Annotated in this window: 46 protein-coding genes (2 of these 46 running past the window's edge); 12 read left to right on the top strand and 34 right to left on the bottom strand. The window is 30.0% G+C overall.

Annotated elements, in window-relative coordinates:
• From F3K33_RS04105 to F3K33_RS04085, 5 genes are all read right to left on the bottom strand, one after another.
• Window positions 1-452 carry the 5' portion of a chemotaxis protein gene (locus F3K33_RS04105; RefSeq protein WP_023976690.1) on the bottom strand. It extends 448 nt beyond the left edge of the window, so only the first 452 of its 900 coding nucleotides appear in the window; the start codon lies at window positions 450-452; the stop codon falls past the left edge of the window.
• 333 nt (window positions 453-785) lie between these two features.
• Entirely contained in the window at window positions 786-1,931 is a 1,146-nt protein-coding gene (locus F3K33_RS04100) for a toxic anion resistance protein (RefSeq protein ID WP_011968098.1), read from the bottom strand.
• Between the two features lie 27 nt (window positions 1,932-1,958).
• A complete protein-coding gene (locus F3K33_RS04095; RefSeq protein WP_039772586.1) occupies window positions 1,959-3,158 on the bottom strand; it encodes a 5-bromo-4-chloroindolyl phosphate hydrolysis family protein in 1,200 nt (399 codons plus the stop codon).
• Between the two features lie 400 nt (window positions 3,159-3,558).
• Window positions 3,559-4,395 carry a PRD domain-containing protein gene (locus F3K33_RS04090; RefSeq protein ID WP_011968096.1) on the bottom strand — a complete coding sequence of 279 codons (837 nt, stop codon included), beginning with the start codon at window positions 4,393-4,395 and terminating at the stop codon, window positions 3,559-3,561.
• Between the two features lie 25 nt (window positions 4,396-4,420).
• Complete coding sequence (locus tag F3K33_RS04085) at window positions 4,421-6,559, bottom strand: PTS sugar transporter subunit IIABC (RefSeq protein WP_039772584.1); 2,139 nt, start codon at window positions 6,557-6,559, stop codon at window positions 4,421-4,423.
• A gap of 305 nt (window positions 6,560-6,864) precedes the next feature.
• On the opposite strand from F3K33_RS04085, the gene F3K33_RS04080 reads away from it, so the two are divergent.
• Window positions 6,865-7,329 (top strand): GreA/GreB family elongation factor, encoded by a 465-nt coding sequence (locus F3K33_RS04080; RefSeq protein ID WP_039772582.1) that lies wholly within the window; start codon window positions 6,865-6,867, stop codon window positions 7,327-7,329.
• Window positions 7,330-7,516: 187 nt separating this feature from the next.
• Here F3K33_RS04080 and F3K33_RS04075 read toward each other — a convergent pair whose 3' ends face one another.
• Complete coding sequence (locus F3K33_RS04075; RefSeq protein WP_236886722.1) at window positions 7,517-8,410, bottom strand: MurR/RpiR family transcriptional regulator; 894 nt, start codon at window positions 8,408-8,410, stop codon at window positions 7,517-7,519.
• Window positions 8,411-8,660: 250 nt separating this feature from the next.
• Here F3K33_RS04075 and deoC point away from each other — a divergent pair, with 250 nt between their 5' ends.
• Entirely contained in the window at window positions 8,661-9,365 is a 705-nt protein-coding gene (gene deoC / locus F3K33_RS04070) for a deoxyribose-phosphate aldolase (protein ID WP_011968092.1), read from the top strand.
• A 245-nt stretch (window positions 9,366-9,610) separates the two neighbouring features.
• Here the strand turns inward: deoC and F3K33_RS04065 are convergent, their stop codons facing one another.
• The 6 genes from F3K33_RS04065 to F3K33_RS04040 all read right to left on the bottom strand — a co-directional run bounded on the left by F3K33_RS04065 (window position 9,611) and on the right by F3K33_RS04040 (window position 18,894).
• A complete protein-coding gene (locus F3K33_RS04065) occupies window positions 9,611-11,305 on the bottom strand; it encodes a WD40/YVTN/BNR-like repeat-containing protein (protein ID WP_039772580.1) in 1,695 nt (564 codons plus the stop codon).
• A 222-nt stretch (window positions 11,306-11,527) separates the two neighbouring features.
• Window positions 11,528-13,963 (bottom strand): histidine kinase N-terminal 7TM domain-containing diguanylate cyclase, encoded by a 2,436-nt coding sequence (locus F3K33_RS04060; protein ID WP_039772578.1) that lies wholly within the window; start codon window positions 13,961-13,963, stop codon window positions 11,528-11,530.
• A gap of 327 nt (window positions 13,964-14,290) precedes the next feature.
• Window positions 14,291-15,424: a flagellin lysine-N-methylase gene (fliB, locus tag F3K33_RS04055; protein WP_039772575.1), complete on the bottom strand. Its 1,134-nt coding sequence runs from the start codon at window positions 15,422-15,424 to the stop codon at window positions 14,291-14,293.
• Window positions 15,425-15,714: 290 nt separating this feature from the next.
• Window positions 15,715-16,929 carry a hypothetical protein gene (locus F3K33_RS04050; protein WP_039772573.1) on the bottom strand — a complete coding sequence of 405 codons (1,215 nt, stop codon included), beginning with the start codon at window positions 16,927-16,929 and terminating at the stop codon, window positions 15,715-15,717.
• 365 nt (window positions 16,930-17,294) lie between these two features.
• Window positions 17,295-17,804: a QueT transporter family protein gene (locus F3K33_RS04045; RefSeq protein ID WP_039772571.1), complete on the bottom strand. Its 510-nt coding sequence runs from the start codon at window positions 17,802-17,804 to the stop codon at window positions 17,295-17,297.
• A 511-nt stretch (window positions 17,805-18,315) separates the two neighbouring features.
• The gene (locus F3K33_RS04040) at window positions 18,316-18,894 is read right to left on the bottom strand and encodes a TetR/AcrR family transcriptional regulator (RefSeq protein ID WP_011968085.1); all 579 of its coding nucleotides are present in this window, start codon (window positions 18,892-18,894) and stop codon (window positions 18,316-18,318) included.
• Between the two features lie 387 nt (window positions 18,895-19,281).
• Between F3K33_RS04040 and F3K33_RS04035 the strand changes: the two genes are divergently transcribed.
• Window positions 19,282-19,917: a flavodoxin family protein gene (locus F3K33_RS04035; protein ID WP_011968084.1), complete on the top strand. Its 636-nt coding sequence runs from the start codon at window positions 19,282-19,284 to the stop codon at window positions 19,915-19,917.
• 124 nt (window positions 19,918-20,041) lie between these two features.
• Window positions 20,042-21,259 carry an MFS transporter gene (locus tag F3K33_RS04030; protein WP_017209470.1) on the top strand — a complete coding sequence of 406 codons (1,218 nt, stop codon included), beginning with the start codon at window positions 20,042-20,044 and terminating at the stop codon, window positions 21,257-21,259.
• A gap of 239 nt (window positions 21,260-21,498) precedes the next feature.
• Here the strand turns inward: F3K33_RS04030 and F3K33_RS04025 are convergent, their stop codons facing one another.
• The 7 genes from F3K33_RS04025 to F3K33_RS03995 form a co-directional block, all read right to left on the bottom strand.
• Window positions 21,499-22,533: a U32 family peptidase gene (locus F3K33_RS04025; RefSeq protein ID WP_039772568.1), complete on the bottom strand. Its 1,035-nt coding sequence runs from the start codon at window positions 22,531-22,533 to the stop codon at window positions 21,499-21,501.
• Window positions 22,534-22,632: 99 nt separating this feature from the next.
• On the bottom strand, window positions 22,633-23,973 hold the full coding sequence (locus F3K33_RS04020; protein WP_039772566.1) for a hypothetical protein: 1,341 nt from the start codon (window positions 23,971-23,973) through the stop codon (window positions 22,633-22,635).
• A 300-nt stretch (window positions 23,974-24,273) separates the two neighbouring features.
• Window positions 24,274-25,914 (bottom strand): glycoside hydrolase family 13 protein, encoded by a 1,641-nt coding sequence (locus F3K33_RS04015; protein WP_039772564.1) that lies wholly within the window; start codon window positions 25,912-25,914, stop codon window positions 24,274-24,276.
• A 53-nt stretch (window positions 25,915-25,967) separates the two neighbouring features.
• Window positions 25,968-26,792, bottom strand: coding sequence for a carbohydrate ABC transporter permease (locus F3K33_RS04010; protein WP_023976566.1), 825 nt, complete (start codon window positions 26,790-26,792; stop codon window positions 25,968-25,970).
• A complete protein-coding gene (locus F3K33_RS04005; protein WP_023976565.1) occupies window positions 26,789-27,652 on the bottom strand; it encodes a carbohydrate ABC transporter permease in 864 nt (287 codons plus the stop codon). The genes F3K33_RS04010 and F3K33_RS04005 overlap by 4 nt, the downstream gene beginning before the upstream one ends.
• 173 nt (window positions 27,653-27,825) lie before the next feature.
• Window positions 27,826-29,076, bottom strand: a complete 1,251-nt coding sequence (locus tag F3K33_RS04000; protein WP_039772562.1) for an ABC transporter substrate-binding protein — start codon at window positions 29,074-29,076, stop codon at window positions 27,826-27,828.
• Window positions 29,077-29,452: 376 nt separating this feature from the next.
• Window positions 29,453-30,478 carry a LacI family DNA-binding transcriptional regulator gene (locus F3K33_RS03995; protein ID WP_011968076.1) on the bottom strand — a complete coding sequence of 342 codons (1,026 nt, stop codon included), beginning with the start codon at window positions 30,476-30,478 and terminating at the stop codon, window positions 29,453-29,455.
• Between the two features lie 450 nt (window positions 30,479-30,928).
• On the opposite strand from F3K33_RS03995, the gene F3K33_RS03990 reads away from it, so the two are divergent.
• Window positions 30,929-32,371, top strand: a complete 1,443-nt coding sequence (locus F3K33_RS03990) for a DUF4317 domain-containing protein (RefSeq protein WP_023976563.1) — start codon at window positions 30,929-30,931, stop codon at window positions 32,369-32,371.
• Between the two features lie 187 nt (window positions 32,372-32,558).
• On the opposite strand, the gene F3K33_RS03985 is transcribed toward F3K33_RS03990, so the two are convergent.
• The 4 genes from F3K33_RS03985 to F3K33_RS03970 all read right to left on the bottom strand — a co-directional run bounded on the left by F3K33_RS03985 (window position 32,559) and on the right by F3K33_RS03970 (window position 37,577).
• On the bottom strand, window positions 32,559-34,040 hold the full coding sequence (locus F3K33_RS03985) for an aldehyde dehydrogenase family protein (protein ID WP_039772599.1): 1,482 nt from the start codon (window positions 34,038-34,040) through the stop codon (window positions 32,559-32,561).
• A 305-nt stretch (window positions 34,041-34,345) separates the two neighbouring features.
• Window positions 34,346-35,122 carry a class I SAM-dependent methyltransferase gene (locus F3K33_RS03980; protein ID WP_026015679.1) on the bottom strand — a complete coding sequence of 259 codons (777 nt, stop codon included), beginning with the start codon at window positions 35,120-35,122 and terminating at the stop codon, window positions 34,346-34,348.
• A 265-nt stretch (window positions 35,123-35,387) separates the two neighbouring features.
• On the bottom strand, window positions 35,388-35,972 hold the full coding sequence (locus F3K33_RS03975) for a nitroreductase family protein (protein ID WP_023976558.1): 585 nt from the start codon (window positions 35,970-35,972) through the stop codon (window positions 35,388-35,390).
• Between the two features lie 153 nt (window positions 35,973-36,125).
• Complete coding sequence (locus F3K33_RS03970) at window positions 36,126-37,577, bottom strand: MFS transporter (protein WP_039772560.1); 1,452 nt, start codon at window positions 37,575-37,577, stop codon at window positions 36,126-36,128.
• Window positions 37,578-37,761: 184 nt separating this feature from the next.
• Between F3K33_RS03970 and F3K33_RS03965 the strand changes: the two genes are divergently transcribed.
• Window positions 37,762-38,634, top strand: a complete 873-nt coding sequence (locus F3K33_RS03965) for a LysR family transcriptional regulator (RefSeq protein WP_039772559.1) — start codon at window positions 37,762-37,764, stop codon at window positions 38,632-38,634.
• A gap of 105 nt (window positions 38,635-38,739) precedes the next feature.
• Here F3K33_RS03965 and F3K33_RS03960 read toward each other — a convergent pair whose 3' ends face one another.
• On the bottom strand, window positions 38,740-39,522 hold the full coding sequence (locus F3K33_RS03960) for a putative phage replisome organizer (RefSeq protein WP_039772558.1): 783 nt from the start codon (window positions 39,520-39,522) through the stop codon (window positions 38,740-38,742).
• Between the two features lie 225 nt (window positions 39,523-39,747).
• Here F3K33_RS03960 and F3K33_RS03955 point away from each other — a divergent pair, with 225 nt between their 5' ends.
• Together F3K33_RS03955 and F3K33_RS03950 are read left to right on the top strand one after the other, a co-directional pair.
• On the top strand, window positions 39,748-40,428 hold the full coding sequence (locus F3K33_RS03955) for a helix-turn-helix domain-containing protein (protein ID WP_011968065.1): 681 nt from the start codon (window positions 39,748-39,750) through the stop codon (window positions 40,426-40,428).
• Complete coding sequence (locus tag F3K33_RS03950; RefSeq protein ID WP_111944671.1) at window positions 40,401-41,315, top strand: IS3 family transposase; 915 nt, start codon at window positions 40,401-40,403, stop codon at window positions 41,313-41,315. Before F3K33_RS03955 ends, F3K33_RS03950 begins: the two co-directional genes overlap by 28 nt.
• A 131-nt stretch (window positions 41,316-41,446) precedes the next feature.
• On the opposite strand, the gene F3K33_RS03945 is transcribed toward F3K33_RS03950, so the two are convergent.
• Both F3K33_RS03945 and F3K33_RS03940 read right to left on the bottom strand, forming a co-directional pair.
• The gene (locus F3K33_RS03945; RefSeq protein ID WP_039773169.1) at window positions 41,447-42,334 is read right to left on the bottom strand and encodes a bifunctional helix-turn-helix transcriptional regulator/GNAT family N-acetyltransferase; all 888 of its coding nucleotides are present in this window, start codon (window positions 42,332-42,334) and stop codon (window positions 41,447-41,449) included.
• A gap of 211 nt (window positions 42,335-42,545) precedes the next feature.
• Entirely contained in the window at window positions 42,546-43,364 is an 819-nt protein-coding gene (locus F3K33_RS03940) for a helix-turn-helix domain-containing protein (protein WP_039773171.1), read from the bottom strand.
• Window positions 43,365-43,586: 222 nt separating this feature from the next.
• Here F3K33_RS03940 and F3K33_RS03935 point away from each other — a divergent pair, with 222 nt between their 5' ends.
• The gene (locus tag F3K33_RS03935; RefSeq protein WP_039773173.1) at window positions 43,587-44,828 is read left to right on the top strand and encodes an MFS transporter; all 1,242 of its coding nucleotides are present in this window, start codon (window positions 43,587-43,589) and stop codon (window positions 44,826-44,828) included.
• Between the two features lie 584 nt (window positions 44,829-45,412).
• Window positions 45,413-46,204: a nitroreductase family protein gene (locus F3K33_RS03930; protein WP_023975727.1), complete on the top strand. Its 792-nt coding sequence runs from the start codon at window positions 45,413-45,415 to the stop codon at window positions 46,202-46,204.
• A gap of 210 nt (window positions 46,205-46,414) precedes the next feature.
• On the opposite strand, the gene F3K33_RS03925 is transcribed toward F3K33_RS03930, so the two are convergent.
• The 7 genes from F3K33_RS03925 to F3K33_RS03895 form a co-directional block, all read right to left on the bottom strand.
• Window positions 46,415-46,792 (bottom strand): DUF956 family protein, encoded by a 378-nt coding sequence (locus F3K33_RS03925; protein WP_023975728.1) that lies wholly within the window; start codon window positions 46,790-46,792, stop codon window positions 46,415-46,417.
• 153 nt (window positions 46,793-46,945) lie between these two features.
• Window positions 46,946-47,857: a PTS system mannose/fructose/sorbose family transporter subunit IID gene (locus tag F3K33_RS03920; RefSeq protein WP_011968058.1), complete on the bottom strand. Its 912-nt coding sequence runs from the start codon at window positions 47,855-47,857 to the stop codon at window positions 46,946-46,948.
• 19 nt (window positions 47,858-47,876) lie between these two features.
• Window positions 47,877-48,683, bottom strand: coding sequence for a PTS mannose/fructose/sorbose transporter subunit IIC (locus F3K33_RS03915; protein WP_017209435.1), 807 nt, complete (start codon window positions 48,681-48,683; stop codon window positions 47,877-47,879).
• Between the two features lie 35 nt (window positions 48,684-48,718).
• A complete protein-coding gene (locus tag F3K33_RS03910) occupies window positions 48,719-49,696 on the bottom strand; it encodes a mannose/fructose/sorbose PTS transporter subunit IIA (protein WP_011968056.1) in 978 nt (325 codons plus the stop codon).
• 924 nt (window positions 49,697-50,620) lie between these two features.
• The gene (locus F3K33_RS03905; RefSeq protein ID WP_039773176.1) at window positions 50,621-52,966 is read right to left on the bottom strand and encodes an ATP-binding protein; all 2,346 of its coding nucleotides are present in this window, start codon (window positions 52,964-52,966) and stop codon (window positions 50,621-50,623) included.
• Between the two features lie 4 nt (window positions 52,967-52,970).
• A complete protein-coding gene (locus tag F3K33_RS03900) occupies window positions 52,971-54,014 on the bottom strand; it encodes a uroporphyrinogen decarboxylase family protein (protein WP_039773178.1) in 1,044 nt (347 codons plus the stop codon).
• On the bottom strand, window positions 54,014-54,646 hold the full coding sequence (locus tag F3K33_RS03895; RefSeq protein ID WP_084670574.1) for a cobalamin B12-binding domain-containing protein: 633 nt from the start codon (window positions 54,644-54,646) through the stop codon (window positions 54,014-54,016). The genes F3K33_RS03900 and F3K33_RS03895 overlap by 1 nt, the downstream gene beginning before the upstream one ends.
• Window positions 54,647-55,056: 410 nt before the next feature.
• Between F3K33_RS03895 and F3K33_RS03890 the strand changes: the two genes are divergently transcribed.
• The gene (locus F3K33_RS03890; RefSeq protein WP_039773180.1) at window positions 55,057-56,235 is read left to right on the top strand and encodes an MFS transporter; all 1,179 of its coding nucleotides are present in this window, start codon (window positions 55,057-55,059) and stop codon (window positions 56,233-56,235) included.
• A gap of 386 nt (window positions 56,236-56,621) precedes the next feature.
• A complete protein-coding gene (locus tag F3K33_RS03885) occupies window positions 56,622-57,065 on the top strand; it encodes a MarR family winged helix-turn-helix transcriptional regulator (RefSeq protein ID WP_039773182.1) in 444 nt (147 codons plus the stop codon).
• Window positions 57,066-57,220: 155 nt separating this feature from the next.
• Here F3K33_RS03885 and F3K33_RS03880 read toward each other — a convergent pair whose 3' ends face one another.
• Window positions 57,221-57,671: the final stretch of a glycyl radical protein gene (locus tag F3K33_RS03880; protein WP_039773184.1), read on the bottom strand. 1,952 nt of this gene lie beyond the right edge of the window; the window shows 451 of its 2,403 coding nt (coding positions 1,953-2,403); its start codon lies beyond the right edge, outside the window; its stop codon occupies window positions 57,221-57,223.

Raw genomic sequence — 57,671 nt, 5'->3', positions numbered from 1 at the left:
CTTGGACAAATATCTGTGACTATTTTTTCAAAATCAAGCATAATTAATACTTTTCCATTTAAAAGTATATTTCCAACAGCTAATGAGTTTTCTGATAGATCATCAGGTTTTCTTATTTCATCCCATCTTATACGATGAACTCCAACTATATCATCAATATTAAATGAAACTTTTATTTTATTAAACTCACAAACTATAACCTTTGATCCAAGTTTTCCTGCCGATCTTTTTGTTAATATGTATTTTAAATCAATCAAAGTAAGTATCTCATCTCTGCATAGTATGAGGCCAGCTATCTCTGGCTTAGGATCTGGCAATTTAGTTAAGTTTGAAGGCATCTCTATTACCTCTTTAACTTTTACAACATTAATTGCATAATGATTTCCATTTGCGATAAATTCTATTATTTCTAATTCCCCAGTACCCGATTCTAGTAATATGTTATTGTTCATAATATCTCTCCCCCTTACTTAAAATCTTGTAATTGTAGCATTATTTTGCAAAATATATCCTTTCACTTTTTTATAGTTATCATAGCATTGATCCTATGTTTTATATCGTATTCATAATTATAGCTTATGTATATGTTGAATAAACATATTATTCTATTTATGCCTATACTTTTATTAAATACTTACATCTATTATCGTTGCCATATATAACTTCTTTAATTATATCATTTATGCATGATAATTTGTAATTAAAAAAACTAAAATTCATACTCACTGTGAAAGATACATAAAACTGTTTTACCTTAAAATGATAGAACAGAAACCATTATTTTTTTATCTTTGTCTCATTTGTAGAAGCCTATCTTTCAATTTACCTTCAATTTCTTGTAATTCAGCTTCAGCAGCTTTACGTTTTTCTCTTCCTTCAATTTGTATTCGTAAAACTTCATCAAGCGTTGATATCAACGATTCATTTGTATTCTTTAAAGTCTCAATATCAACAATTCCACGCTCAGATTCTTTAGCTGTCTCAATTGTTGACATCTTTAGTGTTTCTGCATTCTTACGTAACAGCTCATTGGTCATGTTCGTAACTTCATTTTGAACCTTGGCCGCATTGTTTGAATGAGCTACTCCAAGAGCTAATACAATTTGACTCTTCCATAGTGGAATAGTATTAACAAGAGTAGATTGTATTTTTTCTGACATTAATGAATCATTATTTTGAACGAGACGAATTTGAGGTGCCATTTGGAGTGAAATCATTCTAGTTAATTCTAAATCATGTATCTTTTTGTCAAAGCGATTGCAAAGAGCCACAAAATCATTTGTCGCCTGAGCATCTTCTGGAAGTCCACTTATCCTTGCTCTTTCTGCTAACTTAGGCAGCTCATCCTTTTCTAATTTTGAAAGCTTCTTTTTCCCAGCTAATATGTACATAGAAAGTTCTTTAAAATATACCTTATTTATTTCATACATTTTATCAAGCATAGCAATATCTTTCAAAAGCTGTATTTGATGATTTTCTAGAGCACTACAAATTTTATTAATATTCCCTTCAACCTTTTCATACTTTGCTTTCATTTGCGAAATCTTTTCTGCAGATTTCTTAAAAAGACCTAGAAATCCTTTTTTTTCTTCTACAGATTCAAAATTTTTAAGCTCACACACTACATTTGTTAACATTTCCCCGACTTCGCCTAAATCTTTTGTTTTAACGTTATTTAATGCTGTCTCAGAAAAATCTGCAATCTTCTTTTGAGCTCCTACTCCATATTGAAGAATTGAATTTGTATTATTTATATCTATTTTATCTACAAATTCATTAATCATCTTCTTCTCATCTTCTGTTAAATAGCTTTCATCAAAAATTTCTTTCTTCTTACTTTCTTCTACCTTTACATCAGTAACTTCCTCTTCAAAAGGTTCAAATGTTAAACTTGGCATCATATCTATATCTTCCTTAAATCCATCATTCACTTTTAATTCCTCCTTTTAGTTCAAGTCCTATTTTTTGAAATCATCTTTTTTGAGACCTTCTTGAGTAAATAGTGTTTCAAGAACAGAAATATCTGTAGAAATATCTAATGCTATTTCTTCAAATAAATCGTCTAATAACTTTTCAAATGCATTATTTATGGTATCCAAAGTCTTTTCAATTTCATTTTTTGCATTTCTTATATTATCACCCTGAACCGGCTGCTCATTCAATTCTTTATATGCATTAAGAAGCTTTAAAGTCATAGGCAGATAGTGTTTTGCAAATCTATCAACTTCTTGAAGCTTTTTAGGATTCTGCTCAACATACTTAAGTATTTGATTTATAATATTTTGGAGCCTATTTAATTTTTTAGAAATTTCTTCTTTATCTATAGAACTACTTATGTCTCCTATTTGTTTAATATAATCCATTCCCATTTCAATTGTATTCCTTAGTTCCATCTTCACTGGATCATTGAAGTCTTTTTTCAGTTCCTCTTGTTTTTTTAATTCATCTTCATTCCTTTTCTTCAAAGATTCCTGTGAAGTCAAATAATTCTCATAAACTTCATTATTTAACATGAAATAAGTCTGCTTATCATCAATATGTCCTTGTGGAAACATATTTAATTCAATCATTTTTCTTAAATCTTTAACTACAAATTTATTTTTTTTCCTAACAGCCTCAGCTAATTCACTAATGGAGCAATAGCTATTACCTCGTAGCAATTTCACATATTCTTTAAAACGCTTCGCTCTCTTTCTTAAATTTATACCCCTTAAAGTAAAAGCTCCACTCGCCGCAAGAAAAGAAAACAATATTCCTAAGCTAATCAAATTACTCATTAAAAATTCACTCTTAAAAGAAATAAGTATTGAATATGAAATTATTAATATTCCTAATATTCCGCTTAATATAGATCCAAATATTGTATACAATGTTCCTGATATACTTCCAACTGGTCTCTTAGCAATATATTTTTGTATTTTATCTTCAGATTTTGGAACAACATTCGCGATATTTTTATATCTATTTTTTAATTCATCTTTTATCTTTTTATCAAAATACTGTGATTTATCTACAAATTTATTTCTTGTCTCTCTAACAGTTTCTTGAGCTTTATCATCAATATCTTTTTTTATCTTAGCAAAATCTATGACATCGAATGCATTTTTTATTGTATCTCTAATTTGACTTTCTAAATTAGAAAAATCTTTTTTATCCATTCCCCTGCCTCCAAATTATTTTATTAAAACTTAACTTAACATTAATTTATTTGCAACGATATATTGGCTTTATTATATCTTATTCTTGTATCCATTACAATTTGTAACATCTTTATCTCCCTTTAAAATTCTCATTCTAAGACATAAATATCCATAATTTTTTTATTTTGATTTTTATAGAAATGTAAAATCTGCTTCGTAGACTATGTATTTCTAATACCTTTAAAAATTGTTCTCAGATTTCATTATAATTTTCCCCAAAATAAAAAAATCGCAGGCGCTAGAATATAAATTCCTAAAGAATAAAATAAGCCCCGCGATAAATTATCGTGGAGCTCTAGTTTCAATAAAACGCAACCTTAAATTTTTATAATTCCATTAAAATTATATTATATATATTCTAATCCTCTAACTCATCTGAGAATACTCTTTCAATGTGCATCGCAAGGTATCCTATCTCAACTGATTTTATTTTTTTCTTCAATTCCTTACCTAGTTTCATACATATGTCTTCAGCAATTTCAAATGATTTTGGAAATCTTTCACTAATATAATCATTCATATCAAGCTTTATCGTTTCTCCTTTTAACATTCTTGCCGCCATATATTTAATGTGGTTCATAAGACGATTATAGGATAATGATTCGATATCTATTGTCTTTCCTGTACTCTCTTCAATGGATGTAATACATGATCTAACTAACATTGCTACTTGCATTGCTTGTGATACTTTTTCATTTCCTAGGCTTGAATGAATATGAAGTGCTATATAGCCAATCTCATCTTCATTTATTTCAATGCCTTCTATCTCTTTGATAATATCTTTTCCTTTACATGCAACTTCATATTCTTCTGGAAATAAAGCTTTGATGTCTTGTGTTAATGGATTACTAATTTGTTCATTATCTCTTATTCTTTTTACTGCAAATGCAATATGATCTGCAAGTGGGCATAAAATGTTCTCGTCTACTTCATGAAATTTCTTTTCTGCTTCCATAATAATATTATTCGCAATTTCTAAAATCTGAGGCTCTATATTGTTTATTATCTCCTTAGTCAATCCTCTTTCAGTTTCTTGCTGCAAGAGATATATATGTGCATTTTCTGGAGCTTCAATACGTTCATTGACCTTTTTACCAAAACCTATACCTTTTCCGAGCAAGATATACTCTTTATAGTTATCCATATTTATAGCGAGTACACCATTATGATTTAGTGCTTTTATCACTCTAAACATTTTATGCCTCCTCATCCCTTATATATTATTCAAATGCATCAACTGCAATTAAAGCTTCTCCGGCTTTTATATCTCCAGTTTTTAATAGACGCACCTTTTGATTGCTATTCAATGCAGTGCATATGCATGGTGATGCAATAGATGGTGCATTATTTTTTATAAATTCTAAGTCAAAGCTTAATATTTTATCTCCAGCTTGTACTTTATCTCCCTCTTCCACATAAGTTTCAAAGGCTTTTTTATCAAGCTTTACTGTATCTATTCCTATATGAATAAGTAATTCAAGTCCATCAGTTGTTGTTAATCCCAATGCATGTTTTGATGGGAATACAAAACTTATTACTCCATCTGCCGGAGCTATAACATTTCCATCACTTGGGACAACCACAGCTCCATCTCCCATTATCCTGCTCGCAAATACTTCATCTGGTACTTCTGATAAATCTTTTGCTTCACCTGTCAATGGACTATTTAAAATCACTGTACTTATAACTTTTCCTTGAACCTTTTTTTCAATACCTTTTTCAGTATCTTTCTCTGATTCTTTTTTTATTATTGCATAACCAGTATCTTCTTTATCTGGTGCTGTAACTAAGTAATCTTCTAAATTTGATTTTATAACGGTTACTCTTGGCCCATACATTATTTGGACGCCTACGCCTTTGTGAAATATCCCCGATGCTCCAGTTTGTTTTAACAAACCTTCATTCACCAATTCAGAGTTATGTACAGTACAACGCAATCTAGTTACACAGCAATCAACATCAGAAATATTGTTCTTTCCTCCGAGACCTCTGCATATCATGGCCGAAAGTTCGTCTGCGTTTTCATTTTGATCATTTTTCTTTGCTTCTAAATCACTTCTAGTATAAAGCTTAACTTCACCAGAATCTTCACGACCTGGAGTCTTTAAATCAAGCTTCTTAATTAAGAAGGTGAATAATAAATAGTATACTACAAAATATACGATTCCTACAATAACAATCAGTATCCAGCTTGTTTTAGCATTTCCTTGTAAAATACCAAATAAGAATAAATCAATAAATCCACCTGAGAAGGTCATACCTACGCCAACACCTAACATATGCATTAACATATAAGCAAGTCCAGCAAGCACACAGTGAATTCCATATAATACTGGTGCTACAAATAGAAATGTGAATTCAATTGGTTCTGTTATACCAGTGAGCATTGACGTTAATGCTGCTGATAGTAATAATCCACCTACTGCTTTTCTCTTTTCTGGCTTAGCACATTTATACATTGCTAGTGCTGCTCCTGGCAATCCAAATATCATAAGCGGAAATTTACCCGACATAAATCTTGTTGCAGAAACACTAAAGTGTGTTATTCCTGGCGTTCCTAGTTCTGCAAAAAAAATATTTTGAGCACCTTCAATAACTTTGTCTCCTACTTGAGCTGTACCTCCAACGGCTGTTTGCCAGAATGGTAAATAAAATACGTGATGAAGCCCAAAAGGTATTAGTAGCCGTTCCATCAAACCATAAACCCACGTTCCTGCATAACTTGATGCAAGCACTATATTTCCAACTTTGTAAATAGCACCTTGAACTGGAGGCCAAATATAAAACATTAAAATTCCAACTATTAAATAGACAATTGAACATATAATAGGAACAAATCTAGTTCCACCAAAAAACGATAATACTTGTGGTAATTCAATTTTATAATACCTATTATGCAATGCTGCTGTACCAAGCCCTACGATAATCCCACCGAAAACACCCATTTGTAATGAAATTATACCAAGTACTTCAGTTGATGCGCCACTTAAAAGAGCTTCTGTTCCACCATGAATTTTAATCATGGCACCAATTGATGCATGCATTATAAGAAATGCAATTCCTGCTGCTAACGCTGCAACTTCTCTTTCTTTCTTAGACATGCCTATTGCAACCCCTATTGCAAATATTAAAGGCAAATTTTCAAACACAATATTTCCTGCATCATTCATTACTGAAAGAAGTGCATTGACAAATGTGCCAGGTCCAATTAAACCTGTAAGTCCATACGTATCAAGCATTGTTTTATTAGTGAATGACTCACCTATACCTAAAAATAAACCTGCTACTGGTAAAATAGCAATTGGAAGCATAAAAGATCTTCCTACACGTTGCAAAACGCCAAAAACTTTGTCTTTCATAATTCTTCTCCTTCATAGGATTATTTTTGCACATTATGAATGCCTTATTATCTCTTTTGTGTGCAAAAAAACATTAACCAACATAAACATCTTCAATAAATATTTATGTATAGTTAATGCCTACCTACCAGTCACATACTATATCATATTTTTCACTCTAGCATATCTATAACTGCATGTCAATGTTTTCATAAAATATTATCGCGGGCATTTTAATAAAAAAATAAACGGTATTAGTGATTTAACTTTTCTTCATATATATTATATAATATTCTCATAATATATTTTAGGAGGTCGGCTTTCTTATGAATAATATTCTAACTGAAGAAAATATAAAAAAGTTAAGAGAAGAATTAGATTATAGGATGACAGTTAAAAGAGCTGAAATAGCAAAAGAAAAATTAGTAGCTGCTGCTCACGGAGATAGATCGGAAAATGCTGAATATAAAGAGGCTTGCAGAAACTATAGAGAAAATGATAATAGAATCCAGTATCTATTAACTATGATTTCAACTGCAACGGTAATAGATGATGGTAGTATAGATAAATCAATACTAGGAATTAATGGCAAAGCTAGAATTAGGTTTGTCGAAGATGATGATGAGGTTGTTGTAACACTAGTAACAACTATGGATCTGGATCCAGAAAATATGATTATAAGTATTGAATCAGACTTGGGTAAAGCATTATCTGGAAATAAAGCTGGTGACATTGTTGAAGTCAATGCTCCAGGTGAAAAATATTCAGTTGAAATACTCGAAGTACTATAATACCTATTAGATATTAGTTTTAAATATTCATATGATGCATATTTTGAATCCCCCAGCTAAATTGGTGATTAATCAAAATCTTTGCTAAAATATAATCATATAATAGAAAATAATGCATATAACAAAGAAGCTTTTTCTTTGTTATATGCATTATTTTTGCTGATATAATTATGCAAATTTATATTTTCTATTTCTTTGTATAATTCTTTTCTTTAAGTAAAAGATTAATTTTTTCAAGGCGTTTAGTATATAAATCATAATCATCTAGCAAAATTCCCATATAAAGCATATCCACAATAGCTAACTGAGATATGCGTGAAACCATTGTCTCACTATAAAATGTAGTTTCTTCACCACCAGTAAAAAATGTTATGTCTGCATATTCAGAAATAGCTGGTGCTTTAAAATTTGTTAATGCAATAGTTCTTGCTCCAGACTCTTTTGCTATTTTTAAAGCATTTACAGTATCTATTGTGCTTCCTGAATGGGATACACCAATGGCAAGGTCATTACTTGTTAGATGACTTGCACAGATTTGCTGTATATTGCTATCAGAGTATGCTCTGCACTCTAATCCTATACGTAAAAATTTATTTCTAATATCACTAGCAACACTTCCCGAATTCCCCACACCGTAAACATCAATGATATTTGAGCTTCTAATCATTTCTATTGCCTTTTTATATTTATCAATATCAATTATTTTTAAAGTATCTTCTAAAGCCTTTATAGTAAGTCCAATCATTTTTACTGGCACATCTTCTATTTTTTCATCTCTATCAATATGAAGTTCTACTAGTAATTTGGAATCATACTGTTTATCTACAGATTCCCTTCCCCACTCTTTCATTAATGCCATCTTAAATTCACTATATCCACTACAACCTATACTTTTCACAAAACGTATAATTGTTGGCTCACTCACCCCTACTTGACGAGAAAGCTCTGCTAAAGTCATTGTAGAAACAGAATGCCCGTTTAATAATACATAATCGGCTACTTTTTTTTCAGATGATCTCAGTAAATTATACATATTTTTTATTTTATATTCGTAAGACTCAGTATGGTTCAATTCATCCACATCCTTTGTTTTGCAGTTTTCCTTAAATATATATTACACTAATGTAGTAAAACTACCAATTCAATATTTCTTTAATACTATTCTAAGATAATTCTCTTATATTGTAAATAGTTTTACTACATTATATCAATTGACATTGTAGTAAAACTACATTATAATATATTCAAAAGGAGGAATACCTAAATAATATTCAATACTGCATAATTACTACATAAGAATATTAAATACTAAATAGGTGTTATCGAAAATTATGATACCAACAAAAAAAGCTGCCGAAATGACTATAGAGGAATTAGGATCTTACATTGATCAATCAGTGCTAAAGCCAGAATTTACTTTAGATCAAATTAGAAAGTATATTCAAAAAGGTGTAGATTATAAATGCAAAACAGTTTGTGTCTATCCATCCTCAATAAATATTGCTAAAGAGTTAACAGCTGAAACTCAAACTGGGATATGTGTTGTATGTGATTTTCCTTTTGGTACATCAGCAACATCCTCAAAAATTTTACAAGCAGAAGAATGCTGCAAGCAAGGAATTGATGAGCTTGATATAGTTGCAAATTGTGGCTGGACACGAAGTAATTTGTGGCACTCAGTTGAGGCTGATATAAAAGCTGTCGTTGATGTGTGTCATGATTATGATATTCTTGTAAATGCAATTTTTGAAACTGATGCTCTAACATTAGATCAAATAAAAAAATCTACAGAAGTCGCTATTTCAGCTGGTGTTGATTTTATTAAGACATCAACTAATTTTCTAACAGGATTTGCTAGCAAAGGTGCTACCCCTGAAACCATAAAAATAATAATGGATACTGCAAAGGATCGCTGTAAAATTAAGGCCTCAGGTGCCATAAAGACAAGAGAGCACTTTCTAAAATTGATTGATATGGGAATTGATAGAATTGGGATAGGATATAAATCTACTCCTGTTGTTTTAGGTCTTTCATAATGAAAATAATAAATAGCTCGGTTATTATTGAAACTAAAGCTATAACTCATCATAGAAATATATATAAAATAGGAATGTAATGAATAATTTATATACATATTGATCCATCACATTCCTATTTTATATTTTAAAACTAAATTATCTAGATTTCTAGTTGTCATTAATTATAGGGATTTTTACCTTTGTTTTTACCAAGCTCACTCTTCTGCAATTTTAATTGATTTACTGGAATTAAAAACTCAAAATCACTTATTATCAACTTCTTTTACATATTGCCATGTTAACCCTTCATCTTTTGATTCATACAAAGCCTTACATCCCCCATTATAATCTCCATCAGATCCTTGACCTATTAAAACATTAAGGATTCCGTCTTGCTCATAAGGCATATCTGGCAAATCAAAAGGATTATATTTTTCCCCATTATCTAGTATTACTTTTTTCTCTGGAAAACTTACTTTTTTATAAGATACACCGCCATCCTCGGTGCGATATAATTCTCCATTACTACCACCACTATGAGATAAACATAAAAAACCAAGTTTATCATTCAAAAAACTTATTCCAGCTGCCACTCCTGTTTTCCCTGCAAAAGGATCTTCATTTACAATCGTCCATGTATTTCCACCATTAATTGTGCTCTTCAAAGAGTACGATCTGCTTCCAGCTGCAGCTCCGGTCACTTCTAGCCTATAACCAACTTGATCAGACATATAAAATTCATCCTGATTATTTGATTTTTGAGAAATACTTTTATCTTTGTCTTCTTTTAAAGGTGTATGTGTCTTAATGTTATTTAAATCTTCTGTTAAAATATATCTATACGGAGTATATATTTTTTCTTTACCAGGTACGAATACTGAAACAGCATAACCTATTATCTCTGAATAGGCCTTTGAAGCTGCTTTTGTGCTACCTTCTGGATTAATATAAGTAATTCCATCAGTATTATATCCAAAACTTCGGTTACCGTAATAAATAATCCCATATTTATTTTCATTCCATTTGCTCACTGTATCCTTAAGTGGGATAGCTTTCATTGTACCTAGCAATGGCTCTAACAATTTATCTTCATTATAATCAGCATTTACATACCCATTTAAATATATTGTTATTTTATCTGATTTGTCATTATTATAACTTATTAAATAACTTTCTAACTTACCCTTATTATCTTTTCCATAAAGATATGTATCAAAAGACGTAATTGCTCCATCGGAATTAAAATTAAGATTAAAGTTACTTGAAACATACAATTTATCTGGCATATGAATTTCTTTATTAATGTCTGCGAAAATACCTTCTATTCCATTTTCATATATATTGTTATGTTCAAACTTTACTGTCTTTTTGTTTTTTAAATCACTTAAAAACCACGAAAGTTTTCCGTTATAGCTTATTGTATCATTATATATTTTTGCTCCGTAAAATAATGTTGTAGCAGCTATAACTATCATAGCTATATAGATCCATATAGTTTTATAATTTGATTTAAAAATCTTTCTCTCATTCAAGCTCTTCTTTATTATGATTATTTCTTCATTTGTTCTATCTATCATACTTAAAACTAATATATCTCTGTTTCTAAGTGTTATAACAGCATATTTTCTATTTATTCTAAATGACTTTATATCTTGAAAATCTATCTCTAGCCCGTCTTCTTGTAAAACTTTTATATTGCTTTCATTAAACTTATATTTTTCTATAATCTGTTGCGGCACACTTATAGGCTTTTTTACACTTTTTATTATTACATATGTAAGCCACACTGAAATGAATGTTATACATCCAAACAATATAATAGTATTATTATGAAATCTTCCAAACCTAGAAAGCGTATATAACTCATAAAGCGAAATACAATATATAAATACAAATATTGGGTTAGACATCATTGATAAAAATATACTTCTTCTTATAATCTGCCTGTATTTTTTCATTTTAACCTCCTTGCTTTTTATTAGTATATATAAATTATACAGCAAATTCCCAATTATTTGTATTGTTCTACTTTTTATATCTAATTTACAACTGAAATGGTCCATATAAAATCTAATTATTATTTAGATTTATGGTCATTATCACTCACTCCCATATTAATCTACATAAGAAAAATTAAAAATGACCAATGATTTACATTTAAAAATCATTGATCATTTTTATTATACACCTATTAATAATGCTCTTTTACTTTTTACTTTTCGCTTATACTCATACATACGTCTATCAGCTCTCTTTATTAATTCATCAAATTCAATTCCTTCTCTTGGGAAGTTAGCAATACCATAGCTATAACTACAAACAATTTTGTTTCCTTCAAATACTAGTGGGCAGTCTTTAAACTTTCTAATCAGTTCTTCAAGCTTATTAGTTAAACTTACTAAATCTGAATTCAAAAAGATTCCTACAAATTCATCTCCACCAAATCTTCCTATAATATCGCCCTCTCCAGCCAAAGCATTTAAGCCTTTTGAAAATTCCTTAATTAATTCGTCCCCAGCCAAGTGGCCATAGTTATCATTAACAAGTTTTAAATCATTTAAGTCAAAAACTACAAGGAAAAATTCTTCTATATTCTTATCTTCATTATAAATTTCACTGTGAATTAATTGTTCAAACCACGTTCTGTTACATACATTAGTTAATTTATCATATCTAGATAAATATAAAGTTCTCTCATGAAGTTTATGATTAGTAATTGCAACCGAAACTTGATTTCTCATGTATTCCATTAATTCCAAATCTCCTTCATTAAAACAATTATTATAGATACTATCAATATTCAAAAATCCATATAGTTCACCATCTATAATAATAGGCGAACTAATAATAGATTTTATTTTCATTCCCTCTGCCGTATCTAGCATTTTTATATTTTCTATTTTATGAATATCATTGAAAATAGTTGTTGTATCTACATTATTTCTCTCATTAGCCCATGCAAAGTGCTCTTCGTACTTTAATTCAAATGTTTTAATATCCTCTAAGTTATAGCCTTTATCCACAGCTATTTTTAAACTTTTGTCTTTATCTAAAAGCAGCACCGATCCACAACTTCTGCTATCTATACAATTAATGACTTCGTCCAATATTAATTGCAGTAAATTATTAATATTAGATATCTCGTTAATCGAGTACCCTATTTTTAGCATTGATTCTTTTAATTTTAATAATTTACTTATCTTTTCTTTGCTCTTTTTTTGTTCAGTAGTGTCTATTATAACGCCAACTAATCCTTTAACATTATCATCTTCATTTACAACAACTGATTTATTAAAGATTACATCATGATATGTGCCATCTTTATGTGTAAGCCTTTCTTCATAGGCTTGGGATTGCTTTTGACTCATTATATTCTTATCTGAATTACTATAAACTTCAGCTAGTTCCTTTTCGAAAATATTATAAACGGTACTTCCCAAAAATTCTTCTTTACTCATTCCTAAAAATTCTGTAAATGCTGCATTGCAATGATTATATACTCCAAATTCATCCTTAGAATATATAGGATTAGGAATAGCATCAATAAGTGTTTGAAGAAATTTCGCATTATCATATACTTTTTTTCTTTGCACTTCAATCTCAGTAATATCTGTTAAAATTAGTATTTTACCAACTATCTTACCATTATTCTCAGATATATTATTAATATTTATCTTATAATATTTTAGCTTTTCTTCATAACTTATACTCATCAAGCTTTCATTGCTGGAACCATTCTTTATAACATTTAATAATGTTTTATATTTCCTACATACTTCATCAATCTTATGCTCTCCTTTACCTATGTCTCTTAACTCTAAAATAATATTTTTTGCTGAATCATTAAAATTTACTATATTATTTTCGGAATCCAATATTATAACACCTTCTAGCATACTGGAAAATACCTTGTTTAACGCTATTGGGGTAAGCTCCAAAAATTTGAATTTTAATATAGCAAAACTATAAATTATTCCCGAAAAAGAAAGCGTAAATGGAGATAAATCAAGAGTAAATGGTAACAGCTTCAATATATAAATGATATTCGCCCCCCATGGAATTACCCATGCAACTATTATAAGTAAAATTTGTTTTCTAATAATTGCAGCTGATTTTAAATATGCTGCTACCAAAAACACTAACCCTGCAATCATTAGAATGTATGTATAAGCAATATGTATCCAATACCAAGGCCCTTCTATTATCTTTGCTATTGGAAAAACTCCAGTATCATTCATATATAGTTCTTTATAGAATAGATGATGAAAATCATTCGTACAATTCAGAATAAATGTAATTGAAGGTATTATATATAGTAATGCTAAAGTATTCTTTTTAAATTTATCTTTATATCCTGTAAAGTTAAGTGCAAGCATTAACCAAAACACAGCTATAAATGGAATACCTAAGTATTCTATTTTTATCCAGAATTCTACTCCTTCGATGCTTGTACATAATATTTCAAATCCATATCCTAATGCATAAATTGATACAGGAATCAAAGACATTGAAACATATGATTTATCTCTTTTCCATGAAGAATATCCTATATACATTAATGTTAGCGCAGATAATAATAGTATCAAGCAAAAAAAAATGTTTAGCTTCAAAAACATCACCTCATACACTCCATTATACTAAATATATCTTGTAATATTCTACAATTTTATATTTAAAATAAAACATAATGCCACCTAATTCTAAAATTATGGCATATATGTCATTATAAACGTGTTACCAAATTTACACTGGATTATTATGTATCCAAAAATAATCCATTCTCAGAATTTCATAGATTCAGTAACGACTTTTAATCTTATATTAATTTATACTTTTGTGATTATAAGTTTAATTATAAAACACATTAAATATAAATCTAATATGATATATAAATAAAAATGATATCAGCATAAGAAATACTTATTTTTATGTTTCTTGTAATATTAAACTAAAGTTATAAAACACAAATATCCAATCTCTAAAATATCATCTCCAAAACCATCCCTAATGAATTCTATCATAGCATCAGTATTATTACCTATTATTCTTGAAAAAGCTACAGTGTAATTCTTTATGTCTTCCTCATCTATTTTATTTTCCATGCAATATTTTAAGAATAAGGAATACCTTAACAATAAATACTCTAATATAATCATTTGAAATGAAATAATCATCTCTTCTATATCATCACTGATACAATTGCTAAAAATTTTAGATATAATGCAATTTTCAATAAAGCTGCTATATTGTTCAAATAAACTTTTATAATCATTCCATTTAGATGAAAGTTTTTTAATTTTAGCATTTTCCGCGAAATTAGCAATATCTTTTAAAAGAATATTAAAAATAGAAACTTCCTTGTAATTCTCTATGATATCTAAAAATAGATTATTGACTTCCTCAACTGAGTCATTTGTGTTTATCTTTATTCCCTTATACATGTCAATAAGCTCTTTTACATAATTACTATTCTTATACTTTTCTAATTCTTTTAATAAGGCATGTTCTCCAAAATTCTCATTTTCTAAAATAGTCGATAACATTTGAAAGCTAATAATAAGCTTATTTTCTAGCAAGAAATTTTCTTGCTGCAGTATGTTTATGATGGTTTCTCTAACTTTAATTTCTAACGCATTACTTTCTAAATTATTATGACTTTCTGAAGTCATATTTATTTTGCCAGTCTCACTACCTATAACCTCTAATACTTCTGGACAGGAACATGATAATGAAAGCTCTCTTCTATCCTCAAAAATATTCTCTATTCTAGGAAAAATTTGGCATGTTAACGATAAATAATTTTCCCCATGATCTTTTACTATATTGCATAATCCATGGCTGTCTAAAAGCGGACATGCTTCATTTGTTTTCTTATTTATAAAATACTCATCTTTACCTTCATATCTTTTTATTTTTACATTATTTAAAATATTATTAGATTTGTCATTTTTCCAATTATCATATGTATTGTCATCTACACTAATATCCCATCCTTCACAACATGTGAATTTACACTTATCAGCTGTGCACTTAAACTTATCATAGTTTGAAATTTTTAAGGTATCTATTTTATTCATATATATCTCCAGTTTTTTATAATATTAACTTAACATTAACCATTATAGTTTAATTCCTTATCCTTAGTATACTGTTTATATAAAATATTCATATTTATTTCTCACTTTAAACTATTTCCTTTAAATATAACGCTTTTATAAATAAGATGCTCTTACTTTACCATGAAATAAAACTCTAAAAATATAATATAAAAAATCCCCTTCACTATTATATCCTCATGTATAATAGTGAAGAGGTTAATTTTTTAATAATTATTGTTCTATTAACTGCTGATAAAGTACATTTCACATTAATTTCCTGAATTTGCAGTTGTCCCACCTGTCGATGACTTTGTATCCATATTTTTAGTAGTTCCATCTGTAGAAGTTTTCTGATCTATATTCCCATTTGTTCCACTTGTTGATGCCTTTGCATCCGTATTTTCACTTGATGTTCCTGATGGCGACTTTAAGTTTGTGCTTCCATTTGTTCCACCACTTGTTGATGCTTTTGTATCTATATTATTTGGGCTATTTGCATCTGTTGATGTTTTTATATCTGAATTTCCCGATGCTCCACCTGCTTGTGTCTTTGCATCTGGTGTTCCAGTATCTCCATTTTGTGATGTTTTTGCGCCTGAATCTTTATTTGCTTCATTACCTGAAACTTTTACTGGAGAATTTTTACTTTTTCCATTTGTCGGTATTTTTTCATTCGCATTCTTAGTCTGTTCACCTTCTGACTGCGATTCACTCGTTGATTGCTTCTGAACTTCAGTTTTTTCATCTGAAGTTTTTGCATTAGTGGACATCTCTTGAAAATATAATGCTCCTAATGCTCCAATGCTTATAATCAAAATGAGTGATATAATGGCTATTAGCGCCTTTCTATTGTTATATGAGTTTTTATCTCTACCAAATCTCGTACTATTTTCTTTACCACCTATTTTCTTAGCAGTTTGTCCTTTATTTACTGTAGATCTGCGCCCTCTATTAGAAGTTGAAGCTTTATCATCCTTCGTTATATTACAAAGTAAATTCTTTATATTTTTAGGCATGTTAAGTAATGAGGATATTATTCCTCCTTGCTCAATTGATTGTATCTCTTTAAAATTTTCAGGTGATCTAATTGTTACAACAGGCTTTTTATATTCTCCATACTTACTTTCCACATACAATGTAGCTGAAAATTCATCATCTTTACTTAAGAAAGGTATATATACATCTAAAATGTTATCTTCTATTGAAGAATCAAATTTCAAACCTTTCGTTATTTGAGCATCTCCAATTTTCAAATCATTTTGTAACCCTTGTATATTTAAGGTTAACTTATGAATTGTTTTATTTGATATGTTTCTTACCGTAAGAACATATGCACATATTTTTTTGTTGTTTAATTCTAGTGGTACACCTTCTCCTATATTGCATAATATTTTAGGAGCCAGATTTTTATAATACTCTAACAGTAATCCAGATATAAATGATATTATTATAGTTATAATTGCAGTTTCGATAACACTTATCATAGTAATTTTCGCTTCCTTGTTTTTTTAAAATTGTGTAATTAAATTATAGAGTAGGGGGATATTCATGTCAAACTTGAAAATTAATTATAATTTCTCCAATAATTCATATATAGCAGTACAGATTAATCTATAAATCCATTTAAATTACTATTCATAAATATTCTACATATGCTATATTTATGTTTATTATTGACTTTTTGTTATTATTAATAAAGTGCTTTTACTTTTATTTATCTTCTCTAATATCTATGCTATTTGTTTTAGTAGTTCGTTTTCAAAATTACTGTTTGTAAAAAAAGATATTGCAATAAAAACTCTACTGCAATATCTTTTGATATATACTATTTTGCAAAAAGTATTAATTCTTAATTCTTACAAAATAAAGGAAAACTGCGATATTTATTTTGTAAAAGCCTAACAATTGGTACACCAACTATTGTAACAACAACAAACTCGCCAATTGCAACTTCCCCAATTGATAGTACAAGTGGAAATTGATAAATATAGTTAAGCATCCATCCAATTATTACTCCATTAAAAATAGTAGGCCAAAGCGATGCTATTATTAATGATGTTTTCTTATTCTTTACAAACTTTTTCGTAATTGAGACAGCATAAACACTAATAAATGTTGCTACAGTACCAAATATTATATCTGCTAAACCATTAGGTCCAAGAATATTTGCAATAAAACATCCAAGAGTAAGACCTACAATATAAAACGGATCAAAAAATGCTAATAGTACCATTATCTCTGAGACTCTAAATTGTATAGGACCATAGCTTATTGGTGCCAGAACAAGTGTTATAACTGCGTAAAGTGCGGCTATGATAGCTGTTTTAACTAGCCTTTTCACCGTATTATTATTATTCATATAAACTCCTCCATTTTACTAATGATATTTTTAAAGGTAACCTGCTTAATCAACCTTCCCCATAATTTCCGTACTCTCAAAGAACAAAATCTCCACAAATTTTGCTTCAATATAGATTCCTAGAAAATAAAAAAATCGCAGGAAAAATCCTACGATAAATATACTCAACAAAAATAAAAGATTCCATTAACACAAATTAATTTAATCTTTATTATTATCAATTATTTAACCGTAGTTTTATTTTAAGTCAGGAGGCTTTCGAACTGACTATATGTTATTTTTTACTCTTATGATTATATCAAATAGATGAACTCACCACAAGCTATGCATTAGCTTTCCACTATATATTCTATATTAATTTATTAGATTTATTCTAAGTAAATTAATATGAACTTTCAACAAAATCTATATTTTATATTTCTATGATTTTAATAAGAAACATAATATGTCCGACTAAAGTATCAATAATTTCTTCATCATTAGAATTTTCTTAATTAAATTAACGTCAATATTAACTTTTAGTTATGCCATTAAAAGCGCAAGTGACCATATTCCTTATAAAATTCTCATCTACTATATCACCTGTTATTAATAATCTATAAAATAATGGACCAAAAACTAAATCCATAACTAATTCTATATCTAAATCCTCTTTTAGTTCTCCCCTCGAAATACCACGTTCTAGAATATATCTTGAATCAAGTCTACGAGGCTTAAAATATACTGTTCGGTATGTTTCAGCTAATTTTTGATCAGATTGTCCTTCTGCTATTATCTCATTAATTACCTTCCCCTCGCGACTAGTTAGAAAATTTGCTAAGTTATTTACTTGAATTATTATATCATCCATAGTTGATCCTGTATCCGGAACTGGGAGTCTCACAACAGCTGCGTCAAAAAAAGCATCCATAACAACAGCTGCCTTATTGGACCACCATTTATAAATAGTAGCTTTACTAACTCCAGCTTTCTCAGCAATCTTTTCAATTGTAACAGATCCAAAACCACTTTCAAGCAATAAATCATAGGCAGCGGAAAGAATTGCATTTTTAGTTTTCTCGCTACGAGGGCGTCCTAACTTTTTCTCCATATGTAGTTACCTCCATTGTAATTAACTTATAGCCTATACTTAGTAAACTATACGTCTATTATACTATATATATTATACTTATCAATTCTAATTTATCTCTTTTAAACATTTGACTTAATTGTTAGTGATATTATACCTCTTATGCCTTTTTAATAGACTTAAAAATAATTTTTTTATTTCTTCAAAAAACTATTTACAATACTGAACGTTTAGTATAATATATATTCATAAACTAAACGTTCAGTTTTATCAAGTGCCTTATTATTTTATTAAGAATTTTTAAGATATATGGCGGGAATAATATTTATTAATATTCAATTAAAAACAAATAAGTAATAGATCTTATAAATTTCATCAAATTATATGTATTATGAGGAGGAAAAATAAATGAAAGTTGTAGCATTTAACGGAAGTCCAAATAAAGAAGGTAATACTTATCATGGAATAAAATTAGTTACTGATGAACTAGAAAAGGAAGGAATAGAAACAGAAATAATTCATGTGGGGAACAAGTCTATAAGAGGTTGCATTGCTTGCGGATATTGCACAAAAAATAAAAATGGTAAATGTGCCATTGCTACCGATCCAGTTAACGAGTGGATTGAAAAAATGAAAGATGCTGATGGCATAATCTTAGGGTCACCAGTACACTATTCAGCAATTGCCGGAACAATGAAATCATTTTTAGATAGGGCTTTTCGTGTAGCCGAAGCTACTGATAGTATGTTAAGACTTAAAGTAGGCATTGCAGTAGTCGCAGTAAGACGTGCAGGTGGAATTCCAACCTTCGATCAATTGAACAATTATATTAATCATTCTGAAATGATTATTCCTACTTCAAACTATTGGAATGTAATTAACGGAAGAGCCCCAGGTGAAGTAATGCAAGATGAAGAAGGACAACAAATTATGAGAATCCTAGGCAAGAACATGGCCTGGCTTATGAAGCTTATCGAAAATGGTCAAGGAGTTATAAAAACTCCTGAAAGAGAAGAAAAGATTTTTACTAATTTTATTCGATAAACTTTTATCGAATCTAACCTTCATATAATTGTAGCATTGATATTTATAAGAAATTTTTATTACTTGTAAATTAGACCTTTGCTCAATTATATGTATTATATAATTTTAAGGAAGTGATTTATAAATGTATCAATCAACTAATGCTGTATTAAAAACAAATTCATCAATAGATAATACCAATACTAGACCTATATTAACTAAATTACTAATCTTAGTTATGTCAATAGCTTGTGGACTTACAGTAGCAAATCTATATTACATTCAACCGCTTTTAGGAGACATAGCAAAAACTTTTCATGTTGACCAATTAAGTATAGGTTTTGCAGCTATGCTCACACAAATAGGTTATGCAATCGGAATGATATTTATATTGCCTTTAGGAGATATAAAAGAAAAGAGAAACTTAATAGTAATAATGCTTTTATTCTCAGTAATTTCACTTATGAGTATGTTTTTCTCTTCAAATATATATATTCTTACGATCTCTTCTTTTGCCGTTGGGTTTACTTCTATAATCCCTCAACTTATTATTCCTTTGGCAGCACAGCTCTCAAATCCGCAACAAAGAGGACAAACTATTGGCACAATAATGAGCGGTTTATTAATTGGAATATTACTTTCTCGTACAGTTAGTGGCATATTAGGAAGCTACCTTGGCTGGAGAATAGTTTATCTTATTGCAGCAATTATGATGTTTGCTCTCATGCTTATTCTTAGAAAATTAATACCATTATGCAACCCTATTTCCGACATTAAATATTCTGAATTATTAAAATCGATGATACACTTAATAAAAACAGAACCGATCTTAAGAGAATCCTCTCTTAATGGTGCATTAATGTTTTCAGCTTTCAGTGCCTTTTGGACATCCCTTATATTTTTACTTGAAAGTTCTCATTACAATATGGGAGCTGAAGCAGCTGGCTTACTTGGGTTAGTAGGTGTTAGCGGTGCTCTTGCTGCTCCACTGGTTGGAAAAGTAGCTGATAAAAGAGGTTCAAGATTTGCTATAGGCATATGTATAGTCGTGGTTATAGTTTCCTATTTATTATTTTTCCTATTCGGATTCAAAATTTGGGGATTAGTTTTAGGAGTAATTCTTCTAGATTTAGGAGTACAATCTTGTAATGTATCTAATCAGGCAAGAGTACATTCTTTAAATGAAGAAACACGTAATAGACTTAATACTATTTATATGGTTAGCTTTTTTCTTGGTGGGGCGTTTGGATCGTTTTTGGGTTCCTATAGCTATTCTCACTTTGGATGGTATGGGGTATGTACTTTTGGTATAATAACTCAAATCCTTGCGCTTATTATACACAATATTAGCAAAAAAGCATAAAGTTCTATTTTGCATATTTAAATTTTATTTATTAGAATTTTCCTTTTATTCACCTGAGAAATAATCCTGCATTAATATATATGTTGCAATTCACAATGCATATTTATCAATTCACAATTACAGATAAAATTCTTGCAATACTTTTAGAATTATGATGAAGAATTATTTATCAAATATATATATTAATATTATGTGATAACTTATAAAAGGACTTACCTTTATATGGTGAGTCCTACTTTTTAATAATAACATTGTCCGCTGCATTTGCCATCAAGTAACTTATTTTTTATATATTCTTCATAAGTTTCACTTATTTCAGTATTATCTAATATAGCTATGGCCTTTTTTAGGCTTTTTATATCTTTTTCCATATTCTCAATAGAATTTCCTCTTCCGACTACCTTTAAATGAGTAATGCCAGCTTTCTTTAACTTTTTTAACGAGCATAATCCACATCCAGTTTCTCCAATGAAATATGAACCTTCCATTCCCTCTTCGCTTTCACTTCCATATTCATTTTCTGGATCAAATTGATTTTCTATATCGAATTCTTCCTTATCCTTGTCATCTATGGCTTTGTAATAAGACTCAATTCTCTTATCAACTTCGCAAAAACTAATCTCATTTTTATCTATTCTTAATAGTTCATATGGAACTTTACACAAATGTATCATTTCATCACAATGCAGGGAGCTGCAAAAAGCACCAGTATAATGGCATCTTTCATTTAAAATAAATGCTTCATATTCAAGATTTTTTACTTCGTTGCTTCTTATACATGATTTCATATCTTCAATTGTATTTTTCCTATGAAATATGTATCGTGATATATTTAGTTTATTGAAAAATTCGATAGAAAGCCGGTTTAGTTCAGCGCATTCTCCACTTAAATGTATTGAGCACTTTATATTCCTTTCCTTTAAATATAATATAAGCGCAATATCTGCTACAATAAAATCATTAAAGCCAATATTTATCAAATCTTTTATTATGTTAGCTATCATTTCATATTGTTCTTCAAGATAGTATAAATAATTAAAAGTTATATTTACTGGTACTTTATAAAAATCAACCATTTTCTTTAGTATTTTCATGTCCTCAAGTGAACTTATTTGAATGTTATAATAAAGTACTTCTCTCCTATTTAAAGGAAATAAACTACCATATTTTTTATTCCATTCATAAGAAACATATCCACAAAACACTTCATCTGCTCCAGCCTTTACTAATTTTATATAATCATCAATACATCCCATTCCTGCTACTATCTTCATTATGTTTTCCTCCTTTATAGATAAACCTATATGTGCGTTTGTGAAATAGTTACATATCATCGTTAAACTCTACATAAGTATAAGCTCATATTTCAATATCTATAGAAAATTTAAAACAATTCTATCGATTCCGCTATTTATGTAATACTCTAATTCTTTTGGATTTTTAAGCAAAGTATCATCAAATGTGAATAGCGAATTATATCTTCCAACCATTTTTAAATGCTTTGGATAAGAAAATACATAATCGCTACAATACTTTGGGCAGTCAGTAACAAGTTTCTGATTTCCTCTATCCATGGTTGTACACATTGCATATAGTGGACAATATTGAGATGTATTTGTTTGATAGAAAGGAATATGCATACTATGGTGCCCATCTGCAATAGAAATTTTATAACCACAATTTTCATATTCATATCGTTCTATTTTACATTCTTTCAAAAACTTTGTAAAAATTGAACTATTAAGACTGTTTGTTGCTATAAGCTCTTTATTTTCTAAGTACCCTTTCTTGTAAATATATCTTGGATCCTTTTTTCTCTTATTCAATAAAACGCCTAGTGACAGCTTGAAAATATCTATCTTATCTTTAAGCAATTTTAGCATTCCAAAATCATTTACAACAATTTCTATCTTAGTATTATTTTCATTACACCAATTATATGCTGCCTCTATTATATCTTTTGTTTTTTCTATATAACACTCTCTCATATATGTAAAACATAATGTTATCTCGAGGCTGTCTTCTTTGGCTTTCTTCATCATGCCTTTTAACAATTTTATTTCTGGAAATAAGTTATGACAAAATTCATTTCCAATATAAATCCTGTTAATATCTTTCTTAAATAACTCATGCCCCCCTATAAAATTTTCATTTAAGTAATCTATCTTAAATGTTTGGATATCATTATCCATAAACTTTTTATATAATATATCATTATCTAAAGAAACAGCTATCTCCAATGAATCGACGATATTGTCATCCCAATCCCCATAATTTACGCCTAACAGCCACTCTTCTTTCTGTTCTAAATAATCATTATGGAAATCCTCATCTAGCTTTGCCGGATAATTAACCATTTCCTTTGAAAATTCATTGCCATCACCAAAAGCTTTTAACATAATATACTTTGAATACTTTTTAAAAGCACTTCTTACATTATGTGAATATTCTTGTGATTCAATGTTGAAAATATATGTTAAACTAAAATCTTCTTTTCTTTTTTCCACTATATTATAATCTTGTATTATTACCTCTTCATATCTGTTTTCATCGAACTTATGAAATGCAACTTTTATACTGCTTATCTTTTCTATTTCGTCAGCCACACGCACTGTCAATTTTTCAGGAGATATTTTTATTATATGTACTTCTTTGTCATCTAATAAACATGTTATGAGTCCTGCTGGCAATAATTCAACTTCTTCTTTTTCCAAAATTATACCTCCTAAACTTTTTCATATATATCTTCAAAAATACTTCATATACCTTATTTTATCTGATCCCACTTAATTCATCAATTTAACTATATATATTTTGCAATTAAGTTTCTACATTATAACTTATACTTGACTTGTACTAGCAGCAATGCCATTCTCCCATCTCTTTTGCATCTGACAGAACTTTGAGCAACACGAAAGCCCACTGAAATCAATGGGCTTTCTATTGCATAAGTATAATATTGTTCCAGATAAGCTAAAGAAAAATAGTACTATATCAACTATATAAAAGTATTTCTATAATATAAACTTATAAATTCTAGCTTCATATGGCTTAAGTTCTATGCTATCAATCGGATCATTTTCATTAACATTATAATTTGAAATTAAAAGTTCTTTAGATTTAAATTCAAATTTTCTTTCAAGTACAAACTCTGTCTCATTTCCTGTAAAGTTACATATAACTAATAACATTTCATTTTCTAAAGTTCTTGTATATGCAAAAATTTCTTTGTTTTCTTCTAAGATCAATTCATATTTTCCATGAACTACTACTGGATTTGTTTTTCTTATTTTTATTAATTTCTTATAGTAATTAAATATAGAGTTTTCGTCTTTTAATTGTGATTTAACGTTTATTTCCTTGTAATTAGGATTTACTTTTAGCCAAGGCTGTCCACTTGTGAACCCTGCATTTTGACTATCATCCCATTGCATTGGAGTACGGGCATTATCTCTGCCTTTTGTATATATAGATAGCATTATATCCTCATGAGTATAACCTTGTTTTTTTCTTTCATTATACATGTTCAGAGTTTCTATATCCTTATAATCCTCTAACTCTTCAAATCTTACATTTGTCATACCAAGCTCTTCACCTTGATATATATATGGAGTCCCCTTCATTCCATGTAATAATGTAGCAAGCATTTTCGCACTTTCTACCCTATATTCTTTATCATTCCCCCACCTTGAAACTATTCTTGGTACGTCATGATTATTCCAGAATAAACTATTCCAGCCTGTGCCTTCTAGCTCTACTTGCCATCTAGATAACGCCTTCTTTAAATCTAATAATTCTAACGGCTTTAAATCCCATTTTTCCTTACCTGGTTGTTGATCTAATAAAATGTGCTCGAATTGAAATATCATGCTAAGTTCACTATCATCTGGATTTGAATATTTCTTAGCTATTTCTGTAGTACATCCCCAAGTCTCTCCAACTGTTAGTAAATCTTTGCCGCCGAATGTTTTCTTATTCATTTCTCTAATATATTCATGGAGTTTTGGACCATTATGCGTAACTTTTTTATCTGGAATCTTTCCTATAAGTTCAATTACATCCATTCTAAATCCGCCAATACCTTTATCAATCCAGAAGTTCATCATTTTATAAATTCTATTGCGGACCTCTTCATTTTCCCAGTTTAAATCTGGCTGTTTTTTACTAAATAAATGTAAGTAATACTGCCCTGTAGTTTCATCATATTGCCATGCACTACCGCTAAATGTTGATCTTAAATCATTTGGTTCTTCTCCATTTACTGGATCTCTCCATATATAATAATCTCTATAAGGATTATCTTTTGATTTCTTAGCTTCAATGAACCATTTATGTTCGTCGGAAGTATGGTTTACAACTAAATCCATAAGAATTTTTATTCCTCTTTTATTTCCTTCCTTAATAAGATTATCCATATCTTCCATTGTTCCGAATTCATCCATTATATCTTCATAATCGCTTATATCATATCCATTATCATCGTTTGGTGATTTATATACTGGAGATAACCATATTACGTCTATCCCCAATTCTTTCAAGTAATCTAACTTCTCTATAATTCCTCTTAAATCTCCAATTCCATCTCCATTAGAATCATTAAAACTCCTAGGATATACCTGATAAACTACACTTTCTTTCCACCATTTTTTATCCATAACTTATTCTCCTTTTAATATTACTTATTTTATTTCGTTTAAATGCATTTTTATTATTTAACAGCTCCAGTAACAATACCATTTCTTATCCACTTTTGCGCAAAGATGTATACTATAAACATTGGTAATAATGCTAACAAGTATGACGCAAAAGCCAGATTATAATTTGTAGTAAATTGAGACTGGAATACGTATTGAACTAAAGGCAATGTAGCCATCTCTGGCTTACCTAAGATGATAAGTGGCAACATGAAATCATTCCATGTCCACAAACAAGTAGTAATTGCAACCGTAGCATTAATCGGTTTTAGTAAAGGGAAAATTATTCTCCAAAATACTTGAAATGTAGAAGCACCATCTATTGTTGCTGCTTCTTCAAGTGAAACTGGAATTGATTTAATATAACCTGAATATAAAAATATATTAAAAGGTAATCCAAAGACAACATATAAACATATTATTCCAATTATATTATCCATGTTTAGCATGTTTACTTGTTTTACAAGAGGCAGCATAATTATTGGAAATGGTACAAACATAGCACTCAAAAAGTAATAGTATAATGCATTAAAAAACTTTTTCTTTCTATTTCTGGCTATGGCATATGAAACCAAAGAATTTGAAAGTATTGTAAGAATTAATACTGAAATTGTTATTGTTAAACTGTTTTTTAGAGCATCAAAGAAATTTGTCATTTCAATGGCTTCAGTAAAATTTTCAAAACGCAATGACTTTGGAAACGATAAAGCACTTGGTACCATATCTTGTGGAGATTTTACAGCTATTAATATTGTTAGATACAATGGAAATATTATAGCCACCAAAGCTCCTGCTATCATAAGCGTAGTTACTATCCAATTGGTTTTGTTTCTCCTCATAGTACTTTTTCCTCCCTCTTTTCAAGCACTCTAAGCTGAAATAATGATATTGCTACAATTACGATGAAGTAAACAACAGCATTTGCGGATTGATATGCAAAACTTCCTTGGTTAAATCCTCCGTTATAAATTACATAAGATATAGACTGAGTAACAGTTCCAGGTCCTCCTCCTGTCATAGCTACAACCTGATCAAATACCATTAAAAATCCTTTCATACATAAAACCATGTTAATTGTGAAAAATGGTGCTATTAATGGAAATGTTATGCTTTTGAATCTTTGCCATGAACCAGCACCATCAATATCACAGGCTTCGTAAACATCAGTATCAATTGTCTGAAGTCCAGATAAATATATGATTGTATTAAAGGCTATGGATTGCCATGCTGCTACGAACACTATTCCAAGCCATGCAAGCTTTTCATCACCTAAGATGTTTTTACTGAGCATAGAAATGTTCATAGTCTCTCCAATGTTTGGTATAACATGAGCAAATACAAAATTGAATATAAATGCTACTATTAAAGTTCCTAATATATTAGGAATAAAATATATTGACTTTAAAGTATTTTGAAATTTGATTTTTGAGTTTAAACCTACAGCAATTAAAAGACTTAATATGTTTACTATAATTGTAGTTATAATTGCAAATTTGAAAGTAAAAATGTACGCATGCATAACATTACTATCTTGAAATACTGCAATATAGTTTTTTAATCCAACAAAACTCCAATCACCATATCCTTTTGAATTGGTAAAACTATAAAATACACCTTCTAAAAGAGATAACGTATGAAATATAAAGAATAACAAAACTGCTGGTATAGTCATAATATAAAAAGCTTTTTTCTTTTTCAAAACCTTCAGCCCCCTATTATTTTTTCATTTGACAAATAAATATTATTAACATATAACATAGGTTGTCCTAAAATTAGTCTATCTTCCTAAAAATATTATTTTTCATGTTTATTAATAAATATCAAGCTACGGCCATCTTTTAGGACATCCTTATGACTTTTATTTTCTCTTATTTATTGTTTGCTACTGGCTTTATCGTATTCAGTATCAAGTTGTTTTAAGAATTCTGCCTTATCTTTTTTACTATAGAACCCTTGAACTAAACTTGCTGCATCAAATGAGCTTGGATAGTAGTGATCAGGGAAAACACCAATTTTTCCATTTTTAAAGCTTTCTTGTACATCTGTTACACTTTGATCATCTTGTGTCACATCTTTAACTGCAGAAAATGCGAATTGATCTTTTATATATTTTTGAGCATTCTCCTTTTGAGTCATAAATTCTATGAATTTTTTTGCTTCATCAGAGTGTTTTGACTTACTTGTTATTCCAAATAACACATCTATACCAGATACTATATTATTTTTAGATGGATCATTACTTGCAGGTAATGGGAACATGCCTATATTTATATTAGGATTTGCTTTTTTTATTTCACTAATAGCCCAGTTACCTTGTAAATACATTGCTGATTTACCTTGTGCAAAGGCTGCATTACCATCATTGTATGATACTCCTAAAATATCTTCTTGCCCAAGAGTTCCTATAGTCTCCATCTTGTCCACTATTTCTCCATGTGTAGCTTCAAAAGTTGTTTTTCCTGCTTTTTTATCAGCTAAGAAATTACTAGGCTCCAAGTCACTAGCTATAACATTCCAGAAACACATTCCAGTCCATGCATCTTTAAGTGTCAAATAAAGTGGTAATTGACCTGCATCTTTAATTTTTTTCGATACAGCCATAAATTCATCCCAAGTTTTAGGAATTTGCAATCCTAGCTTTGAAAATATATATTTATTGTATAAAACGCCATCGGCATTAGTAGCATATGGAACTCCATATATCTTTCCGTTATCATTACTTGCTATGCCATGAAGCATATCTAAATATGGTTTTTGTATGTTTTCAATAATGCCATCATTAGTAAGATCAACGAGAGCATTTGCATCTACTAGTGCACCATAGTTTACATCAGCACCTAAAGCTACTAGATCAGGCATATCATTTTTAGCAAGTCTTGTTTTTAAAACAGTACCAGCATTTGCAGGTGAATTAATTGAAATTTCAATATCAGGATTCTTTTCTTGAAATTCATTTGCTAATGATTGTAATATTGTTTTATTTTCTGCCTTAGTTGAAAATAACTCTAATTTTACTTTTCCATTTTCTGTGCTACCTCCCTTAGAACCACATCCTGCTAATAATGAAGTTCCAATTACTGCACTAATAGTAATTGACATTAGTAATTTTAATTTTTTATTCATTTCTCTTCCCCCTACTTTGTAATTTCAGTATACGATTACGTAGATTTAATATTATATTAACTATACTATTTTAGGCACATCAGCCTTAAAAAGTACATTTTAATATCTTTTTCTATTCCTTAATACTTAATCGTTTACGTAAACTATAAAAATTTACGTAATATCTTTCTCAAATCTTATATGAAATTATATTACAAAGTTTTAAACTTAGAATTGTATATAGAAACTTGTAATATAGCTTCATACTATTCTATAAATAATCATTGAAATCTTATATTCCTATAATAATTTATATATTACTATTAATTTTCTACATTTAAATCATAACTGAGTACTTAATATCTTATAACTTTAAATGTAGATTTATTAGTGCAGTCTATATATCTTTAATTTTTTTAACTGTTTCTCTTTCTATAATTTCAAATGGCATTATTATGCTTTCAACTTTTTCGTTGTAGGATATTCTTTTTATTAACATTTCAACAGACTTTTTCCCCATATCATATAAAGGTTGTGCTACTGTTGTTAAAGGTGGATATGACATCTCAGCTATATTTGTGTTATCATAACCTACTATAGATAGATCATCTGGTACTTTTAAACCATTCTTATGTGCTACTGATAATGCTCCAACAGCACAATCATCAGATGCCGCAAAAACAGCTGTAAATTTCTCACCTGTCTCTAGAAGTTCATTCATTCCTTCAACCCCATCTATAAATCCAAACCCTTTTTCTTTAATAAGATTTTTCTTTATGGATATGTTATTATCTCTTAATGCTTGCAAAAATCCATTTAAACGTGGCACTCCTGCTATAGGGTCTTCAGTCGGTCCAGATATAATTGCTATCTCTTTATGGCCATTTTCAATTAAATATGATGTTGCTGAATAAGCAGCCTGATAATCATCAACCTTAACATAAGGCAATGAATACTTGTACGATAATCCTGAAACAAGAACTGTTGGAATATGTGAGTCTATTATTCTTTTGCATAAAGTATCATCTGGAGGTATGCTGCAAACAATTAATCCATCTACCTGTCTTTCAGATAATACCTGAAGATATTCTGACATTCGCTCCCACTTATCTCCACCATTACAGATTATAACGCTGTAATTATTGCGCTGCGCAAAATCTTCTATTCCATTTAAAATTTCTACATAATATGTAGTGCTTATCTTAGGACGTAACACTCCAATAGTTCGTGTTTCTTTAACCTTGAGATTTCTCGCAATTGCATTTCTTTGATAACCAAGTTCATCCATAGCTTCAATTACTTTTTTTCTAGTCTCTTCTGAATAACCATCTAGATTATTTATTATCCTAGAAACTGTGGCAACAGAAACATTGGATTTCTTAGCGACATCTTTAATTGTGGGTCTTTTAATATTACTATTCATAACATATTCCTCTTTTTCAGTAAACGTTTAAGTAATTAAATCTTATCATAATTGGTTTTAATTGTCTATATATTCGCATAATATTTTTTATATTTTTAATTCCTATATAAAATTAGCTATGTTTATATTATACGTTTACTCAAATATAAATGCTTAAATCTTCTTACAAAATATGGCTTTAAACTTCACTTAATATCTTGCAGAGCTATCCATTCAACACTATACTATATTATGTGAAGTATTTTTGGCATGTGCTAAAGCGTATTCAAAATAGCAGTCAATAGCCAGTCTATTTTATATAGAGTCCAGACTCTTAAAATACAAAATCTATAAGAAATTACGAGTTTCTAAAGAGAATGTTTTAGAGTCCAAGTATAAAATATTCACAGCAAATTTGGACATGTTATTTCATGTATCTAATAAAAACTCGGCGAAATGAGAGGGAGATTTATGAACAAAAAAGATATATTAGAATTAAAAAGACGTTTAAAAAAAGATGACTGTACATTTACTAAAATGTGTGGTTGTTATGTAGATGGTCAAAAAGATATTGTATTAAAATTTAAAGAAACTTTTTTAAATCTAAGAGAGGAAGAATTCTTTAAATATTTAGAAATTGCCAAGAAAACACTATCTGGAACAGTTGGAAATAACATCCTTGAACTTAACTTTCCTCTTGATGAAGAAGGCATAGGTGGCAGACAGCTTTCCTTAATGGAGCTAAAAAAAAGTAAATTAAAAGATGATTCTATGCTCGATAGCTTTTATAAAATGATTATAAATAGTTATGAATATACTGGTAACTTTCTAATACTCGTTTTTCACGATGCCTATGATGTTATGACAAAAACTACGGATAACTCAAAATTAGATGAATCTGAAGAGGTATATGAATATATATTATGTGCAATCTGTCCAGTATCGCTTTCAAAACCAGCTCTTGGATATCTTGAAGATGAAAATCGAATTGGAGCTCGTATTAGAGATTGGGTAGTTGGTCCACCAGACCTTGGATTTGTATTTCCAGCATTTATAGATCGTAGTACTGATATTCATTCTATTATGTATTACACAAAAGATGCAAAAGATCCTCATCCCGAATTTATGGAGGAAGCTTTAGGTTGTAGTTCAAAACAAACAGCTACTGAGCAAAAAGAAACATTCCAAAATATAATTCGTAAAGCTGTTGGAAGTGATGATGAAAAATCAGAGCATTTATTTATGGAAATTCAAGAAACTCTCAATACTATAGTAGATGATCATACTACTGTTAACGGCAAAAATGCTGAACCTATAGTTTTGAGTAATGATAATATTCAAGATATTTTAATCGAAAGTGGAGTTCCTGAAGAGATCACTGCAAAGATTGAAAAATCATATACAGAAGCATTTGGAGATACTCCGCCTGTAGCAGAAAATTTAATTGATAAAAAAGCACTTGCAGCAAATGAACAAAGGAAAAAGGAAGAAAAACTTGAGAAGAAAGTACGCATACTAGAAGAAAGACTTGAAAAGACAAAACTGGATGCTTTATCAGATTCAGAAAAAGAAGCTGCTTTAGAATCAGAAACTGAATCAGCTTTGAATAAGATCTTAGAGTCAGAGCCTAATTCTGCTTTAAAGACAGAATCTGATACCATCTTAGAAGTGGCTTCTGACTCTAATTTAGATGAAAATCTTGATTCAGAAACAGCATCTGATGCAAATAATACTGAAAACACTGAAATAGAAACTGAGATTAGCGATGCTCCAAATTATGATATTGTACTTAATGTAAAACCTCAAAAAGTATCTCAAATAAAATCACAAATAATAGACGGAAAGAAATGTATTATAATTCCTATAGATGATGATGAACAAGCTAAAGTAAATGGCGTTAATGCTTTGCTTTAACTTACTGCAAATAATACTTTTCTCATTTAAATAGCCATAAAGATCCTGATTAAGGGTCTTTATGGCTATTATAATCTATATATAATTCAGTAATGAGTTTATATTTAAAATTCGGGAAGTTATATACCTGATTAAACCTAAAATATAGAGGCTTGATTCTAATACATATAATATGATTCAATATTCATTACTTTATATACATTCCACCAGGAGTTTCTGATAAATTAACTATGATATTTTTCTTTTGAGTATACGCTTCTAATATAACTTTGTGAGTTTCCCTGCCTATACCAGATTCTTTGTATCCACCAAATGTTGCACCTGCTGGGAAAGTATTATAAGTGTTAACCCATATACGTCCAGTCCTTATTCCTTTAGCAACTCTTATAGCACGATTTAAGTTAGTAGTAAATACTCCACCACCTAAGCCATATTCACTATCATTTGCCATAGCAATGACTTCTTCTTCTGTCTTAAATTTAATTACAACTCCAACTGGCCCAAATATTTCTTCTCTAGCTATTCTCATATCATTAGTAACATCTGTAAGTAAAGTAGGTTTCATAAAGTATCCATTCTTAGCATCACCCTCAATGAATCTTTCCCCTCCTGTCGCTACTTTTGCTCCTTCTTTTTTACCTATTTCTATATATTTAAGAATTTTTTTAAGTTGAGATTCACTAACTTGCGCTCCCATTTGAGTATTAGGATCTAATGGGTTTCCAACTTTAACTTTTTCAAAAGCAGCAATTGCTTTTTCCATAAATTCATCATAAAAATCTTCTTGTACAAATATTCTAGAACCTGCAGAACAAACTTGTCCTTGGTTAAATAAAATTCCCAATTGAATACCTTCTAATGCAATGTTCATATTTGCATCACTAAAGAAAATATTAGCTGACTTTCCTCCAAGCTCTAAAGTTGCAGGAATAATACGTTTAGCCGCAGCAAGTCCAATTTGTCTTCCAACTTCTGTAGATCCTGTAAATGCTAATTTATCAAGTCCTTCATGATTTTGCAGATATTCACCGCTCTTTGATCCTTTTCCTGTAATAACATTAATTACACCACTAGGAACAATATTTTGTATTAGTTTCATAAGCTCTAATACGCTCAATGAAGTAGTACTTGATGGTTTAAATACTGAAACATCCCCAGCTGCTAACACTGGAGCTAACTTCCAAGCCGCCATTAAGAATGGAAAATTCCAAGGAACTATTTGCCCTACAACACCAATTGGCTCACTTAATATTAAATTTAAAGTATTTTCATCTATCATTGTTGCAGAACCCTCATCAGCACGAATAACACCTGCAAAATATCTAAAGTGATCTGCTGCTAATGGAATATCTGCTCCTGTTGTCTCTCTAATTGGTTTTCCATTATCTAAAGTTTCTACTGTAGCTAAGTATTCTGCGTTTTCTTCAATAATATCAGCAATTTTATTTAATATATTTGCTCTTTCTACAACAGTAGTTTTGCCCCATGTAGCAAAGGCTTGTCTTGCAGAATTAACAGCATCATCTACATCTTTTTCTGTAGCATCTGCAATCTCAGCTAAAAATTCCCCATTAGCTGGATTATAAGTCTTTATTGTAGCTCCATCTGAAGCATCTCTCCATTCTCCATTGATAAATAATCTATATCTATTTTCTAATTTAACATTCATAATAAACACCTTTTTTCCTCATATAATCGATCTTTTATGATTTTATTATAGCACTAAATTAATTGTATTCAATATAAAATAATTATTTAACAATAATAATTATCCATATAATTATTGGTAAATATTGAAATCACATGGTGTTCCTGTATAATATTATAAAATTTTTTTATTTAAAGACAAAAAAGTATAATATAAAACAAACACTTTGTTAAGAATTTATTTTATATTATACCTTTCATATTTGAAAAAGGTGCTATATTTATTTCTTATTAATAATTAAAATTTAGCTCTCTTACTCTCTTTTCCTATTCCTTTATTAAAATGTCTAATGTATGTGCACTTGCTCCAAGCAACTCTGGTCTTTCACATGTAGAAAAATGATAGTTAATAAAAAGCTTAAATGTCTCTTCATCCATAGCATTTAAAACAGATCTCATGTAATTCGCTGGCCCATCTGCTGAGATTAATTTTATCCTTTTTAGTCTTACTTCTTCATTTAACTTATTGATATCTTCAATCCTTACATAATCATATAAATCTTTTGGTTCAGATATAACATGAAAATCATCAGTAAGCTTTCCATTTTCAATAGATGAACGAATATTATTTTCCTTAAAACCATATGTTATTACGCTATATTCATTCATGCAATAAGCTACTAAGATAACTCCTCCAATTTTTGTTACTCTCTTCGCCTCTTGTAAGGCTTTTGCTTTATCCTGAAAATTGTATAAGTGATACATCGGTCCAAATACCAATGTCATATCAAATGTATTTTCTTCAAATCTTGATAAATCTAATGCTGTCCCTTGATATGCTTTTACTGAACTTCCTTTTGATTTCAAAATACCTAGATTATGCTTTACAAGCTCAATTGCTGTAACATCATACCCATCATTTGCTAGCTCCACAGAGTATCTTCCTGTTCCAGCACCAACATCTAAAATTTTGGAACCATTATTCTTTTCTAGATACTCATGAATATATTTCATAGAAGTTAAAAACTCAACTTGTGCATATTTTCTAGTTAATCTTTTATCTTCACAAAATTTATTATAGTATTTCTCTAATTCCATTGTCATCTCTTTACGTTCCTCACCTATCATTTATTAGAAATTATTAAATATAAATATTAATTTCTTTCCTGATTTCTAACAACTATTATACTATATATTGCAACTATTAAAAATATAGATTTATTCTTTAAATATCTACAAATAAAAATGCCCCCAAGAACCTAATTCCCAGATTCTTGCGGGTTTATGATGAAATAGAAATACTCTCTTTACAGATACATATCTATTAGAAAAATAATATTTTATAAGTCAATATAAATATAATTCCCTATTATCTTATAATTGTCACTGTATTTTCCTTCAATATTTTTTTCTCTGGTTTAATACCATCTATATAGCCAATACAAATAGACCCGCAAACCTTATGTTTTTCTGAAATTCCTAAGCGTGTAAGTAACTTTCTTACATTTTCATCATTGTCAAACCATGTTAATTGATTTATCCAACATGCTCCAAGTTCCAAGTAATTTGCTGCTAAAAGCATATTTTCTATAGCACAAGCACTATCTGCCATTGCATTACTATAGTTAGACTCATTCGATACTATAATCAATGTTGGAGCGTTGTAATAAAAATTGTAGTCATCTTTCTTCGATGCAACTTTACCTGCTTTTTTACTTTTATAGGTATTTTCATCAACTTCAAGCTTTTCAAAAGCTTCTTTAATATATCCATTTAACTCTAAAAGAATTTCTTTATTTTGGACTACAGTAAATTGCCATGTTTGAGAGTTACCTCCACTTGGTGCATGTTTTGCTGAATCTAAAATTGTAAATAGTTCCTCATCTTTTATTTGTTCCTCTTTGTATTTTCTTATACTTCTTCTTGATTTTATATTTTCAATTACATTTTCCATATTAATCCTCCTTTTTAATAATTATATTCTAAGTCTAATTCAAATAAAATGCTAATCTTGGATATTAGAAAAGTGATTAAAACCTTGCAATCACTTTTCTTTACCTATTTAATGATATCTAAAGATATAAATTAATAAATAATGTGCCATAACCTATGCCATATCAACTCTTTCTTTAATATTCTCTCTCTTTTTAGAGTATAAAAGAAATAAACTTAACCCTAGTGCAACTACAAAGAAAATTGTAAAAAATCTGAAACTGGAATCTATAGACTTAACTAAATTTCCACTCATATTTACATTAGAAAAGCTTCCTAAACCTATAATTGCCTTAGAGACTACATCCGCAGGTATAATAACTTCTATTGTTAATATGGCTAATGTCTGACTTAAGGCTTTACCAACATTCATTATAGTATAATGCATCCCTGATGCTGAACCAGATTGTTCTTTAGGCACTGCTGACAATACAGTTTTCGCTAACGACGGCCAAGCTAAGCCATTTGCTATTGATAATAATATTAGTGGTGTAACTATAGCTTTAACTGATAGCTCTCCCCCAAGATTTCCAAGAAAGAATATCCCTATAATAAGAAATACAATTCCAAATGTAAGAGTCTTTAATGATCCGATATTATCTACAAGTTTACCTGCAAATGGACCTAATATAAGCTGTGGTACAGATAGTGAAATCATTAATAGCCCTGACATAGTTGGACTTAAATTTAATGCACTTTGCAAATATATACTCAACAATAAAGGTAATGAAAAATATGCAATACAATAAAATAATGTAATTATAAGTCCAATTGAATAATTTCTGTACAAGAGCAGCTTGAAATTAAATAATGGATTTTCTACGCGTAATTCTGTGATTATAAATGCAAGCCATAATAAAATTGTAACTATACATAGCCCTAAAGTTTCATATGATACCCATCCTAATGATTGTCCTTCTGAAAGTACTATCATCGTTAATATTAAACCTAAGCTAAATGTTAATATCCCAATCCAGTCATTTTTTTGATTAATATTAGGTTTAGTCTCTTCCATTACTAAAAATGCTCCAATTATGCAAAGAAGTACAAAAGGCACTGTAATAAAGAATATTGATCTCCAACCAAAGCTGCTAATTAAAGCACCACCAGCTACTGGTCCAATTATTGCTCCAATAACCCATGAAGTAGCATTAATGCTCAAGGCTAGCCCAAGCTCATTACTATGAAAAGTCTTAATTATAGTTGGAGTTGCAGTTGCCATAGCCAATGCTGCTCCACCTCCTTGAATTAACCTATATAAATTTAAAGTCAATCCTGAGTCTGCAATTCCACAAAGTATTGTACCAACTGCAAAAATTATAAGTCCTAACATGAAAATACGCTTTGTTCCAACTGTATCTGCCCATTTTCCAGCAGGCAATATTAAAACTGTACTTGCAATAATGTAACCAGTAATTATCCACAATCCAGTAGTTACTGAAATATTTAATCCTTCCATCATATTAGGCAAACCTATTATTACAATAGTAGAATCTAAATTTGTAATAAATGAAACTAATGTAACAACAAGTAGAATGCTCCATTTGTGTGATTTAGAATTTGTCATATAATCTCCTTATTTATAAATGGAATAAATTTTCGAGTGTAGATAACCCCTTATATGATTGATCCCATCGAAGCCATTTAATTTTGTTTTCTATACATAGTTTACAAGAGATTATATATCATGTAAAATGATTATATAAGATATCAAGATTCACTTTTAGTGATTTATATATTGGAGTGATAAAATGGAAAGTAGTGAATTAAGAATTTTCAGAGCTGTTGCCCAAGCAGGCAGCATAACAAAGGCTGCGCAAGCTCTGGGATATGTTCAATCTAATGTTACAGCTAGAATTCAGCAATTAGAATCCGATTTAAATACACAACTCTTTTATAGACAGCGAGGTATGATTTTAACTCCTACAGGTGAGAAATTACTAGCTTATGCCGAAAAAATCATTTACTTACTAGACGAAGCCGATAAAGCCTTAAATGATTGTTGCGATCCTTCAGGAAGTTTATCAATTGGTGCTGTTCACACAGTATCTGCAATACGTCTTCCTGAAATCTTATCTCAGTATCATAAAGCTTACCCTAAAGTTGATCTATCTCTTATAACAAGTCAATCAGATGAACTTATTTATAAAATAAAACATTTCCAGTTAGATGGTGCTTTTGTCAAAGCTCAGTCCTTTAGTGATGAGAATATAGTAAGTGAACTTGTAGTCGAAGAAACCTTAGTTCTAATATCAAGTCCTAAATATGATAATATAGAAGATCTATATTCAAAACCATTTTTGATGAGTACAGTAGGATGTCCTAATAGAACACAACTTGAAAACTGGCTCAAATCCAAAAGCATTCATAATATTCGATATATGGAATTTAATAATTTAACTTCTATCATTGAAGGCGTTATTGCTGATCTTGGTGCATCATTTGTACCAAAGTCCACTATTGAAGATTATGAAGAGAAAGGACTTCTAAAATCATTCTCAGTGCCCGATAAATATAATACTACAAAAACATTTTTTATAAGGCGTAAAGATTCTTTAATGACTAACTCACTTTCAAAATTCATTGAAATGACTGAGCTAAATACACCATATAAAAGAACTTAAAATATTAGCTAAATCCCCCATGAAAAATCAGAATTTCGTGGGGAATAGTTATGAATCTCACCCTTGCACGTAAATCAAATATTAAGTCGTATTTTTCTTTTTGAGCTAAAAAGAAAACTCACTAAATACACTTTCGCCTTTACCTAAAGGCTTTCTATCTCCTTCATAAAAACCGAATTCATCATCATCTTCATCATCAGTAACCTCAATATCCGTATTTTTCTTTATATCTTTCTTCGGCTTCTTATTTTTATTCATCACTAAAGGTACAGGTATATTGCCTTTCGGTACACCATTAATTTTCCCCGTGCTTATTATGTTCTTATTATCGCTGATTCCTTCATTTTTAATTTCTATATTATTCTTAGTATCAATTGCATTCTCCATATTACACATATTGTTGTCTTTCTGCTGTTGCTTTTCAATAATTTCATTGCCAATCTCTTCTTCAACATCATGTTTTTCATCATAGATATTTTCAACACTTTTAGTCTCTTCGCTTTTTAACTTACTATCCTTTTTACCCATTTTTTCTTTATTCTCAGTGATATCTTTTACCTTTGCTTTGATATTTTGATGCTTTGCAAAATTCTTTACTTTATAAACATTTTCTTCAACAACTTCAACCATTTCTAAATCTATAAATATATCTAATGCCAGTTTCACTTGACTTTCATCCCTATTAAATTCTATAGCTAAAGTCTTCAATGTATATGGAATGTTTTTTGACATATATAAGTTGCCATCTAGATTAACTCTCCCAGCTAAAATTACAATTCTAGTCCAGATATAATAAATAACATCTCTTTCTGGCATTCTATCTATTATTTTAAATTTTGTATCATCATACATATCAACTCTAAATCTTACATATCTTCTCTCTTTCATCTTAATTGCTCCTCCTAAAAATTTTTATTTTTCTATTCTTTTCAATTAAGATATATGTCTCAATTCATAAAATAACAGAATATTTATAAATTTTTTTCTAAAACTTTTTGAAAACTAAAATAACCTTAGAAATAACTAAAAAAACACGAAAATCTAAATTTGATATGCTCCCTTTATAGTAAACAGTTAAAATAATAAAACTGTTTCTATAAAGGGGGTATTTTAATGTCAAGAAAAACGAAATGTTCTCTGGAAGAGAAATTGAAAGGAATTAAAGAATACCTATCAGGAGAAAAAGCAGTTATACAGATATGCGATGAGATGGGAATTCATAGTGCCACATTTTATGACTGGTTGAAAATATATAATGATGTTGGTGAAGCAAATTTAATAGTTTCTACAAAAAACAAATATTATTGCGATTCGCTTAAACTTAATGCAGTTAAAGATTATCTAGCTGGAAAAGGCTCTTTAAGAAATATATGCTGCACATATGAAATTTCATCTCCTCGTGTTCTCAGCGATTGGATTAAGAAGTATAATGGTCATAAAACAATTAAATCTCATAATAAGCAAGGGGATAGAATTATGACTAATGGAAGAAAGACTACTTATGAAGAAAGAATTGAGATTGTTGCATTCTGCATTTCGAATAATGATGATTATCAAGCTACTGCTGATAAATTTAATGTTTCTTATCAACAAGTTTATACCTGGGTAAGAAAATACAAAGCTAATGGATATGAAGAGCTAATAGACCGTCGCGGTAAGCGTAAAGATACTGATGAGATTACTGAGTCTGATAAATTATCCGCACAATTAAAACTTATTGAAGCAGAAAATAGACGTTTAAAGATGGAGATTGATTTCTTAAAAAAATTGAAAGAAGTAGAAAGAAGGCGATAAGCACTAAAAGACTCCAAGAATATAAATATATTTCTATAAAAGAATTACATGAAAAAAATGGCTATCCAATAGCTGATCTATGCAATTTAGCTGGGATTGCACGATCATCTTACTACAAATGGATTAACCGTTCAGAGACTGAATTAGATAAGGAAAATTCAATAATACTAAAAGAGATTGTTAAGCTTTATGAAGATGTAAATGGTATCTATGGATACCGTCGGATAACAATGAATATAAATAGACTCCTGGATAAACAGTATAATCATAAACGAATTTATAGATTAATGAAATCTATTAACATGAGATCAGTTATAAGAAAAAAGAGAAAGCATTATATTCAAAGTACTCCACAAATTACAGCAGAAAACAAATTAAATAGAGAATTTTATGCAAAGAAACCAAATGAAAAATGGTTAACAGATGTTACTGAATTTAAACTACTTAATGGTAAAAAGGCTTACCTTAGCGCAATATTTGATTTAGCTGATAAGAGCATTGTTTCTTATGTTGTTGGTCACTCAAATAACAATCAGCTTGTTTTTGATACATTTGATTTAGCAGTAAGTGCTAATCCGACTGCAAAGCCACTGTTTCATAGTGACAGAGGATTTCAGTATACTAATAGGACTTTCAAAGCTAAACTTGATAAAATCAAAGCAACTCAAAGCATGTCACGTGTCAGCAGATGTATCGACAACGGACCAATGGAAGGTTTTTGGGGAACTCTAAAATGTGAGATGTACTATTTGCAAAAATTTTATACATATGAAGAATTGAGACAAGCAATTGATGAATACATAGTTTTCTATAATACAAAAAGACTACAGAAAAACTTAAAAGGTCTGACTCCAATTGAATATCGAAATCAGACCTTGGTTTCATAATTTTTTGTTTTTTCATCTGTCTACTTGACAGGGGGCAGTTCAAATTTCAGATTTTCGTGTTCTTTTATGATATAGTTAATAATATTACCTTTAAAATAATCTTTTGCTACTAATTAAATTGATTCTTTTCTCTATTTACATCTCTTAATAAAATTACTTTTACTTAATATTATTGGAGTTACAGGTTCACCATAAAAATCTTCTGCCTCTCCAATTACTTTGCATTCAAATTTCATTAACATATTTAGAGTTGCATCTCTTGCTTCAATGTAAATTTCGTCAGTATAAGAATTAAAAATTTCTTTTAATGAAGCTATAGCAAGCTTCTGACCAATTCCCATGCCTCTTAATCTTTTATCAACAGCAAATCTTCCCCAATGCCATTTATCCTTTTCTTTCCATGCTGATACTACTCCAATAATATCTTCTCCTACTCTTGCGCACCACCAAATTGGTTTTAAATTTTCACTCACTGGAACCAATTCTGCTGGAATGCTTTGCTCATTAGTAAAAACCTCTGTTGCTAATTCAATTGCTTCTTTTATATAATTTTCAGAAATTCTTTCTATTAATATTCTAGAATCATTCTTCTTGAGATTGTTTTTTAATGCAAGAACGCGAAATAATCTAAATGCTCCCACAATATTTTCTGTATCTTCACTATCCCCTAAATTTAAAATTTCATTAATAAATTTATTTGCTTCATGGTCTCCACTATTTATAGCCTCAATACCTAATGGAAGAATACAAATATCTTTCATTCTTTTATCAGCTTCAGATTTCTTCAGCTCCAAATAATTTTTAGCCTCCAAATTATTAAGTATCCTGCTTAACGAAGCCTTATCAATACCTAAATTTATTAGCAATTCATTAAAAGGAGTTTTTCCATTTTGTTTTATGTAATTTAATATATGAGCTTGAGCCAGTGTTAATTCAGAATTTAGGCAATTGTGATTAAGCAGCCCTAATTCTCTCACAATTAATCTTACCTCTTTTCTAATTATCTCTTCGTTTCTCATATTCGCCTCCAAATTAATTGATATTATCAACAATTATAACTCACTTTCGTTTTTATTACAAGTTGACTTCATAAATCAATTTATAATTTACAGAGCTTTTATGACTATTACAGGAAAGAAATAACGTGCTACATTATTCTGAATTCTTATGCTAAAAATATGGCATAATTATGATTCCATTAAGAGCAATAAGCTTAATGATGAATATTATTTATTCTAAGATAAGCTGCTTTAATTTATTCTTTGTTTCATCATCTATAGGCATTTGAATGGTGATACTTGCTCCATCTATTTCTGTGGACCTAAATGAAATATAACTTAGGTATAAATCCCCTACTAAAGGATGATGTAAAAGTTTTTGACCTTCTGGTGTTCCCATAATACCTTGATTATTCCACCATTTATTAAATAGAAGATCTTTTTCATTTAATTCATTTATAATTGCATTTATTGTATTATCATTCTCATAATAACCGTAATTTGCTCTCAATTGTTCAACACGTAATTTAGAATGCCCTTCCCAATTATCTAACAGTTCTTTTAGATAATCATCATTAAAAGCTCTCCAAACTGAGTTTCTTTCTTTTTCATCCATTTCTTCATAATTACCATAAACTTTTAGTGCCGCCATATTCCATCCAATCATTGTTAATTTACTATCAGTAACATAAGCTATACTTGGATTTTGATTGTCTAAGAATTTTTGTAATGTATTAGAAATAGCAACAGCTGCAAAGTCTTCTACAGGTAATTTCTTATCTGATAAATTAAATAAATATCTTTTTTCTTCATTATTTAATTGCAAAACCCTACTCAAGGAAAGTAACACATCTATTGATGGATTAACATCTTGTCCTTGTTCAATACGCACATACCAGTCAATACTTACTCCGGCTAAATCAGCGACTTCCTCTCTCTTTAATCCTTTCACCCTTCTTTTTTTATCAAATTTGAGTCCAAATTGTTCTGGTCTTAATGTGGATCTTTTCTTTTTTAAAAATAATCCAAGTTCTTTGTTTTTAGATATCATTATTACCTCCCCATCTCTATTCATATAAACTTTATTATTATATATGTTGTAATTCACAATGCACATTTCACAATCGCAACTAAAATTCTTGCAATACTTTTAGAATTATGATTAAGGTCTGCCAAACATAGTATTATTAATCATATGATAACTTAGGTTCTATTTAAAATAATACTTTCATTATACACTATCTTCATAAGCTATAGAGAGGAAGATGTGAAAATGAATAGAGCTTTAAAAAACAAAAATTTTTCAAACAAACTATTATTAATTTTATCAATTATTTGTGCAATTATAGTAGCTAATTTGTACTACGATCAAGTTTTATTGACCAATATTTCCAATGATTTTTTTATACCTGCTTCATCATCTGGTAAGCTTGTAACAGCTATACAGATAGGCTATACAATGGGATTGTTGTTCATTGTTCCACTAGGAGACAGGTATAGTAGAAAACTATTAATCATTTTAAGTATTATTTGTTCAGCTATATTATTATATTTAATGACTTTAGTCTCTACCTTTAATTTAATAGTAATTATAGGCTTTTTTATGGGGATTTCAAGTGTTTCAGCACAGCTTATAATCCCATTTGTTTCTTCAAATATTTCGTCAGAAAAACGTGGTATAATTGTTGGTCACTTATTAACCGGAGTATTTCTTGGAGTTTTACTCGGTAGAGTTCTAGGTGGAGTTCTAGGCCAACTAATTGGCTGGAGAGGAGTTCATGAATTTGCAGCAATAGTTTTATTAATTTTTGCAGTATACTTATTTTATTCTCTCCCAAATGATAATGTAAAAAAGGAAAGTTCATATAAAAATATCATACTATCTTTACCTCCATTATTAAAAAAAGAAAAAGTATTAAGAGAAACAATAGTTTTTGGTGCTGCTGCCTTTTGTGCCTTTAATATTTTTTGGGTTTCATTATCCTTTATTTTAGAAGGTTCTCCTTATAGTTATGGAAGTGCAATAGTTGGACTCTTTGGCTTTTTAGGTATAGCAGGTGCGTTAGCCGCTGGATTTTCGGGAAAACTTACAAATAGTAAAAAAGTAAGCTTATGGAACCTTTTTGCTTTAGCTATAATGTTTGTTTCTTTTTTAATCTTAGGTGTAGGCTGGTCCAAACTTATAATTATAATTCTCGTAACCTTTACTTTAGATGTTGGTTCAAGAATGAATATGTCTCTAAATCAAGGAAGGATTTATAAGCTTAGTCTCCAAAATCATAGCAGATTAAATTCACTTTACATGGTTGGGTATTACTTAGGTGGGTCCCTTGGATCGTGGATAAGTACCTCTGTATATCATTCATTTGGTGTTATTGGAATCACAATTGCAAGTTGCAGTGCACTTTTGATAGCATGTGTTTATTATTTAATCACTAATGGTCTCTTAAATAGAGAAAATAATACTAAATCCTCAAGTGCATTTACCCATGGAAATCAACCAACTCGTCAGTAATTTGTGAAATACTTTAAGACATAATCAAAAAAATAACAAGCTCATATTCCCAAAAAATTATTTACTGCTAATAATGATAATACTGCTGTGATTATTTATCCTATGATAATTTATCATCTATTTAAAAGAATTCTTTAATTGTATAATGAATTAAAAAGAATTTACTTTCATTAATTTTATATTGTTAAGCATATTATAGATATCCAACTTTAAATTTAGACTTGTGTGATGCTTACCGAAATCATAAATATTTTGATTCCGAAAAGCTATGAAAATATCGCTGAAGGTTCTAATCAGCAGGTTGTATCCACTTTAGCATGCTCCAACTTTCAGTTTGACAAGCTAAAGTGGAACAACCTACAGCTAAGAACCTTTAACAGCTCATTTTCAAATGTTTTCTCCACAAATATATTTATGATTTCTAGTGAAGATATAAACTTAAAATTTTAGAAGCTTTATAAATATGTTCATCTAATAAATTGAATTCTTAAATTGGAAATCTATATATATCTTTAATACGATAATACTATTAAATAAATCTTATTACTTAAAGGAATATGTTTAAAGTAAAGGAGAAGATAAAAATGAATTTGATAACTGTAAATCAAGATAAATGTATTAAATGTGGTTTGTGCGTAAATGAGTGCCCAGAACGTGTATTAGAACTTAGTGAAAATGGACCTAAAGAAATTTGCGGTGAAGAGTGTATTTCCTGTGGTCATTGTGTAGCTATATGCCCAAGGGAAGCAATTGATAATATAAAAACACCATTAACCAATCAAACCAGCTCAAAAAAATTTCCAAAACTAAGTCCTGAGGAAGCAGAAAACTTTCTTCGTTCAAGGCGTTCAATCCGCTCATATAAAGAAACTCCTGTGCCAAGAGAAAAATTAATAGATCTTGTGAATATTGCACATTTTGCTCCTAGTGGACATAATCTTCAAGGAATATCTTATACTATCATTGATGATAGAAAGATACTTGATAAAGCTGTTAAAATTGTCATCGAAGAATTTGAAAAGGATAATGTATCGAGTGAATTCACAAAGCCATACCGTGAAAAAGGAATTGATACAATTTTGCGTGGAGCATCCAGCCTTATCCTAGCAACTGCTAATTCAAACTTTCCACGAGGAAGAGAAAATTCAATTCTTTCATTAACATATTTGGAGCTATATGCGCCAACACTAGGCTTAGGATCATGTTGGGCTGGGATGTTTGAAAGAATTGCTATGAAAGATAATTCTCCATTACTTAAATTATTTAACATCCCTGAAGATAAGAAAATCACTGGTGCTATTATGGTGGGATATCCTAAATATACTTATCCAAGATTAGTTGATAAAGATCCATTAGAGTTTACTTTTGTAAATTAGCATTGCTCTATAAAATCAAGATAAATATTTGAATATTTTACATTAAAACAACCCACTAAAATCTACTATCTATTTTAGTGGGTTTCATGGTAGAAAGAAAAATGCAAGACAAAATACTCTTTGTTGCATAAGTTCAACTAAATTCAACTGTGAATATAAAGCTCTATCTGAAAAGTTTTACTTTATAAACATGATGACTTCTTTAGTCGATCAGCTCTTCTTCTTAAATGTAGATTTCAGTGCTCTTTTCACTACATCAACAAAACTTAATGAATAAACCATATGATTTGGATCAACATAATTTCGAACAGTACGAAGCACTTTCTTTGCTTCTTTAGAAGAAAAAGTATATGTTCCATTTTTCTTCGTTCGAATTGCATATCGTGGAATCCATTTTCCTTTAAATAATACAGATGCAATCACATAGTCAACTTCTTCCCAAGGAATTTGAATAAATTTACGATAATCACGAGAATTATAGAACTCAAAACCTTTGTCACCTATCATAATCTTGCCGTAATCTGCAACGCCAGCAAAAGATGTTCCATCAATTGCTAGATCAACCTTTGTATTGAGTGACTCAACCATCCTATCTACCTCTTTTCTACTTATATACACATTTATTTTTATTATATATTCTTTACATGTTTTTATCAATTATTCCAAAGTCTATTAAAAGTAACACGATTAATATTGTTAACAAAAGCCCAGGCTAAAAAGCCTAGGCTAAGTAAAAAAGTACTACATTAAACCGATCAAGTGGAAAACAATACCAATTATGAACAATCCAAGAATTATAAGAATTGGAGATACCTTCCTCTTAAGTAACCACATACAAAGAAGTGTAATTAATAATCCTACAAATCCAGGGATTAATGAATCTAGGTTATTTTGTAATGTTGTAATCTTAGTATCAGTTAATGACATACCTGATGCTTGTTGTAATAGAGCTTGCTTAACACCTTCTGCTCCAGCAGGAAGTTTGCTCCAATCAATAAATGCACCATCACTTAATTTAACAGATGATACTACTGGTGCAAATTTAACAGATACCCATCTGTTAACTAACGATCCTAAGATGAACATACCAAGGATAGATGCTCCTTTTGTAATATCTTGTAGCATATTACCTGATAAATCTTCACTAATACGAGATCCTGCTTTGTAACCAAACTCTTGTGTATACCACATAAATGCCATACGGATGATATTCCAAGCGAAGAAGAAGATAATTGGTCCAAGGATGTTACCACCTAGAGCAAGTGAAGCAGCTAATGCTCCTAAAATTGGTCTTACAGTGAACCAGAAAACTGGATCTCCGATACCTGCTAAAGGTCCCATCATACCAATCTTAACACCTTGAATAGTTACATCGTCGATTGGTGCACCATTTGCACGTTCTTCTTCTAAAGCTAATGTTACACCAACAACTGGTGAAGCTACATATGGGTGAGTGTTAAAGAACTCTAAGTGACGTTCTAATGCTGCAGCTCTCTCTTCTTTAGTCTTATATAATTTTCTGATTGCTGGAATCATTGCAAATGCCCAACCACCATTTTGCATTCTTTCATAGTTCCAAGAACCTTGAAGGAAAAATGAACGGAACCAAACAGAAATACGGTCTCTTTTTGTTAATTTTAATTCTTTTGACATTTTCGTTTCCTCTCCCTTCTTAGTATCTATCTATTAGATCCCCTAAAGGATCACCAGTATTTGAACTTCCACCATTACCTGAGCCACCTTGTTTGCTAAGTGCTAAGTAAAGAAGTGCTAAAGCTACACCTATTGCACCAAGTCCGATAAGTGTAATTTGTGAAACAGTTGCTAATACAAAACCAATTGCAAAGAATGGCCATACTTCTTTTGTAGCCATCATGTTGATTACCATTGCATAACCAACAGCTACAACCATTCCACCACCAATTGCTAAACCGCCTGTTAACCAAGTAGGCATAGCAGCAAGTAATGAACTAATAGGACCAGCACCGATTGCTAATACTAGTGCAGCTGGAATCGCAATACGTATACCTTGTAAACAAATAGCAGCGATTTGCCACATATCAATAGCTCTAAGATTTCCTTCTTTAGCAGCAGCATCCATAAAATGTACGAACGCTGTAGCAAGTGTACGACAAATAATTGTTAATAATAATCCTGCAACTGCTAGAGGAACAGCAATAGCAATCGCTGAAGCAACTCCTGCTTCACCTTGACCTCCAAGAACTAAAATAATTGCAGATGCAACAGCGGCTAATGCTGCATCAGGTGCTACAGCAGCACCAATATTTGCCCAACCTAAGGCTATCATTTGAAGAGTACCACCTAAGATTAAGCATGGTAGTAAATTACCTGTAACCAAGCCAATTAATGTACAAGCAATTATCGGTTGGTGAAATTGGAATTCATCTAAGATACCTTCTACACCAGCTAAAAATGCTATTAAAATGACTAATATAATTTGAACTATATTTAAAGTCATGGTTATTAATCCTCCTTTTTCTCTAAATAATTAGATTATTTTAATTTTTTTAATTCTTCTTGTGCTTTTTTAAGTATTTCGTCCATATTTGCTTTTGAATCATTTGGTACTTTACGCACATCAAAAGTAAGTCCAGCTTGTTTAAGCTTATTAAATATATCGATATCTTCTTGATTGAAAGCTAAAACTTTGCTTGGTTGAACCTTACCTGGAGAATGAGCCATTGAACCAACATTGATTATCTTTAGCGGTATTCCGCCTTCTACAGCTCTAAGCACATCTTTTGGATTTTCAAAAAGAAGCATTGCACGTTGGCCTCCAAAATGCTTATCATCTTTTGCAAGTTTAATCATATGATCAACTGGAACAACATGAGCCTTAACCCCCGGAGGAGAAGCTTGCGTAATCAAATTCTTACGAAGAGTATCTCTAGCTACATCATCTGACACGACAATAATTCGTGTAGGATTTACAGTTTTTGTCCAAGCAGTTGCTACTTGACCATGAAGTAAACGAGAGTCGATACGAGCTAAAACGTATTCAAACGATCCAGGTGCACCTGCATTAGATTGCCCTGCTCCCGCTCCTGAAGCATTACCAGTATCTGCTGGTTCTAACTCCTCGGGTTTAACTTTAACTCCTTCTTTACCTGCATTTAAGATATAAGCTGCAATTTCATGAGCAGATTCCATTGAAAGACGTGCACCATAAGTTTCAATCAACATTGGCAAATTCAAACCAGCTACGATTGCCCATTTGTCTTTATGTTCTTCAAATAGCATATTCGCTTGGTTGAATGGTGTACCACCCCAAAGATCAACTAAGAATAAAACCTCATCTTGGTTGTCAAAGGATGCGATTGCATCTTTCATTTTTGCTCTAAGATCATCAGGTCCTTCGCTAGGCATCAACGTAACAGCTTTTACGTTTTCTTGTTCTCCGAAAATCATCGCACCAGATTGCATGATGCCTTTAGCAAATTCTCCGTGACTAGCAAGAATAATTCCTACCATTTTTATACCTCCTATTTTTTATTTGTTACAAAAACAAAAGGCATAAGCATTTGGAAATAAAACAATAGTATATATTCGTATATCTTCACAATATTTGTACACCAAAATTAAATCATAAAAAAATATGATAATACCCTATAAAAACTGTACAAAATATGTGTTTTTAACGAATAAATATTACTTCATTTTACTTCTCTATGCTTATGCCTGATCGAATCAGTAACATGCTAGATATTATTTATTATTATTTCATTATAGTCTACCAAAAGTCCCTCTCTAAGAACCTCTCTCTAGACTACGTTTTCATATTAACACTTTTCTTTTAGTTATGCAATACATTTTTTAATATTTTTAACTAACTTTCATAAAATAATTTTTATACTATAAATTTCCCACTTTTATAAAAAACATATTCTATTCAAACTCGCTTTATATTAGAAATTCCTTAACCATTTTAAAAACATCAAAAGAACAAAATGAAATAATATATTCAAATTAACATACACACTATTCATAAAGGATGAGAGAAGTCCAGATAATAATTATTTATTTATATTCAAACTGTTTATATTATTTTTTATGCCAAATAGAAACCTAATTCTAGGAATTCTATAAACTACTTCAGATATAATAATTGTTACCACAAAAGGCAATATCAATACAAATATATAGTTGAAAATTATTGGAAGTTTAATAATAATAAATTTATTTCCCACAAAATAAAAACCTACGAAAATCCGAATTCCAGATTTTCGTAGGTTTCATGTTGATATGGAAGAACTGCCTTTATAATTCCCATCTTAAAGACACATAAAATTACCTAACTAATTAGTGAATATACTCTAGACCACTCTTACTTTTCTTCGCATCCTATTGTACAGTTTATGTAGAAGCTTTTATATTTTTTAATATTTTATAAATACTCTATTTATAGTTATTGCTATACTTAGTAATAACTTCTTTAAGTTTCATAACTTCAATTGGTTTACTAATATAGTCATCCATGCCTGTATTAATACATATATCTCTATCTCCTCCCATTGCATATGCTGTCATTGCGATTATAGTAATATGTTTACCAGTTAACTTTTCTTTTTCCCGAATTATTTTTGTAAGCTCAATTCCGCTCATATCTGGCATCTGAATATCCATAAGAATTATATCAAAATCCTCATTTTCAAGTATATTCAATGCTTCTAATCCATTTGAAGCTATTTTTATTTTCCACCCTGCAATATTACATAATTGATTCATAAATCGCTGGCTGATAGTATCATCTTCAACTTGTAATATCCTAGTTTCAGGGTAGGACTTGTTATTTATACACATTTTTTGAATACTGGATGATTCCTTACTATCACTAGCGATATCAAACAAACAAGTAAAGTAGAATGTACTTCCTTTACCATACTGACTTTCAACAGATATTTCTCCCCCCATAAGCTTAACGATATTTTTAGAAATGGCAAGCCCCAGACCAGTGCCTTGGAATTTTTTTGAAGCCGATATATCTAACTGTGTAAAATAATTAAATAATCTCGGAATGTCTTCTTCCTTAATTCCAATCCCTGTATCTTTTACAGAAAACATTAGCTTCACTTTATTCTCTTTATCCTCAACTTTATCTACGGATACTTGAATTTTACCTTTTTCAGTAAACTTAATTGCATTTCCTATTAAATTGCTTAAAACTTGCATTAATCTACCCTTATCTAATATGATTTCATTCGGTAAATTATTGTCAACAATAATCTCAAGCTTCAGTCCTTTATTCTCCGCTAAATATGTAAATAAATTTCTACTTTCATTCATTAAATTAAATATGTTTATACGTTCTGGCTTTAGTTCAATCTTGCCTACATCCATTACTGAGAGATCAAGTATATCATTAATAATCTGAAGAAGATGTTTTGAAGAAGTTTCAATCATTTTTACTATGTCAATTTGCTCATCTGTCAACTTTGAAAATTCCAATAAGCTAGTCATTCCCATAATCCCATTCATAGGTGTCCTTATTTCATGACTCATATTTGCCAAGAACTGACTTTTAGCTGAGTTTGCTCTTTCTGCTTCCTCTTTTGCAGCTTTAAGCTTAGTCTCAGTTAACTTATGCTCTTCGATTTCTTCTTCTAACATACAGTTTGTTTTTTCAAGGTTTCCATTAACCTCCAACAGTTGAGAAGTACGTTTATCAACAAGAACCTCAAGCTCATTATTCAATGAAAGAAGTTCCTCATTTGTGTCAATTAATTTCTCATAAATCTTTGAATTAAAAAGCATTATTCCTAGAATTATCATGATTGTTTTTGATAAATCTAAGTATTTTTCCATATAATTAGGAAACATAATATCTTCCACGTCCATATAACCCATTAATTCATTATCAAAAGTTATCTTAAAAATAAATCCTGCTCCTGAGGAAGTAAGAAAATAATTTTGCCTAAATTTTGAATTGTCGATATCATATAGTTCACTTTTATACAACTTCTCTTGATGGAAAACTATCTCTCCCTTTTTATGTTCAATTACAGGAAGAAATGCGAGATGCTTAGCACCGGTCAACATTTCAAATAAAGTAAAAATATTCTTAATCAGGTCTTCACGTTTTAAAAGTGTTGCTTTTTTTTCAAGAAAATCAAATACAAGAGCATAATCAGTGACTTGCTTGTTTTTTAAATTTAAAATGTATTCTAGTCTATTAACTTTCCAATTTTTATATGAATTATTTATAGTGCTTGAAAAGCAATCCAAACCTACATCTATAATTTCATATTCCATTCCTATATATTCTGAAAACTCTATTAAATCAAGTAAGATATTGCTATATGCGCCACTGTCAATAAGAACCACCTTTTTACAGTATTCTGAAAAAAATTCACGTGCAGTTTCTTGATTAAATCCGTATATGTCCATAATAATATGCTTCCATCTTTTTAGCCAACCTGGTGTAGTCAAATAATACCCCATTGAAGAAAGGTAATTTATTAGATCACCTCCAGCCAATAATGAAAGACATGAATTAAAAATACTTTCACCAGCAAGATTCTCATCTCTTCCAGAACCCTTCTGAGTTGGCAGCAAAATAACTGAGTCACTGCAATAAGCTGATTCAATAAGGCCATCATATAATTTCTGTCTTTGACGCTTGCAATTTATACAATCCATTGAATAGTATTTAAATTCAATCTCTTCATTTTTCAAAGCGCCTCGCGTACTCTCCACTTCAGCTTTGAAACTTTCACAAATTAAAATACATAGTTTATCGTTCATATAATCACCTCCAATTTAATGGATATCTTCCCCACTTATTTACACTCTCTGATATTTCATAAAGAATATCCTCACTAACCTGATAAGGAATGTCTCCTAAACTATCACACAAGATAAAGCCACCACCATCTCCAGCTTTTCTTATTGCTTCCTTAACATTTAATTCAGCATCAGATCTAGTCCATCTGCACATTTCTATGCCATTTAAATTTCCAAGTAATGTGGCTCTTTTGCCGACTTTCTTCTTCATTTCAGCTAGATCGTCAGTATGGCTTACTAGAATAGCTTTAATCCCAGATTCAAGGATTTCCTCAAGTATTGAGGCAGAGCTTGCCGAGGACGTAGCAATGGCTACATCACTTTTAATAGTGGGTATTGTTCTCTTTGCAGAAAGAAATCCAGTCTTTAAATATATGCTTTTAGGAATAATTGAAGACACAGACATAGAATCTATAGTCGTTATAAAGGATGCACCTGCCGCCAATTGCATATTAGCCCATTCAGTGCAAAACCTTTCATTGATTTTTATAAGATGCTCTAACAACTCTGGTTTTTCATAAATAAGTTCAATATACTTATCAAAACCCATTTGAAGAATAGGAAGTGAAAAAGGTGATAACACACCCCCAGCAATAGGGACGGACATCCCCACTTCCTCCTTCAGTATGGATATTGTTTCAAGACAATTTCTAAGAATTTTTGAATTTTTAACATCTGGTGGTTGTAATTTTAAAATATCGTCAAAGTTTTTTATTATTGGTTCACCAGCATTAGGAGGTCCTGCTTCATTGAAAATAACTTCACTTCCAAAAGCTGCATACTCATGAGCAGCAGAATAAAATGGATTCAAACAATCATTGTTGAATTTTTTGAGAAGCATCATTTGTCCCCTTGCTACATTTTCAGGTTTACTAAAATAGTTTTTAATAGATACATCTAAAAATTTTGCGCAGTAATGTGTACACATTAAAAACAATGGAACCTTGTCTGGTTCATGCTTACTCATAGTTGTCAACACTCTTTCCATAGAAGTATACCTTTTTTCCATTAAGAATCCTCCTTCATCCATTGTTCTATAATAGGAATATTATCGGCTGCACTTTTTCCCATTTTATCTGCACCCACCTCTTCCCAAAGAGTGCTGTCCATTAAAAAAGGTGCCCCCCCAACTAATATTTTAATTGAAGGATCCTTTTCATGAAGCATTTGAGATATTTTCTTAATTTTTAAAGCAGATGGATACATTAATACTGATATCATAAGTATTTTTATACTATCATCAGTGACTCTCTTTATTATTTCCTCCGGTCCACTTATAGAACCATAGTCTATAAGGTCAAAACCACTTGACCTCACAACGGCACTTACGATTTTCTTTCCAAGAGTGTGATAGTCCTCAAGAGTAACTATTGCAATCGGCTTTGCATTCTTAATTATGAAGTTTTTTTCCTCCAAAATAGAACTTGCAATTTCCTCACAAAGCCTGCTGCTCATATATATCTGTGATAAAGCTACTTCTCCTCTTTCCCACTTTTCCCCAATTGAAGTCAAGGACTTAACTATATACTCATCAATAAAATCAATCCCATTTTTTTCAGCTAAAAAATGTTGAAGAATTTTATTAACTTCTAACTTATCGTAATTAATCAAAGCCTTTTCAAACGCCTCCCAATTCATCATTTAGCTCCCTTCTTTATTAAGTAAACTTTTTAATTTCACTTAATATTTTCTTGTTACTTTACACCATAGTTTTATGTTAAGAAATATTTATGTCTAAATAATTTAAAATTTTTATATGAATGTTAGTGGATTTTCTACTTAGTTATGTTAAAGAGTAATTGAATTATTAATAAAACTATTATACTCTTTATTATTATATTTTAACATTATTTGCATATAAGTTCCTATTAATTACAACTTAAATTCCTTATCCCCACTTTTGGGTACTATTTAAATATCAACTTAAATCTCATTAGTTATGAGTAAAAATTTTATTTAATTCATCAATCAAATTAGTTGCACAAGAAACTAATTTATGTTATTGTTATATTAGTTGCAAAGGAAACTAATATTCAAAGGAGAGAACATTTATGGAAAAAGATATACAAAAAGATAAGGTTCTTTGGACAAAAAACTTCGTTATTATAAACATAATAAACCTATTAATATTTTTTGGATTTCAAATGTTATTACCTACACTTCCGCTCTATGCTAAAAAACTCGGAGGGACAAACTCTATCATTGGATTAGTAACTGGAGCATTTGTAGTATCTTCAGTAATAATTAGGCCAATCTCTGGATTACTTCTTGATAAGTTAGGCCGACAAAAGGTGTTTTTAGTTGGATTATTTATTTTTATTATATCAGTATTTTCTTATTCAATAGTTCCATTTATTAGTGCAATTATTATGATACGGTTTATCCATGGCTTTGGCTGGGGAGCAGTAAGTACAGCTTCTAATACAATTGCTTCGGATAATATCCCAAATGATCGTTTTGGAGAAGGAATGGGATATTTTAGTCTGACAAGTAGTTTAGCTATGGCAGTAGCTCCTACAATTGGACTATTTGTGATATCAAAATATAGCTTTCAAGCTCTATTTTTAACATCTACTATACTAGCCGTGCTTGGAGGTATTATTGCTTTTAAATTAGAATATAAAAAAATTGAAAATAAAGAACAAACTAAAATAAAAGCTTCATTGTATGAAAAAATATCTATAAATCCTTCTATTATAGTATTTTTTGTAACAATAACTTATGGTGCATTAACCAGTTTCTTACCTCTTTATGCTTCACAAAAAGGCATAGAGAACATTGGAATTTTCTTTACAGTCTATGCAATATCCTTATTTATATCTAGACCAATATTCGGTAAAATAATAGATAAATTAGGTTTTGACTATGCAATTATTCCAGGTTTTATATGTGTAATTATATCTATGTTGCTGTTATCTGAGTCTTCAAATATTAGCATGTTTTTAATCGCCGCATTTATTTACGGAATAGGCTTTGGTGCAACTCAATCTACTTTACAGACAATGGCCATGGTTGGAGTTCCACCTTCACGTCTAGGTGCTGCCAATGCTACATTTTTCACTGCATTTGATTGTGGTATAGGATTAGGCGCAGTAATTTTAGGAGTAGTTTCATCAAACGTTGGATATGCTCAAATGTATCTGTGGGCAAGTGGAGCTGCTATTATAGCATTTATTCTTTATTTCATTATTGGCAGAAAGAGAAAACCTCAATTACAATTAAAAAAGTAGTATTTTACCTTAGGATTAGTACGTAACACAAATTCTCAAAATGTATATTAATCACATACAAAGTTAGCTCTGCGTTTTATCAATGGCAGAGTTTTCTTTTTCCAAATAATATAATCTATATTTTAAAATACCAATTCATAATTTCAAAAAATATATATCCTAGTAAATCATTGAAACTATAATTATTTATATATATAATTTAAGATGGTTTTATCCGATAGCTAGCATCCGTAGCACTCCCTTTTCTTTAAGCGGGAGATAACGGCTGCACACTTCTGGACAATGTACCCCTTTAGGGTATAAGTTCAACTAAATTCAGCTGGATTTAAAACTCCACCTGAAAAGTTTCACTTTATAGGAAACTAATGTAAAGGAGATAAGTAACTATGGAGAACATTAGTAAACTTAATGCAGCAATTTATAGAAATGCTCAGAGCATAATAAATTCAAAGCTTATAGATTTGAATATTAGAAGTGGCCAACATGATTTTTTATATGTGATTTCAAAAAATGAAGGTATAAGTCAGAAAGAGTTAAGTGAGTTTCTGTATGTAGGTAAATCAACTACTGCAAAAGCAGTAAAAAATCTAGTATCAAATGATTACGTAAAAAGGATTCAGGATGAAAATGATAAGCGTATTTATAGGTTATATCTAACAGAGGCAGGAAAAAAAGTTATACCTAAAATAGATGCAACCTTTTTAGAATTAGTTGCTATTTTTTCTAAAAACTTATCCAAGAAAGAAGAAGAACAAACAGTGATTATTCTAAAAAGAATCCTACATACTATTTCTGAAGAAAAAAATAAAATTAATTCTGATATTGATTAATTTATAGATTGTTCAATCTTTTACAAAATATATAAGATTAAGCCGCCAGTATCAAAAATACGACCACCTGCAGCCAGCTATTTAAGCCACATGCAAATGGTCGTGGGTTTCATAAATAATATCAATGAACATTTCACTTAGGGATAATTATTTTACTATAAAACTTGTTCTGTTCTTTCAATTATATCATCTTGAGTTTGCTTAGAAAGTACATTAAAGAAAGCACTATATCCTGCTACTCTAACAATTAGGTCTCTATGATCTTCTGGATGTTTTTGCGCATCAAGTAAAGTATCTCTTGATACTACATTGTATTGTACATGAAAACCTTCTAAACGATTAAAGAAAGTTCTAATTAATAAAATTAACTTTTCTCCACTTTCCTTAGACAACATTTGTGGTGTTACCTTTTGATTTAATAATACTCCACCAGTAATATCGTGTGTTGGTAATTTTGAAACTGATTTAAATACTGCTGTAGGACCATTTTTATCCATTGCATGAGATGGGGAGCACCCTTCAGCTAAAGGCTCTCCAGCCTTTCTTCCATCAGGAGTTGCCAAAGTTCCTGCTCCTTGTGGTACATTAGCTGAAATTGAAGAAGTT

The sequence above is a fragment of the Clostridium beijerinckii genome (assembly GCF_008705175.1).
GTDB lineage: Bacteria > Bacillota > Clostridia > Clostridiales > Clostridiaceae > Clostridium > Clostridium beijerinckii.
This window is presented reverse-complemented; position numbering and strand designations above follow the sequence as displayed.

What these genes read in the sequence shown, in the direction of transcription:
- F3K33_RS04085 (WP_039772584.1), bottom strand. Translation starts at nt 6,559, where the DNA reads ATGAAAGACAAAGTTTTTGGCGTTTTGCAACGTGTAGGAAGATCTTTT.
- F3K33_RS03960 (WP_039772558.1), bottom strand. Translation starts at nt 39,522, where the DNA reads ATGAAAGAGAGAAGATATGTAAGATTTAGAGTTGATATGTATGATGAT.
- F3K33_RS04035 (WP_011968084.1), top strand. Translation starts at nt 19,282, where the DNA reads ATGAAAGTTGTAGCATTTAACGGAAGTCCAAATAAAGAAGGTAATACT.
- F3K33_RS03930 (WP_023975727.1), top strand. Translation starts at nt 45,413, where the DNA reads ATGAATTTGATAACTGTAAATCAAGATAAATGTATTAAATGTGGTTTG.
- F3K33_RS03990 (WP_023976563.1), top strand. Translation starts at nt 30,929, where the DNA reads ATGAACAAAAAAGATATATTAGAATTAAAAAGACGTTTAAAAAAAGAT.
- F3K33_RS03940 (WP_039773171.1), bottom strand. Translation starts at nt 43,364, where the DNA reads ATGATATCTAAAAACAAAGAACTTGGATTATTTTTAAAAAAGAAAAGA.
- F3K33_RS04065 (WP_039772580.1), bottom strand. Translation starts at nt 11,305, where the DNA reads ATGAAAAAATACAGGCAGATTATAAGAAGAAGTATATTTTTATCAATG.
- F3K33_RS03965 (WP_039772559.1), top strand. Translation starts at nt 37,762, where the DNA reads ATGGAAAGTAGTGAATTAAGAATTTTCAGAGCTGTTGCCCAAGCAGGC.
- F3K33_RS04000 (WP_039772562.1), bottom strand. Translation starts at nt 29,076, where the DNA reads ATGAATAAAAAATTAAAATTACTAATGTCAATTACTATTAGTGCAGTA.
- F3K33_RS04090 (WP_011968096.1), bottom strand. Translation starts at nt 4,395, where the DNA reads ATGTTTAGAGTGATAAAAGCACTAAATCATAATGGTGTACTCGCTATA.
- F3K33_RS04010 (WP_023976566.1), bottom strand. Translation starts at nt 26,792, where the DNA reads ATGAGGAGAAACAAAACCAATTGGATAGTAACTACGCTTATGATAGCA.
- F3K33_RS03970 (WP_039772560.1), bottom strand. Translation starts at nt 37,577, where the DNA reads ATGACAAATTCTAAATCACACAAATGGAGCATTCTACTTGTTGTTACA.
- F3K33_RS03910 (WP_011968056.1), bottom strand. Translation starts at nt 49,696, where the DNA reads ATGGTAGGAATTATTCTTGCTAGTCACGGAGAATTTGCTAAAGGCATC.
- F3K33_RS03915 (WP_017209435.1), bottom strand. Translation starts at nt 48,683, where the DNA reads ATGACTTTAAATATAGTTCAAATTATATTAGTCATTTTAATAGCATTT.
- fliB (WP_039772575.1), bottom strand. Translation starts at nt 15,424, where the DNA reads ATGAATAAAATAGATACCTTAAAAATTTCAAACTATGATAAGTTTAAG.
- F3K33_RS04095 (WP_039772586.1), bottom strand. Translation starts at nt 3,158, where the DNA reads ATGGATAAAAAAGATTTTTCTAATTTAGAAAGTCAAATTAGAGATACA.
- F3K33_RS04015 (WP_039772564.1), bottom strand. Translation starts at nt 25,914, where the DNA reads ATGGATAAAAAATGGTGGAAAGAAAGTGTAGTTTATCAGGTATATCCT.
- F3K33_RS03980 (WP_026015679.1), bottom strand. Translation starts at nt 35,122, where the DNA reads ATGACAATGGAATTAGAGAAATACTATAATAAATTTTGTGAAGATAAA.
- F3K33_RS03920 (WP_011968058.1), bottom strand. Translation starts at nt 47,857, where the DNA reads ATGTCAAAAGAATTAAAATTAACAAAAAGAGACCGTATTTCTGTTTGG.
- F3K33_RS04050 (WP_039772573.1), bottom strand. Translation starts at nt 16,929, where the DNA reads ATGATAAGTGTTATCGAAACTGCAATTATAACTATAATAATATCATTT.
- F3K33_RS04025 (WP_039772568.1), bottom strand. Translation starts at nt 22,533, where the DNA reads ATGAAGATAGTAGCAGGAATGGGATGTATTGATGATTATATAAAATTA.
- F3K33_RS03945 (WP_039773169.1), bottom strand. Translation starts at nt 42,334, where the DNA reads ATGAGAAACGAAGAGATAATTAGAAAAGAGGTAAGATTAATTGTGAGA.
- F3K33_RS03885 (WP_039773182.1), top strand. Translation starts at nt 56,622, where the DNA reads ATGGAGAACATTAGTAAACTTAATGCAGCAATTTATAGAAATGCTCAG.
- deoC (WP_011968092.1), top strand. Translation starts at nt 8,661, where the DNA reads ATGATACCAACAAAAAAAGCTGCCGAAATGACTATAGAGGAATTAGGA.
- F3K33_RS03935 (WP_039773173.1), top strand. Translation starts at nt 43,587, where the DNA reads ATGAATAGAGCTTTAAAAAACAAAAATTTTTCAAACAAACTATTATTA.
- F3K33_RS04045 (WP_039772571.1), bottom strand. Translation starts at nt 17,804, where the DNA reads ATGAATAATAATAATACGGTGAAAAGGCTAGTTAAAACAGCTATCATA.
- F3K33_RS04080 (WP_039772582.1), top strand. Translation starts at nt 6,865, where the DNA reads ATGAATAATATTCTAACTGAAGAAAATATAAAAAAGTTAAGAGAAGAA.
- F3K33_RS03900 (WP_039773178.1), bottom strand. Translation starts at nt 54,014, where the DNA reads ATGGAAAAAAGGTATACTTCTATGGAAAGAGTGTTGACAACTATGAGT.
- F3K33_RS04040 (WP_011968085.1), bottom strand. Translation starts at nt 18,894, where the DNA reads ATGGAGAAAAAGTTAGGACGCCCTCGTAGCGAGAAAACTAAAAATGCA.
- F3K33_RS03895 (WP_084670574.1), bottom strand. Translation starts at nt 54,646, where the DNA reads ATGATGAATTGGGAGGCGTTTGAAAAGGCTTTGATTAATTACGATAAG.
- F3K33_RS03905 (WP_039773176.1), bottom strand. Translation starts at nt 52,966, where the DNA reads ATGAACGATAAACTATGTATTTTAATTTGTGAAAGTTTCAAAGCTGAA.
- F3K33_RS04060 (WP_039772578.1), bottom strand. Translation starts at nt 13,963, where the DNA reads ATGTTTTTGAAGCTAAACATTTTTTTTTGCTTGATACTATTATTATCT.
- F3K33_RS04030 (WP_017209470.1), top strand. Translation starts at nt 20,042, where the DNA reads ATGTATCAATCAACTAATGCTGTATTAAAAACAAATTCATCAATAGAT.
- F3K33_RS03975 (WP_023976558.1), bottom strand. Translation starts at nt 35,972, where the DNA reads ATGGAAAATGTAATTGAAAATATAAAATCAAGAAGAAGTATAAGAAAA.
- F3K33_RS03995 (WP_011968076.1), bottom strand. Translation starts at nt 30,478, where the DNA reads ATGAATAGTAATATTAAAAGACCCACAATTAAAGATGTCGCTAAGAAA.
- F3K33_RS03955 (WP_011968065.1), top strand. Translation starts at nt 39,748, where the DNA reads ATGTCAAGAAAAACGAAATGTTCTCTGGAAGAGAAATTGAAAGGAATT.
- F3K33_RS03890 (WP_039773180.1), top strand. Translation starts at nt 55,057, where the DNA reads ATGGAAAAAGATATACAAAAAGATAAGGTTCTTTGGACAAAAAACTTC.
- F3K33_RS03925 (WP_023975728.1), bottom strand. Translation starts at nt 46,792, where the DNA reads ATGGTTGAGTCACTCAATACAAAGGTTGATCTAGCAATTGATGGAACA.
- F3K33_RS03985 (WP_039772599.1), bottom strand. Translation starts at nt 34,040, where the DNA reads ATGAATGTTAAATTAGAAAATAGATATAGATTATTTATCAATGGAGAA.